Source organism: Streptomyces sp. NPDC000134 (assembly GCF_042899225.1).
In the GTDB taxonomy this organism is placed as follows: domain Bacteria; phylum Actinomycetota; class Actinomycetes; order Streptomycetales; family Streptomycetaceae; genus Streptomyces.
Genome location: NZ_JBIAZN010000009.1, coordinates 115,344 through 171,184, shown reverse-complemented (window position 1 = coordinate 171,184; position 55,841 = coordinate 115,344). Strand labels below are relative to the sequence as shown.

The following is a 55,841-nucleotide window of genomic DNA, read 5'->3' as shown; positions in this document are numbered from 1 at the left end:
CCTGCCGCCGCTGACCACCGTGCGCACCGACTTCACGGAGATCGGCACCCGTTCCCTGCGGTTGCTGCTGCACCGGATCGACGGCACCGAGCCGCCGCCGTCCGACGCGCTGGTCCCGGCCGAACTCGTCGTCCGCCGCAGCAGCGCGCCCCCGCGCGGCCGGTAGCCGGGCCCCGGCGCCCGCTCATCCGATCACCCCTCCCCCCACTTGATCGATCAGACCGCGCCATGTGTTTAACATATGAGCGCCGCCTAGCTCGAAAGATGGAACCGTGACTGTCAACGACGACTCGTTCACCGACTGGAAGAACCGCGAGGAGATCGCGGAATCGATGATCCCGATGATCGGGAAGCTGCACCGGGAGCGGGACGTGACGGTCCTGCTGCACAGCCGCTCCCTGGTGAACAAGTCGGTGGTCAGCATCCTCAAGACGCACCGCTTCGCCCGGCAGATCGCCGGCGCGGAACTGTCGGTCACCGAGACACTGCCGTTCCTGGAGGCGCTCACCGCTCTGGACCTCGGCCCGTCGCAGATCGACATCGGCATGCTCGCCGCGACCTACAAGGGCGACGACCGCGGGCTGTCCGTGGCCGAGTTCACCGCCGAGGCCGTCGCCGGGGCCACCGGCGCCGACAAGATCGACCGGCGGGAGCCGCGCGACGTCGTCCTCTACGGCTTCGGGCGCATCGGCCGGCTGCTGGCCCGGCTGCTGATCGAGAAGGCCGGCTCCGGCAACGGACTGCGGCTGCGCGCCATCGTGGTCCGCGACAGCGGCGGCGGCGACCTGGTGAAGCGGGCCTCGCTGCTGCGCCGGGACTCCATCCACGGCCAGTTCCAGGGCACGATCACCGTCGACGAGGCGAACAGCACGATCGTCGCCAACGGCAACGCGATCAAGGTGATCTACTCCGACGACCCGACGTCGGTGGACTACACGGCGTACGGCATCAAGAACGCCATCCTCATCGACAACACCGGCCGCTGGCGCGACCGCGAGGGCCTCGCCAAGCACCTGCGGCCCGGCATCGACAAGGTGGTGCTGACCGCGCCGGGCAAGGGCGACGTCCCGAACATCGTGCACGGCGTCAACCACGACACCGTCAAGCCGGACGAGCGGATCATCTCCTGCGCCTCCTGCACCACCAACGCCATCGTCCCGCCGCTGAAGGCGATGGCCGACGAGTACGGTGTGGTGCGCGGCCACGTGGAGACCGTCCACTCGTTCACCAACGACCAGAATCTGCTGGACAATTACCACAAGAGCGACCGTCGCGGCCGGTCGGCGCCGCTGAACATGGTCATCACCGAGACCGGTGCCGCCTCCGCGGTCGCCAAGGCGCTCCCCGACCTCAAGGCACGGATCACCGGCAGCTCGATCCGGGTGCCGGTGCCGGACGTCTCGATCGCCATCCTCAACCTCCAGCTCGCCCGGGAGACCACCCGCGAGGAGGTCCTCGACCACCTCCGCGAGGTGTCGCTGACCTCGCCGCTGAAGCGCCAGATCGACTTCATCACCGCCCCCGACGCGGTCTCCAGCGACTTCATCGGCTCCCGCCACGCCTCGATCGTCGACGCCGGCGCCACCAAGGTCGAGGGCGACAACGCCATCCTCTACCTCTGGTACGACAACGAGTTCGGCTATTCCTGCCAGGTGGTCCGGGTCGTCCAGCACGTCTCGGGCGTGGAGTACCCGACGTTCCCGGCCCCCGAGGTCTGACCGGCCGGGCCGCGCCGTCACGGGCCGCGCCGCCGTGGGAGGATGGTGGCGCCGCCCGTCCCTGTTCGTATCCGTATCCGTATCCGGTGAGGTCGACGCCGTGTCCAAGCCCGTGGTCCGCGAACCGCTGCGGAGCCATGCGCGCTCCAACCGGGCCCGCATCCTGGCCACGGCCCGGCAGGAGCTGGGCCGGAACCCGGACGCCACCCTGGAGGAGATCGCCCGCGCGGCCGGCGTGGTGCGCCGCACCGTCTTCGGCCACTTCCCCGGCCGGGCGGCCCTGCTGGAGGCGCTGGCCGAGGAGGCGTCCGAGACGCTGCGCGGCGTCGTGGCCCGGCAGCCGGGCACGGACGAGACTCCCGAGCGGGCGCTGGCCCGGTTCGTCCTCGATCTGTGGCCGGTCGGCGACCGCTACCGGCTGCTGCTCTCCCTGGCCCGCCAGGACCTCGGTGTGGAGCGGGTCTCCGACGTGCTGACCCCGGCCCGCGAGGCGGCGGCGGCCATCCTGGAGCGGGGGCAGCGCACGGGCGTGTTCCAGGGCGGACTGCCGCCCGCCGTGCTCAGCTACGCCCTGGAGGCGTTGACCCTCTCCCTGCTGGACAGCGTCAACGCCGGCATCTGGACCGACGACGGCACGGGGACCGCCGTCGCCCACCTCGTGGCCGCCGGGGTCCCGGAGCGGACGGCGACGGACGTGGTCGCCGCCGTCGCCGCCGAGCAGCCCGGCCGCTGATCCGGCCCGCGCTCGGCGGGGTCGCCGCCGGGGTCCGGGGCTGCGGTCGGTACGTGCCGGTGCGGGGGACGCGCCCGGGTGCTCAGGCGCGGGCCGGCGCCTCGTCGGCCGGGGTCCGGTCGTCCTCGGCGGCGGCGCCCGCGGCGCGTACGGCGGGGATCAGCAGGGCGACGGCGGCCGACAGCAGGGCCACCCCGCAGCCGATCAGCAGGCCGGTGCGGAAGCCGTCCTCGGAGGCGAGGGTGTGGCCGCCCAGGGTGATGGTCATCTGCGCCAGGACGACACCGATGACCGCGGAGCCGATCGTGGTGCCGAGGGAGCGCATCAGGGCGTTGAAGCCGTTGGCGGCGGCGGTCTCGGACAGCGGCACCGCGCTCATGATCAGGGCGGGCATCGCGCCGTAGGCGAGGGCGACCCCGCTGTTGATGACGATGCCGGAGACCATCAGGCCCCAGGCGGTGCCCATCAGCGGGAGCGCGACCCCGTATCCGGCGGCCATCACCAGCGCGCCGCAGATCAGGGTGAACTTCGGGCCCCGGGCGTTGATGAGCTTCCCGCCCAGCGGGGAGACGATCATCATCATCACGCCGCCGGGCGCCAGGTACAGGCCGGCCGCCAGCATCGACTGCCCGAGTCCGTAGCCGGTGGCCTCGGGGAACTGGAGCAGTTGCGGGGCGATCAGCATGAAGGCGTACATGCCGACGCCGATGAGGACCGAGGAGGCGTTGGTGAACAGCACCCGGGGGCGGGCGGTGGTGCGCAGGTCGACCAGGGGCTCACGGGTGCGCAGTTCGTAGGCGCCCCAGACGGCGAGGGCCACCGCGGCGAGGGCGAACAGGCCGAGCGTGGTGCCCGAGGTCCAGCCCCAGTCACCGCCCTTGGAGATCGCCAGCAGCAGCGAGACCAGGCCGATGGCGAGGCCGATGGCGCCGGGCGCGTCGAAGCGCTGGCCCTTGGCGCCGGCCGGCACGTCCGGGACGACGAAGAAGATCAGCGCGCCGATCAGCAGGGCGAGCCCCGCCGAACCCCAGAACAGCGCCCGCCAGTCGGCGTACTGGGCGACGGCGGCGGCCAGCGGCAGGCCGATCGCGCCGCCGATGCCCATGGAGGCGCTGACCAGGGCGATGGAGCCGCTCAGCTTCTCCGCCGGGACGACGTCGCGCAGCAGCGCGATGCCGAGCGGGACCATGCCCATGCCCATGCCCTGGAGTCCGCGTCCGACGATCATCGGTACGACGGAGGAGGCGAGGGCGCACACCACCGAGCCGGCCACCAGCGGGACGGCGCAGGCCAGCAGCATCCGCCGCTTGCCCAAGAGGTCGCCGAGGCGCCCGGAGACCGGGACGCACACTCCGGCGACCAGCAGGGTGACGGTGACGACCCAGGCCGCGTTGGAGGGCGAGGTGTGCAGGATCTGCGGCAGTTCCGCGATCAGCGGGGTCACCAGGGTCTGCATGACGGCGGCGACGGTGCCGGCCAGCGCGAGCGTGGCGACGACACCGCCTGGGCGGGCGGTCGACTGGGGGCCGTCCATGACGGGGCTCCTCTGTGAGACGTCGGCGGGGAGGCGCGCCTCGGCCGAGGACGCTGTATGCAGCATACACATGGCATGTATGCACCACATGTCATGCAGGATGCATATGATGAAGTGGAACCAGCGCGAAGGGGGGCGCACCAGCCGGTCGCACACGACGAGAAGAGGGCACGTGAACAGCGCGGACAGGGCCACGGCGCGGGTGGAGTTCGAGCAGATGCTGCTGAGCCGCTATATGCACCTGCACAAGAGCAAGGGGCGCCGCACCGGCAGTGTCCTGGACCGCAGCGCCTACATCCTGCTCAGCCGCATCCGCGTACAGGGCCCGATGTCGATCGGCCAGCTCGGTGAGGCGTTCGGGCTGGACGCCTCCACGCTGAACCGGCAGACCGCGGCGGCCATGCGGGCCGGCCTGGTCGAGCGCATCCCCGATCCCGACGGGGGCATGGCCCGCAAGTTCCGCATCACGCAGGAGGGCGAGCGGCGGCTCGACGAGGAGCGCACCGGCCTCGTCGACAGCCTGGACCGCATCATGACGGACTGGCCCGAGGAGGACATCACGGCCTTCGCCGACTACCTCCAGCGCTTCAACTCCGACATCGAGCGCCTGCACGGCATGCCCTGGCCCCGCCCCCGGGCGGCGGAACCCCGCCCCTGACCCGCGGCCCGGCCCCGGGCGGGCCGGTCAGCCCTGCCGTACGTACGCCCCCGGGCGGACCGGTCAGTCCCGCCGTACGTACGCCCCCGCGCACGCCGCGGCGGCGGCGGCCTCGGCGGCCCGGTCGGCGGCGGCCTCGTCGAGCGGCAGGCCGCTGGTGAGCAGGCGGTAGTAGAGGGGCGCGGAGACCGCGCGGATCACCTCGTGCGCGTCCGTGCCCTCGGGCAGCTCCCCCCGTTCGACCGCCTGGCGCACACAGGGGGCCCATTCCTCGACGCGGGTCTCGTAGAAGCGGTGCAGCGCCTCGGCGGTCCTCGGTTCGCAGACGGCCGCCGCGATCACGGCCTTGAACAGCGCCCCCTGGCGGGGGTCGGCGAGGGTGCGCCGGACGAGACGGGCGTTGGCCGTCAGGTCGCCCAGCAGGGAGCCGGTCTCGGTGCGCGGCAGCGACTGCTCGGCCATGTCCGCCAGCAGGTCGGCCACCAGGCCGGTGACGGTCCCCCAGCGGCGGTAGACAGTGGTGCGGCCCACCTCGGCGCGGCGCGCCACATCGGCGAGGTCGAGGCCCGCGAAGCCGTGCTCGGCGAGGGCGTCGCCGGCCGCCCGCAGCACCGCCGCCCGCACCCGCGCGGTCCGACCGCCCGGCCGCACGGTCCCCGGCTCGCCCTGCTCCGACTCCATAACGGGACTCCAGTTCCATTAGACGCTCATCACTGCTACCTTGGGGCCACATCCTAACGGAACAGCAGTCCCGTTAGCAGTAGTTCCCGTTGAGCGGATCGAGGAGCAGCCATGGAGTACAGGCGACTGGGCGCGTCCGGACTGAAGGTCCCCGCGCTGAGCTTCGGCGCCGGCACCTTCGGCGGACAGGGCCCGCTGTTCGGCGCCTGGGGCACCACCGACGTACGCGAGGCCCGCCGCCTGGTGGACATCTGCCTGGACGCCGGGATCACCCTGTTCGACACCGCCGACGTGTACTCCGGCGGCGCGTCCGAGGAGGTGCTGGGCGAGGCGCTCAAGGGCCGCAGGGACCGGGTGCTGATCTCGACCAAGGCCGGACTGCCGACGGGCGACGGGCCGGGCGACGCGGGCACCTCCCGCGCCCGGCTGATCGCCGCGTGCGAGGCGGCGCTGCGCCGGCTCGGCACCGACCACATCGACCTGTTCCAGTTGCACGCCTTCGACGCCGGCACCCCCGTCGAGGAGGTGCTGTCCGCCCTGGACGACCTGGTCCGCGCCGGAAAGGTCCGCTACCTCGGCATCTCCAACTTCTCCGGCTGGCAGGCGATGAAGTCCCTCGCCCTGGCGGAGAAGCACGGCCGCGCCCGCTATGTCGCGCACCAGGTGTACTACTCCCTGGTCGGCCGCGACTACGAGTGGGAGCTGATGCCCCTCGGTCTCGACCAGGGCCTCGGCGCCCTGGTGTGGAGCCCGCTCGGCTGGGGGCGGCTCACCGGCCGGATCGGCCGCGGCCGGCCGCTCCCGGCGGGCAGCCGGCTGCACCGGACCGCCGACTACGGGCCGCCGGTCGAGGACGAGCACCTCTACCGGGTGGTGGACGCGCTGGAGGAGATCGCGCGGGAGACCGGCCGGGCCGTGCCGCAGATCGCCATCAACTGGCTGCTCCGGCGGCCCACCGTCTCCTCCGTCATCATCGGCGCCCGCAACGAGGAGCAGCTCCGGCAGAACCTCGGCGCGGTCGGCTGGACGCTCACCCCCGAACAGACGGCCCGGCTCGACGCGGCGAGCGCCAGGACGGCGCCCTACCCGTACTTCCCCTACCAGCGGCAGGAGGGGTTCGCCCGGCTGAACCCGCCGGTCTTCGGCGGCCCTCGCCCCGAGGACGCCGGGAGCGCCGCCGACGCGGCGGGGGCGCCGAGCCCCGTTCGTACGCCGTGACGGTCGACGGGCCGGGCGCGGCGGGCCGTCGAGAGAAGGCGGTCCGCCCCTCCGGTGTCAGGCGTCGAGGATGTGACACCCGAGACGCCGCGACGGTGCGTGCCCGGCGGGCGGAGAACGCTCTACCAGGCTCGCTCGCGCCGGATTAAGGTACGCGCATGACGCGACAGTCGCCGACTCTGGAGGACGTCGCCCGGGAGGCGGGTGTCTCGCGGGCGACCGTCTCCCGGGTCATCAACGGCGTCCGCAATGTCGACCCGGCCCTCCAGGACGTGGTGCGCAGCGCGATCGAGCGGACGGGGTACACCCCGAACAGCGCCGCGCGCTCGCTGGTGACCCGGCGGGCCGAGACCATCGCCCTGGTCGTCTCCGGCGCGGGCGACGACGCCTCCGAGGGCGAGCGGACCGCCTTCGCGACCCGGGTGTTCGCGGACCCCTTCTTCGGACGGGTGGTCAGCGGGGTCATCGGCTTCCTGCGGCCCAGGTCGATGCACCCGGTGCTGATGTTCGCCGAGTCGGAGGCCGCGCGGCGGCAGGTCCGGGCGTATCTGCGGCAGGGCCGGGCGGACGGCGCGCTGATCGTCTCCACGCACGCCGAGGACCCGCTGCCGGCCCTCCTGGCGGCGGAGCACCTGCCGTGCGTGCTGTTCGCCCGGCCGGCCGTGGCGGTCCCGGTCAGCCATGTCGACCTCGACCACCGGGAAGGCGGGCGACTGGCCGCCGAACACCTGCTGGCCCGCGGCTGCCGGCGTCCCGCGACCGTCACCGGACCGCTGGACCTGCCCGCCGCGCAGGACCGGCTCACCGGCTTCCGCGACACCATGGCCCGCCACGGCCACCCGTACGTGCCCATCGCCGAGGGCGGCTTCACCCTCGACAGCGGGGCGGAGGCGGCGGCCCGGCTGCTGACCGAACACCCCGGCATCGACGGGTTGTTCGCGGCCAACGACCTGATGGCCCAGGGGGCCTGCGAGACGCTGCGGCAGCGCGGCCGGCGGGTCCCGGAGGACGTGAAGGTCGTCGGCTTCGACGACTCCATCACGGCCACCACCTGCCGGCCGCGGCTGACCACGGTCCGGCAGCCGATGGAGGAGATGGCGGCCGCGATGGCCCGCGTCCTGCAGGAGCACATCGAGGGGACCCGCGCCGAGCCCGCGTCGGTGGTCTTCCGACCGGAGCTGGTGGTACGCGAGTCGGCGTGACCGCCGCGCGGCGTCCGGTCCCTTCCGCGCGGCGGGGAGGCGGAGAAGGCGACGGGTCAGGGAAGCCGGTAGTCGGGGCCCAGTGCCGCGCCCTGCTGCGGATGGGTCTGGTCGTAGCCGCGGGCGTCGCACTGCAGGCCGCCCACCACGCAGTGCTCGACGAGGGCCTTCAGGGTCGGCTCGTGCCAGGCGTTGAAGAAGTCGTAGTGGAACGAGTATCCGCGCCCGCTGGCCAGCCTCACCCGGGACATGTCACCGTCGACGGGCCAGGCCATCTTGAACTCGATCATGGGCAGTGCCACGGGGTGACTCGCCGGGCAGACGTCGTTGTTGGTGCCCGGCGTGACCACGGGGTAGGCCATGTGGCTCTGGTGGTCGGGCGTGTCCAGGTACCGGCCGTCCCAGCAACTGGGCGCCTGCATGCGGAGGTTGAGCTGCGTACCGGTCGGGCAGGTGAGGGGGAAGTCGACGTTCTTGAAACTGTCGCCGCACTCCCATCCCTCGACCCAGCCCTCGTGGCCCCGGAAGTCCTGGGCGCTCTGGAGCGGGCTGCCGACGACGAAGCGCAGTCCCTTGGGGAAGGGCCGGACGCTGGTGTAGTCGGTGACGCCGGCCTTGTAGTAGATGACCTGGGGGCCGGCCGGCAGGATCTTCTCGTCGCCGTCGTAGAGCGAGGGCATCCAGTACGCCGAGGAGTCGCCGGGCGCCCGGCAGGTGGTGGCACCGCCGTACAGGGACGCCGTGGTGCTGTGCGCGTCGGTCGACGTGTTGCCCATGAACGTGTGGTCGTGGGATCTGCCGGGCTGCGCCGGGTAGACGATCGGGTCGTCCGGGGCGGTGCGGGCGACCGCGCAGTTGGCCTGGAACTCGTGGAAGTAGCGGGGCGCGGGCTGCCGGTCGGACGGGGTCACGCCCGTGACCGGCGGGTTCGCCGGTATGTATCCGTCACCGTCCGGGTCGTCGCCGGAGGGCACCGCGGAGACCGCCATGGCGTGGCCGGCGTGCGCGGGGCCCGCCCGCCCATGCTCGGCGGGCCGGCCGGCGGCGGCCGTGATCGACCCGATGCCGAAGACCGTGGTCACCACAGCCATGCACACGAGCAGCGCGGAGAAACCTGTGGACCGTCGTTCCATTGCGACCTCCTTGCGGGAGCGGGGCGACCGTCCCACCGCGGAACGGCTCCGTGCGGTGTGTCCTGCGGTCGGCCGGGGCCGCCCGTCCCGTGGAGCGGGCGGCCCCGGCCGGTGCCGCGTGCGGTCGCCGTCACCGTGCGGGTGCCGGTGTCACCGTGGCGGTGCCGGGCGGGGCGACGACCTTCACCGACCGGGTCTCGACGCCCGCGTTGCCGTGTCCGTCCGTGGCCTCGACGTAGACCTTCCACACGCCGGTCCGTTCGGGCGCGGTGACCGCGAAGGTGCCGTTGCCGGTGGCCCGCCACCTGGCCTCGACCAGGGACCTGTCGCCGTTGGCGTAGGTGCCGCCGAGGAAGATCCGGTGGCCGACCGGGTCGCCGTCCGGGTCCCGTACGTCGGCGCGGACGGTGAACTCGGCGCCGGCCGGTGCCGCGGCGGCCGGTGAGACGGTCATGCCGGTGATCACCGGCGGGGTGTTGTCGCCCGCGGTGGTTCCGGCGTACGCCTGCTTCACCGCGTAGTACGACAGCCGTTTGAGGCCGCCGGAGCGGAGGTTGAACCAGATGCCGCCGAAGTCGTGCTCGGTGCCGTAGTGGAACAGGGTGGCGCCCAGCGCGACACCCCGGTGGCCGGTGACGCAGTTCCACGCCTTGGTGTAGCCGTCGGCCTTCTGTACGTCGGTGGGCTCGTCCGGCACGCCGTTCGCGTCGTGGGGCACCTCCCACTCGCCGGCCGGTCCGCCCTCGGTGACGAGGTAGGGCTTGGTGTAGCCGCCCTGCTGCCAGGCGGTCCGGACACCGCAGACGTCGCCGTAGGAGTTCACCGCGTACAGGTCCAGGTCGGGCGCGTTGCGCTGGTAGTACGGCCAGGCGCCCGTCCAGGCGTCGGTGGAGGTGACCGGGTGGTCCGGGTCGATCGCGTGGATGCGCCTGGCCACGTCGCCTACGAACGCGGTGTAGGCGTTGCGCTGCGCCTCCAACCGCTCGCCGCCGTAACAGTTCTGCAGACCGAGCACCGACTCGTTGCCCACGTTCCACATCAGCGTGCCGGGGTGGGTCCGGTAGGCGTCGACCCACTTGGTGATCTCGGTGAGCACGGTGGCCTTGTACGCGGTGTCGGTGACGTAGTCGACGCAGCCGCCGCTGCCCGGTCCGCCGCCCGGCTGGAGCCAGAAGCCGTTGATCACGCGGATGCCGTTGGCCGCCGCGCTGTCCAGCAGTGACCTGGTGGAACCGTCGGTGCCCCAGGTGCGCAGGGTGTTGACCCCCATGGACCTCAGGTCGGGCAGGTGCCCGGGGGCGTCCGCGACGGGCGGGCCCCAGGTGAGCCCCTTGACGGTGTACGGCTGTCCGTCCACCTGGAGCTGCCAGTTGCCCGGCGAGCCCGTCACCGCGACCGCTGCCCCGGCGGGCGACGCGGTGCCGTAGACCTGGAACTCCCACAGCGAGTAGCCGTAGCCGCCGGAGCGGGCCGTGCCGAGCATGCGGACGTAACGGCCGGAGCCGGAGACGGCGAGGTCGTCGGTGCCGCCGTCGCCGGCCGTGACGGCCCTGAGGGTCCGCCAGTCGGTGCCGTTGTCGGACGCCTGGATCTCGTACGCCTTGGCGTAGGCGGCCTCCCAGGTGAGGACGGCACGGCTGAGGTCCGCCCGCCGGCCGAGGTCGACTTGTATCCACTGCGGGTCGCTCCACCGGCTGGCCCACCGGGTCCGGGCCGGGTCGCCGTCGACCGCCGCGGCGGCGGAGAGGCCGTCGCCCTCCTGCGAGGAGGCGGTGGCGGGCCTGCCCTGGGAGAGCAGGGTGCCGGCGGCCGCGGCGCCGGGGGCGGTCGCGAAGGAGAGCAGCGACGCCAGCAGCGCGCCGAGCGTGACGAACAGCGCTCCGGCACGCGGGCGGCCGGACCGGACGGCGGGTCTCAACACGAAGGCTCCCGGCAGAGGTCGAGGAGGACAGGCGCCGAGTGACCCGGCCGCCTGGGAGAGCGCTCTCCCATGGAGACTGACGGCCGGACGTGAACCTGTCAACGCTTCCGGAGGCGCCGATCCGGGACCGCGGGGCAACCCCTCCGGGCGCCGCCGGGGCCGGCCGCCGCGGGCGGGGACGAGGGACCGGGCGCGGGTGGCGGGATGTCGTCGCCGCCGCCGGTGTCCGCACCCTTCGCACCGCCGCGCCGGCCGTCATGTGGGGCAGCCCGGTTCCGGATACCCAGCGGGGCGGCGCGGCCTCCCGGAAAGTGATTCCGGCCTTTTGGGAATTCATTTTCCAAAAACCTACCGGAAATTTAACAAGCGATATTCTAGTGGGGCGCGAGTACGGCTCTGTTTTCGGCCGAATGGCCGAGATCTGCATCATTGAGCGTTCCTCCATCCAGGCACGAGTGTCGCCATGCCGAAATTCGAGTGAGGCACTAGTGGCGAAACTATGATCGAGATCGAGCCGGTGCGGAGAGGGGGGCTGGGCGCCCTGTGCCTTTGTCCGAGCCCACGGCCGCACTTCCGCCGCTTGACGATGAGGGGAATCGAAAAGTGTCCTTTGAGATACGCAGGATCGGCGGGCGCATCGGCGCCGAGGTGGTCGGGATCGATCTTGGGTCCGATCTGTCGGCGTCGGATTTCTCGCAGGTGCACCAGGCGCTGCTCGACCACAAGGTGCTCTTCTTCCGGGACCAGGAGATCACCGACGAGCAGCAGTTGGAGTTCGCCGGGCGGTTCGGGCCGCTGACCCAGAAGCATCCGATGATGCGCACCGTGGAGGGCCGGCCTCAGGTCATCGCCGTCGACGGGGAGGACCAGCGGGCCGACCACTGGCACACCGACATCAGCTTCACGCTGACCCCGTCGCTGGGCACGACGCTGCGCAGCATCGTGCTGCCGCCGTACGGCGGTGACACCATGGTCGCCAACGGCGAGGCCGCCTACAAGCAGCTCCCCGCGGAGCTGCGGGAGATCGCCGACAGGCTGTGGGCCGTGCACACCAACCACGCCGAGCAGCCGAGGCTGGGGACCGAGCGCGGCGAGGCGACCCGCAAGGCGTTCCTGGCCAAGCGGTTCGAGGCCGCGCACCCGGTGGTGCGGGTGCACCCGGAGTCCGGTGAACCCTCCCTGTTCCTGGGCGGTTTCGCCCAGCGGCTGGTCGGTATGACCCTGCGGGAGTCGCGGCCGATCATCGACGTCCTGCAGTCCTACGTGCACCGGCCGGAGAACGTGGCCCGCTGGACCTGGCGGCCCGGTGACGTGCTGATCTTCGACAACCGCAACACCCAGCACTTCGCCGTCAACGACTACGACGACCACAAGCGGGTGCTCAACCGGGTGTCCATCACCGGTGACGTGCCGGTGGGCCTCGACGGCAAGAAGAGCTATGTGATCGAGGAGGGCGAGTGACAGCGGGGCGGCAGGACCCGGCGGACTTCGTCGCCAGGCTGCGGCGCCGGGAGCGGCTGGTCGGGTACTGGATCGCCTGCGACAACCCGGTCGGCACCGAGCGCATCGCCGGCGTGGGCTACGACTACATCGGCGTCGACGGCCAGCACGGCGTCGTCCACCAGCCGGGCTGGCAGTCCGCGATGCTCGCCGTGGACGCCATGGGGCGTTCGGCCGGTGTCATCCGGGTGCCCTCGGTCGACCCGATCGCGATCGGCGCGGCACTGGACGCCGGGGCGCGCGCCGTGATCGTGCCCATGGTCGAGACCGCCGAGGAGGCGTCGGTCGCCGCCCGCGCCTGCCGGCACTGGCCCGCGGGCACCCGCAGTCTGGGCGGCCCGGTCCGTGCCGAGCTGCGGCTCGGCGCGGTGCCCGGCGAACTGGACGAGGCCGTGGCCTGCATCGCGATGATCGAGACCGCGGCCGCGATGGAGAACCTGACGGCGATCTGCGCCACGCCCGGTCTGGACGCGGTCTACATCGGCCCGGCCGACCTGTCCGTCGCCCTGGGCGCGCGGTACTTCGGCGACCCCGCCGCCCAGGACGACCTGGAGCGGGCGCTGAAGGAGGTCACCACGGCCGCCGCCGAGGCGGGCATCGCGTGCGGCATCCACTGCCTGGACGGCGCGTCCGCGGCGCGGCGGCTGACCGAGGGTTTCACCTTCGCCACCGTGTCGAGCGACATCACCCACCTGCAAGCGGCGGCGGCCGCCCATCTGACGGCGGCGCTGGGCGCGGAAGCGGATCGTGAGCGGTGATGGCGGGCAACGCCGGTTCCGCGCCGATCCGTTCGCTGGACGAGCTGGTGGGCGGCACCCCGATCCTGGACGTCGCGCTGCCCGGCATCCCCGACGGCGTGCGGCTGCTGGCCAAGCTGGAGATGTTCAACCCGCTGTTCAACGTGAAGGACCGGGCCGTCCTGTACATGCTGCGGGAGGCCGAGGAGTCGGGGCTGCTGCCCGCCGAGGGCGGCACGGTCATCGAGTGCTCGTCCGGCAGCACCGGCATCTCGCTCGCGGCCATGTGCGCCGTACGCGGTCACCGCTGCGTCATCGTCATGCCGGACAACGCGACCGAGGAGCGGCGCCAGATCCTGCGTGAACTCGGTGCCGAGATCGTGCTGGTGCCGCACGAGGAGGGGCTGCTGCCCGCCTGGAAGTTCGCGGAGGAGATGCAGCGCGGCCTGCCCGGGTCGTGGCTGCCGCACCAGGACCAGAACCCGGCGAACGTGCGCGCGCACTACGAGACGACCGGGCCGGAGATCCTCCAGGCGTGCGGCGGAAAGGTCGACGTCTTCGTGTGCGGCGTGGGCACCGGCGGCACGCTGACCGGCGTGGCGCGGTACCTCAAGGAGCACGGGGACACGCATGTCGTCGCCGTCGAGCCGGCCTCCTCCGCGGTCCTCAGCGGCGGTGACGCGGGGCCGCACGGCATCCCCGGCATCGGGGCGGGTTATGTCTCCGAACTCACCGATCTGACGCTGATCGACGAGGTCGTCGCCGTACCGGACGAGGCGGCTGCCACCACACGGCGCGAGGTCGCCCGGGTGACCGGCCTGCTGGTCGGCTACTCCGCGGGGGCCTCGGCGTACGCCGCGCGGACGCTGGCCCGGCGGGAGCGGTGGGCCGGGGCGACCGTCGTCACCGTGTTCCCCGACAGCGGGGAGCGCTACTTGTCCACGGCGTCGGACCGGACACCCGACCTCGGATCGGACTAGGCCCCGCCGCTCGGACCAGGCCGGCCACCGCGGACGGTGGCTCGCGGCCGGCCCGGGTGCGGGCGACCGGGGTGCCCCCGCGCGAGCCGGGCGAAGCCGGTTCGCGCGGGCGAGCCGGCGAGTGACGACAACGCGGCGGATGGGCGTGCCAGGGCCCGCGACGCCGGAGTGATCCAAACGACAGGGCCTGGCTCACCGGGACCGCCGTCGGCACGGCGGTCCCACGGGGAGGAAGAGCGGTATGTGCCGTATCTACGGCTATTTCAACTCCACTGTGTCACCGAACGAGATGAGGGGCGTCGGCGCGCTGCAGCGCCACGGCGGCCCCGACCACACGGGGACGGCACGGGCTCCCGGGTGGGGGCTGGGCAACAACAGGCTCGCGATCGTCGACCTCGACGGGGGCAGGCAGCCGTACCGGCTCGACGGGATCACCGTCGTGTTCAACGGCGAGATCTACAACCATGACGACGTGCGGGCGCATCTGACGCGGCGCGGGCACCACTTCGCCGACCGCTGCGACGGCGCGGTCATTCCCGCCCTGTACGCGGAGTACGGCGAGCGGTTCACCGATCTGCTCGACGGCATGTACGCGGTCGCCGTGCTGGACACGCGGGAGCGGCCGACGCTGCTGCTCGCCACCGACGAGTCGGGCATGAAGCCGCTGTACCACCGCTGGGACCCGGTGGCTCGGTCGCTGCACTTCTCGTCCGAGATCCCGGCCCTGCTGGGCTTCGAGGGGATCGGCACGTCGGAATGGGGTCCGGGGCTCGACGCGTATCTGGCGAGCAAGACGCCGTTCGGCGAGCAGACCATGTTCGAGCAGATCAAGGTGGTGCCGCCGGCCACCACGGTGCGGTGCGTGCTGGGCGAGACGCCGGTGACCACCCGCCGCCGGACCGACTCCGCACCGGCGCCGGCCGAGCCGGACAAGGCCGCCGACCTGGTGCGCGACAGCCTGCGTACGGAGGTCGGCAAGCTGCTGGTCGCCGATGTCCCGGTCGCGCTGATCACCTCGGGCGGGCTGGACTCCTCGCTGGTGACGGCGCTGGCCGCGGAGTACGGGCCGGTGCACTCGTTCAACATCGCCTACCGGGGGACCTGGCCGTTCGACGAGCGGCACTACGCGCGGCAGGCGGCCGAGCACGTCGGTGCCGTGTACCACCAGGTCGAGCTGGACCCGGCGACCCTGCCCGACCGGATCGAGGACGTGGTCTGGCACCTGGGCCAGCCCAACGCGGACCCGATCACCGTGAGCACCCACGCGCTGTTCGCCGCGGTGCGTGAGGCGGGGTTCAAGGTCGCGCTCACCGGGGACGCCGCGGACGAGGTGTTCGGCGGTTACGCCCGGATGCGGGCGGCGTTCGAGACCGCCGCGGCCGGCGGCGACTGGTACACGCCCTACCTCGACGCGCTGGCGGTCCTGCCGGCCGGCCGGCGGCAGGCGCTGTACACCGACGAGTACCGCGCGTCGGTCGAGGACGTCCCGCCGCTGCCCGCCGAGGCGCTCGCGCGGTTGCGGGAGGGCGAGGGCACCGTCCTGGAGCGGATCACCGAGTTCGAACTCGGGTACCGGCTGCCCGCCTATCACCTGCGCCGGGTCGACCATCTGAGCATGGCGCACTCCGTGGAGGCGCGGCTGCCGTTCTGCCAGCGCGGCGTCGTCGCCCTGGGCCGGGCGCTGTCCGACCCGCTGCGCATCGGTGACGGCCAGGTCAAGCGGACGCTGTACGGCGCGGCGGCCGGCCTCGTCCCGGACGGCGTGCACAGCAGGGTGAAACAGCCGTTCACCCTGCCCGTGACGGCCATGCTGGCGCCCGGCACCCCCTTGTGGGAGTTCGCCCGCGACGTCCTCACGCCGGGCCGGCTCCGTGCGGCCGGCCGGCTGGAACCGGCCGCCGTGGAAGCCCTGTTCGAGTCGCAGGCCGTACGGCCCGACGACACGACCGCGCTGACGCTGTGGGCGCTGATGACGTACGAGGTGTGGCAGGACCAGTTCCGGGGGGCGACGAGACCGGCCGGTGTCGTCGCGAGCGCGGCATGATCGCGCATCTCGCCTACGCGGCGGGCAGCCCCTGCCCCACACTCGTCCTGGACGCCGACACGGTCCCGCCGGGCGGCACGCCGCTGACGGACCGTCTGGCCGACGCGCGGCGCTCCCTGCAAGCGGCCGGGCATGCGCATGTGCTCAAGATCGCGCTGGTGCGGCCGTCCCCGCACCCGATGTTCGACCTCGACTACCGGTTCGTGCAGGCGCTGCCGGACGCGGTGGACTCGTTCGACCTGCGCGGGTCGTGCGGGCACTCGATCCTGTCCTCGGCCGTCGCCGCCGAGCGGATGGGCATGCTCCCCAAGCTGTCCGTCGGCGCCCGGGTGCGCGTGCAGGTCCTCAACAACGGGGACAGCGTGGTGTGCGAGGTCGACGAGGTGCGGCGCGGCGAGGCGCAGTTCACGGTGCACTTCGTGCGCACCACCGCCGTACCGGTGCACGGGCTGCTGATCACCGGCGAGCCGCGCACCGCGGTGGCCGTCGACGGCGAGCTGCGCGAGGTGTCGCTGGTGTCGTCGGGCAACGCCTACGCGTTCCTCGACGCCCGCACGATCGGCGTCAAGGACACCGAGGCCCTGTTCGCCGACGACGCCGCGCTCTTCGAGCGGCTCGGCCGCATCCGGGCCGCGGTGACCAGGCATCTGGGCTGGCCGGAGGGCGGCGCGTTCCCCAAGATCGCCGCCCTGCTGCCGCTGGAGCCGGGGCGGATCGCCGCCCGCGCCATCTCCGTGCCGTCCTGGCATCCGACCATCGCGCTGACCGGCGCGGTGTGCCTCGGCTCCGCCGTCCGGATTCCCGACACGGTGCCGTGGCGGGTGGCGCGGGAGGTGGGCTGCCCGGACGGGCTGGAGATCGTCACCCCGGGGGGCCGCACCGCGGTCGCGGCGGACGTCCGGGACCTGGACGGGGTGCCCGCCCTGCGCTGGGCCTCCGTGGACCGTAAACGGGTGACCTTCCAGGGGTCTTTCCCGCTGGAACCGTCGGCATCAGCCGCGTTGTGAGGAGTGCGCCGAAATTGGCTGGCATCGTCAATGACATCCGTACGCACACAGACGGACGGACCGATATCGATCTGGACCCCCGGCTGGCCCGGACCTTCCGCGAGGCGGCGATCACCAGTGCCGTCTCCGGACGGCCCGACCCCGGGGCCCTGGCCGCGCTGCGCGCCTCCGGTCTGCTCGCCACCGCGGTCCCCCGTGAGTACGGCGGGGCCGGCGGCGACGCGTCCGACGTGAACCGGGTCGTGGAGCGACTGGCCGGGCTGAACGCGTCCCTGGCCATCATGGCCTTCCAGCACTTCGCGGTGAGTTCCCGGATCGCCGAGTGGGGCACGGAGGAACAGAAGGGGAAGCTGCTGCCCGCGCTGGCGGACGGCAGTTGTCTGGCCGCCTCCGCGTGGAGCGAGCAGGGGGCCGGCGCGGCCAAGCGCAACGTCAGCAGTACGGCGGTGCGCGGGGCGGACGGGACCTGGGTGCTCGACGGGGCGAAGTCCTTCACCACCACCGCGTCGGTCGCCGACCTGTATCTCGTCCTGGTGCGGACCGGGCCGCCGCAGGACGACCCGGGCAGCGGCTACGGCACGAGCGGTCAGACGTTCTTCCTGGTCGACGCGTGCAATCCCGGGCTGGTCCCGGACCTGAGCCTGGATCTCGTCGGCATGCGCGGCTCGGCCACCGGGTTCGTCACGATGCGCGAGTGCGTCGTCGGCGACACGGACCGGCTCGGCCCCGAGGGCCACGCGGCCCGGATCATCGCCGGGGTGCGGGAGTCGGGGGCGACGCTGGGCGCGGTAGCCGTGGGCGTCGCGCAGGCCGCGTTCGAGCTGCTGGTGGCACACCAGCGCAAGCGGGGCGGGCTGGCCTCACCCGTCGTACGGGACCGGCTGGTGCCGCTGGCGACGAGGGTGGAGTCGGCACGCGCGATGGTCGAACGGGCCGGCGCCCGTTCCTCCTCCGACCCCGGCATGACCACGCTGCACAGCAAGCTGCACGCGTCCGAGGCCGCCGAGACGGTCTGTCTGGAGGCGGCCCGGATGCTCGGTTCGGCCGGGTACACGGTCGCGTCCGAGCTGAACCGGCTGCTCGCCGATGCCCGTGCCGTGGCCCTGATGGGACCGACCAACGACCTCTGCCGAGAGCTGGTGGCTTCGACATGGCCGAACTGACCACGGCGGACCTCGCGGTCACCGCCGGGAAACTGGTGACCCCCGCGGGCGTGCGCGCGGGCACCGTACTGATCGCGGACGGGCGGATCACCGCCGTACAGGATGCCGGGACCGCGCCGCCGCCCGGCGTGCCGGTCCTCGACGCCGGGGACGCCTACGTCCTGCCGGGCCTGATCGACTCCCACGTCCACTTCCGTACCCCGGGGCTGACGCACAAGGAGGACTGGGAGCACGGCAGCCGGGCCGCGGTGGTGGGCGGGGTCACCACGGTGATGGACATGCCGAACACGGTGCCGCCCACCCTGACCCCGGACGACGTGGCGGCCAAGGCCGAGCTGGTGCGCGGTCACTCCCTGGTCGACCACCGGTTCCACATCGGCGCCGACCCGGAGCGGCCCGAGGCGCTCGCCGAACTCGACCCCGCCGTCGCCACCAGCGCGAAGATCTTCATGGCGGGGCACCACACGGCACCGACCGTGTTCCGTGACCCGGCCCGGCTGGAGAAGGCGTTCATCGCCGCGGCCGAGGGCGGTGTGCAGGTGGTGCTGCACGCCGAGGACGGCGAGCTGTTCGCACTGCTCGACCAGTGGTGGGGCGCGCCGGACAGCTATCTGGACTACGAGGCACGCCGGCCGCGCACCGGGGGCATCGCCGCGGTGGCCAGGGTGCTCGAACTCGTCCGCCGCCACGGCACCAAGGCGCACATCCTGCATCTCTCCAGCCACGAGGAGGCGGACCTGGTGAGCGCCGCCCGCGCCGCCGGGCTGCCGGTGTCGTTCGAGGTGACGGGGCACCACCTGTCGTTCACCGACACCGACACCCGGCGCCTGGGCGCCCGGACCAGGCTGTCGCCGTCGATCCGCGCCCAGCGCGACCAGGACCGGCTGTGGCAGGCGCTGGTGGCGGGCGAGGCGGACACGATCGGCAGCGACCACGCGCCGCACACGGTCGAGGAGAAGACCCGGAGCGTCCAGGACTCGCCGCCGGGCCTGCCCGGGGTCCAGGAACTCGCGGTCGCGGTGTGGACGGGGATGCGCCGGCGGCGGCCCGAGGAGCATCCCGACATCGCCGTGACCCGTCTGGTGCGCCATCTCTCCGAGCGGCCCGCCGAGCTGTTCGGTCTGCCCGGCAAGGGCCGGATCGCCCCCGGCGCCGACGCCGACCTCGTGTTCTTCGCCCCCGACGACACCTGGATGCTGTCGGCGCACGACGTACGGGCCAAGTGCGGCTGGTCGGCGTACGAGGGCTGGACGATGACCGGCCGGGTCAGCAGGACGATCCGGCGCGGAGAGACCGTCTGGGACGCGGAGAGCGGGACGTTCGGCTCGTACGAGGGCAGGTGGGTCCGATGACCGGCGCGGGTACCGTCGTGATCGCGGGCGGCGGCATCGGCGGTCTCGCGGCGGCGGCGGCGCTGGCGCACTCCGGGCTCGCGGTCACCGTGGTCGAACGGGCCTCGCGCATCGAGGACGTCGGCGCCGGACTGATGCTCTACCAGAACGGCATCGCCGCCGCCGACGCCATCAGCGGCCGGCTGGGCCAGGGCATCCGGGCGGCCGGACATGTGGTGGGTCCCGACGACGTACGGGTCCTCATGGACTCCGCCGGCCAGGTGCTGGCCAGGGAGCCGATCGGCGAGGTGGGTCGGCGCCTCGGCCTGCCCCAGGTCCCCATCCTGCGTACGGCGCTGCAGAACGTGCTGTTCGAGGAGGCGGTCGCGGCGGGCGCGGAGATACGCCTGGGCACGGCCGTCAGGGGGTACGACCAGGACGGCGCCGGCGTGACGGTGTCCCTGTCGGACGGCTCCGCCCTGGACGCCGGGGTGCTGGTGGCCGCCGACGGCCTCAACTCCGTCGTCCGCGCGGCCCTGCTGGGGGACGGCCCGCCGCGGTACCTGGGATACACCTCGGTACGGGGCCGGGTCGTGGACAGCGACCTGCACCCCATGTCGTTCGTCGTCAACGGCCTCGGCGTGCAGATCTTCGTGGCACCGGCCGACGGGCGCACCCTGTACTGGACCGCGAAGATCACCGCCCCGCGGGGCGCCTGGCCCGCCATGGGACAGGCGGCCGCGCTGTCGGCACTGGCCGACCGGCTCGCCGACTGGCACGAGCCGGTCGTCCGGATGATCCGGGACACGTCCGTGACCGACGTCCTGGTGACCGACATCCACGACCGGGACCCGGTCGCACGCTGGGTCGACGGCCGGGTGGCCCTCCTCGGCGACGCCGCGCACCCGATGGCGCCGGCGATGGGGCAGGGCGCGAACACGGCACTGGAGGACGCCGTGGTGCTGGCGCGGGCGCTGCGCTCGGCCGCCGACCCGGGTGAGGCGCTGCTGCGCTACCAGTCCCAGCGGGTCGAGCGGGCCGCGGCGATCGTGCTGCACTCGCGCCGGCAGGGCGCGGTCGACCAGGGGGCGAGCCGGGAGGAGGCGGAGTCCCGGGACAGCGTCATGCGGTCCAGGGGGCGCAAGGACGAGGCGACGTTCGATGTCGTCGACTGGCGGCCGGACGGCGGCGGACACGCGGCGGCGGACGCCGGGGACGAAGCCGTTTCCCGCCCCCCTGCGGACGCCCGGGACATCGCCCTGGTCCACGGCGCGGCTCGTGGCGAGGTCCGCCCATGACATCGACGGAGGTTCCCGCAGCAGTGGACATACCGAGCATCGTGCTGATCAGCGGCTCGCTCAGAGTGGGTTCCACCTCGGACCGGGTGGCGCACTGGTGTGCCCGGCGCTGCGTGCAACAGGGCGCCGACGCCCGGGTGTTCACCGGGTCCGAGCTGCAGTTCCCCTTCTACCGGCCCGGTCTGTCCGGGACGGACGAGGCGATCGGCGAGTTCGTCCGGGCACTTGAGCGCGCGGACGGTGTCGTCCTCGTCTCCCCCACCTATCACGGCACCGTCTCCGGGCTGCTCAAGAACGCCCTGGACTACGTGAACGACATCGTCGCGCCCCGGATGTTCCTGGAGGGCGTGCCCGTGGGGTGCGTGGCGGTCGGGGCCGGCCCGCAGGGCATGGCGTCCACCCTGACGACCCTGCGCACGGTCAGTCACGCCCTGCGTGCCTGGCCGACCCCGCTGGGCGTGACCGCCCGCGTCTGGGAGGACGACCCCGGCCCGGCGGCGGTGGACGCCCTGCCGCCCGAACAGCGGCAGTGCCGCGAGCAGATGGCCGTCATGCTCACCCAGGTCCTTTCCATGGCGTCCGTGAACGCCGCCGACGCGGCCGAGCGGCGCCTGGCGCCCAGCCGTGGCTGACGGTCAGCACACACCAACCAACAGGAGGAATCCCATGTCCGAGCAGCAGACCACCCCCGCCTTCACGGCCGGCCCCATCTGGCGGGACGCCAACGTCCGCTCCGGCCCCTCGCTGAACAGCCCCATCCTCCAGCTCCTGCTGCCGGACGACGGCGTGAGCTACGAGGCGGTCGGCTGGGCGCGCGGCGACGAGGTCATCGAGGGGACGATCATCAGCGACATCTGGCTGCTGCTCTCCCCCGGCCTCTGGTGCAGTGCCGTCAACTTCGACCAGGACACGATGGCCGGCATCCCCGCGGACGCGGAACTGGCCGACTGATGCACTCCGTTGACACAGACCGCTTGCCAACCCGGGTCGTCGCTCGTACTCTGTCGCTGGCTAATATTCTAAAGATCAGCGGAATTACAGATTTCAACCGGGGGTGGGGGCGGTGAGCCGGTCACGCACGCTGCTGCGGACGCTCGGCGAGGATCTGCGGACCGTCATCGAGCGGGACCCGTCGGTGCGCAGTCGCACGGAGGCCGTGCTGCACCCCGCGCTGCCCGCGCTGTGGAGCCACCGGATCGCCCACAAGCTGCACCGGCGCGGACTGCGCGTGCCCGCGCGGGCGTTGATGGGTGCCGTCCGCGCGGTCACCGGCGTGGAGATCCACCCGGGTGCCGAACTCGGCCGCCGCGTCTTCATCGACCACGGCGCGGCCGTGGTCATCGGCGAGACCGCGCGGGTCGGCGACGACGTGACGATCTATCACCAGGTGACCCTGGGCGCGGTCGGCTGGTGGCACGACAACGCCCGGTCCGAGGGCGAGCGACGCCACCCGGTCGTCGGGGACGGCGTGGTGCTGGGCACCGGCGCGACGGTGCTGGGGCCGGTGACCGTGGGGGCCGGCGCGATCGTCGGCGCCCAGGCGCTGGTCGTCAAGGACCTGCCGGAGAAGGCACGCGCCCTGGCCCCGGCCGCGACGGTCGCGCCGCGCCGCGACTCCCCCCAGTACGCCATCGAACTGCTGCGGCACACGGCCTCGGCGGGTTCCTGGTGACCGGGTCCGCAGGAACCGAGCGATCGGAGGAGAACGCCATGCCCCAGTCACCGTCGCAGGTGCTGCCCGGTGCCCGGCCCCGCATCGCGGGCGACATCGGGGAGTTGATCGGCCACACGCCGCTGCTGCGTATCCCCGTCCCTGACGCGCCGGACGCCGCGCGGGTCCTGGCGAAGCTGGAGTCGGCCAACCCGCTGGCCAGCGTCAAGGACCGCGCCGCCCGGTGGATGCTGGACTCCGCCGCGGCGACGGGGCAGTTGGCGCCCGGCGGCACCGTCATCGAGTCGACGTCCGGCAACACCGGCATCGCCCTGGCCGCGCTGTCCGCGGCCCGCGGCTACCGCTGTGTGATCGTGCTGCCGGACAGCGCGACCAGCGAACGGATCGGGCTGCTGCGGGCGCTGGGCGCCGAGGTGGTGCTCACCCCGCACGAACTGCGCTTCCAGGGCGCCATCGACCGGGCCGAGGAGATCCACCGGACCACCCCGGGCTCCTGGTACGCCCGTCAGCACGAGAACGACGACAACGTCCGCGCCCACCGCGAGACCACCGGCCCGGAGATCTGGGCCGACACCGAGGGCCAGGTCGACCTGCTGGTGTGCGGCATCGGCACCGGCGGCACGCTCTGCGGCACGGCCGGCTTCCTCAAGGAGCGCAATCCGCTGCTCAGGTCCGTCGCCGTGGAGCCGGAGAGTTCGCCGGTGCTGTCCAAGGGGTACGCCGGTACGCATGCCATCCCCGGGCTGACCGGCGGCTTCGTCGCCCCCACCACCGATCTCGACCTGATCGACGAGGTGCTGACGGTCACCGACGACGAGGCGATGGACACCGCCCGCTGGCTCGCCCGCGGCCTCGGGGTGCTCGCCGGTGTCTCCTCCGGCGCCGCGGTGCACGCCGCGCACCGCCTCGCCCGGCTCCCCGAGAACAAGGGCCGGACCATCGTCACGATCCTGCCCGACACGGGCGAGCGCTACCTCAGCGTCTGGGCCCCGGGCACGGACGGGTGAACCACCACCCGCACCCGCCGCTGCCCTGATCACCCCTGCCGCGCATCACCGACCGGAAAGGAACGGCCGCTTGAACCAGGACACCACGCTGCTGCTCGTAGGAGCCAACGACGAGACCGTGCAGAAGGCGAAGCGACTCGGCCTGCGCGTCCTGCTGTTGCAGCACCCCAGCAAGCTCAGCGCCGAACAGGAGCGACTCGCGGATGTCGTCCGGGTCCTCGACTACACCGAGTGGGGCGAGGTGGAACCGGCCGCCAGGGAGCTGCGGCAGTCACCCGGGTTCGCGGCCGCCCTGTCGATCACCGAGGCGGGGCTGGAGAACGCGGGGCGGATCAACGACCTGTTCGGCCTCGGCGGCACCGGCTACGAGGTGGCCCGGCGCATCCGCGACAAGGCGGCGATGCGCCGGCACCTGGCCGAGCGGGACCCGGCGGCGGTCGGCGCGGCCCCGCTCACCACGCGCGAGGACCTCGACGCCTTCGCGGCCCGCTACGGCTACCCGTTCATCGTGAAGCCGGCCGACGGCACCGCGAGCCTCGGTGTGTTCCGCATCGCCGACGCCGCCGACGCCGACCGGGTGTGGGCCGAGGTGGAGCGGCTGCGCGGCACCCGTACGGACCGGGTGTCGACACTGTTCGTGCTGCGGGACTTCCTGATGGAGGAGTACGTCGACGGGCCCGAGTTCAGCGTCGAGTCGTTCAGCTTCGCCGGGCGGCACGTCATCGTGGCGATCACCGAGAAGTTCGTCGACCCCGACGGCTTCGCCGAGCTGGGGCATGCCGTGCCGGCCCGCGTGGACGCGGCCGTGGCCGACGCGATACGGGCCCGGGTGCGCGGGTTCCTGGATCTGATCGGCATCCGGGACGGCGTCTGCCACACCGAGGTGCGGGTCGGTGCGCGCGGGCCCGCGATCATCGAGAGCCACAACCGCGTCGCCGGTGACGCCATCACCGACCTGGTGGCGGGGGCGTACGGCATCGACCTGGTCAGCTATGCCCTCGGCTGGCCGTTCGGGCTGGTGCCGGAGCTGCCGGACGTCCCCGAGGCCAAGGGCGGGGCGAGCACCCGGTTCCTGGTCGGCGACCCGGGGCGGGTCGCCTCGGTGGCCGGGGTCGAGGAGGCGCTGGCCGAGCCGGACGTCCTCGTCGTACGGCTGAGTGTCAAGCCGGGTGACGAGGTGCGGGCCCTGCACGACAACTGGGACCGGCTGGGTCTGGTGGCCGTCACGGGGCCGGACGCCACGGCCGCGATACGGCGGGGCGCGGAGCTGATCCGGGACACCGTCGAGATCAGGATCGACGATGCCGACGGCAACAGCAGCCGCGGCCGGGTCGCCGAGGTCGAGCACCTCGCGCCCGTCAGGGAGAGTGCGGCATGAGCGTACTGATTCTGCACCGCAACCCGTTCGAGCCGTTCCCGTTCGGGCGCTGGCTGCACGACTACCCGGGTGAGATCGTGGTGCTGGCCTCCCGGGACAAGCTGGCGCCGTTCGGTGAGGAAGTGCCGACCGGGAACCACGGCTTCACGCATCTGGAGATGCTGGACGACTTCGAGGACGAGGGCCTGGTGCGGGCGCGGGCCCTGAAGCTCGCGGACGAGTTCGGCGCCCGGCATGTCGTCGCGAACCACGAGGGCGACATCATCCTGGCGGCCTGGCTGCGCGAGTGCCTCGGGCTGGACGGCGCCTGGACCGCGGACGTGCAGCCCTTCCGGGACAAGGCGCTGATGAAGGAGCACCTGGAGCAGGCGGGCATCGACATCGCCCCCTACATGGTGCCGCAGAACATCTCGGAGGTCCTCGCCTTCGCCGAGGAGCACGGGTTCCCGCTGGTGCTGAAGGACCGGGCCGGCTACAACGCGATCGGCCTGCGCATCCTGCGCGACCGGGACGAACTGCTGCGGGCCGCCGCGGAGGCCTTCGGCGGTGCGCCGCGCGACGACCTGATCCTGGAGTCGTACGTGCCGGGCCGGATGTGCCATGTCGACGGTATCGTGCGCGACGGCCGCACCGCGGTGGCCTGGCCCTCCCAGTACCAGTACGACCTCGCCTCCTACGGCTCCGACCCGGGCGCCCGGGTCGACCTCACCCTCGACCCGGACGACCCGCTGACGGGGCGGCTGCTGTCGCTGACCAACCGGGCGCTGGCCGCGCTGCGGCTGCCCGACGGCAGAATGCAGGCGCACGGCTTCCACGCGGAGATCTTCCACACGCCGGACGACCGGCTCGTGGTGTGCGAGATCGCGTGCCGGCCGGGCGGCGCGAAGGTCCGTGAGGTCTTCCACACCATGTTCGGCTTCAATCTCGGCGAGTACGCGACCAGGGCGAGCCTCGGGCTGCCGCTGCCGCTGCTCGAACCGGCTCTGCACGACGGGGCCCGGCCGCTGCCGCGGTCCATGTCGGGGCAGGTGCTGATGATGAAGCGGCCGGGCCGTATCCGTTCCCTGCCGGCCGTGCCCGCCGACCCCTGGGTGGAGCGCTTCTGGCTCTACGGCCAGGTGGGGCAGGTCATTCCCCCCGCCTCGGGCTCGTCGGACTTCCTCACCTGTGCCGTCGCGTCGGCGCCGACGCGGGCGGAGTGCGAGCGCCGGCTGCGGGAGCTGGGCGCGCGCTTCGAGGCCCAGACCGAGATTGCGGCGACGCCGTGAAGCGCCTGTCCGTGCAGGCCCGCTACATGCTCGGCATGGTGGTCGACGCGACCGGCAGCGGCATGTACCTGCCGCTGTCGCTGCTGTACTTCCACCACATCACCGGGCTGCCGGTCACCCAGGTCGGCGCGATCATGACGACCGCCGCGCTGCTGGGGCTGGCGGGCAATCCGGTCACCGGCGTCCTCATCGACCGCTACGGCGCCCGCACCGTCGTGGTCGGCGGCTACGTGCTGCGCGCGGCGGGCTTCGCGGCCTATCCGCTGGCGGACTCGGCGGTCGCGATGTTCGCCGTGGTGGCCGTGGTCGCCTTCGGCGATGTCTCGTTCTCGCCGTCGATCCAGTCGTTCGTGGCGGAGATCGTGCGGGGCAGCGCCCGCGACAAGCTGCTCGCGGCCCAGCGCAGCCTGCGCAACGCGGGGCTCGGCGCGGGCGGTCTGATCGCGGGCGCCGCGCTCGCGCTGGGCGACGGCACCGCCTTCCAGGTGATCGTCGTCGGCACCGCCGTGGCCTATCTGGCCGCCGCCGCGCTGATCCGCTCGATCCCGCTGCCCCCCGAGCCGGAGGGGCCGCCGCCCGCCCGCACCAAGCGCGGCTACCGGCTGGTCGCGCGCAACCGCCCGTTCCTGGCGCTGACGCTGCTGAACGTGCCGACGGCGTTCGGGTACATGGTGCTGTCGGTCAGCCTGCCGGTGTACATCACCCAGGAGCTGGACGCGTCGGACTCGCTGGTCGGCGTCCTGTACGCCACCAACACGGTGGGGATCGCGCTGCTGCAGATCCCGGTGACCCGGCTGCTCACCCGCTACCGGCGCACCCGGGCCGCCGCGCTCGGCGGCGGCGTGTTCGGCGTGGCGTTCCTGTCGTTCGCCGCGCTGGGGCTGATCTCGGCCCGGACCCCGGTCCTCATCGGGGTCTTCGCCGCCACCCTGCTCTTCACGCTGGGCGAGCTGCTGCACGGGGCGACCGCGTCGGCGCTGGTGGCCAGTACGGCACCGGAGGCCACCCGGGGCCGTCATCTGGCGGTCTACCAGTTGTCCTGGGCGATCCCGACCGCGCTGGCCCCCGCCGTACTGACCGGGCTGCTCCAGTTGTCCCCGACCGGCATGTGGCTGCTGCTCGCGGCGGGCGTGGCCGGTTCGGCGCTGGCCCTGGTCCGTCTCGAACCGAAGCTGCCGGCGCAGGCGGTGCGGGCCGAGGCGGCGGCCGAGCCGACCGTGGTCAAGGAGGAGGCGGGGCCCCGGGCCCCGCAGTCGTGACGGGTTCCGGCCACGGGAAGCGAGAATGGGCCCATGGGAGAGTTCATCGAAGCCGAGGTCTACTCGCAGCTTGCCCGGATCGGGAAGGCCCTGTCGAATCCGGTACGGCTGCGGCTGCTGGACCTGCTGGAGCGGGGCGAGAGCGATGTGGAGGGCCTCGTCACCGCCTCCGGCGTGGGCCTGAAGAACACCTCGGCCCAGCTCCAGCAGTTGCGCGCCGCCAACCTGGTGACCACCCGGCGGCAGGGCACCCGGATCTTCTACCGGCTGGCCGGCCCCGAGGTGTCACGGCTCCTGGGCACCCTGCAGTCCTGCGCGGAACTGCGGCTGGCGGATCTGCGCCTCGCCATCGACGATCTGCTGGGCAACGCCGATGAGCTGAAACCGGTGACGGCGGACGAACTGCGGGCGCACATCGACGATCCGCGGATCATGGTGGTCGATGTGCGCTCGGCGGCGGAGTACGCGCGGGGCCATGTGCCCGGCGCGATCTCGCTGCCCGCGGCGGAGCTGAGAGAGAAGATCGACGGCTTCCCCCGGGACGTGGAGGTCATCGCCTACTGCCAGGGCCCCTACTGCGTCCTCTCCCCCGACCTGGTCCGCCTGCTGCGCGAGCACGAGATCCCGGCCCGGCCGCTGGAGGGCGGGCTGATCAGGTGGCAGCGCGAGGGCGGGGCGCTGGAAACGGACGAGGAGTCCGCGGACACAGCCGCCTCCTGATCCACCTTCCGGCGCACCACCGGTGCGTCATCCGGCCTTGTCGTCGGTGAGCAGGAACGCCGGTTTGGTGCGGTCCCAACTCGGCACGTTCAGCTCGTTCAGGGCCGAGACGATCCGCTTTTCCTCGTAGGTGAAGTGCGTCTCGATCAGCGCGGCGAGACTGTCCAACTCGCGCTGGAATTCGATGGGGTCCGTCTCCCGGTCCAGTTCGCGGACGAGCGTCTCCAGACGTTGCAGGGAGTCGTCCACGAGCTGGTGGTCGCGCCGCAATTCGTCCAGCACCGGGCCCAGTTCCGGGAACTGTTCGGCGACCTTGACGAAGGCGAAATCGTTTTCACCGTTGTGGTGCCGGTCCAATGCCGAGCAGAAGGTCAGGCAGTGGGTGCGCAACTCGCGCACACGGGTGCCGCCGGCGAGATAGGCGTCGACGTCCTGGCGCAGCGCGGCCAGCTCCTCGCGGAGCCAGAGGTGTACTTCGATCAACTGGTTGCCGAACGCGGTCAGGCGTCCGTGGGACTTAACCAAGGTTGTTCCATAAGCTTCGACGCCTCCATGCCCTCGGCGGTCTCTTCACCGGGTGCACGCGACGCTGATCCAAGGTCCTATCAACGGCGCAAACGGTCTGTCAATCGCCATGGCCAGAAATAGACGTCGGCCCGCAGCCGTCCTAACCGACTTGAGTCATTCTCCGGTGCGCCCTGTGAGCCTCCCATCCGACACCGACAACGTCACTGACGGGGGCTGGCATGCGGCACACGGCACTCACTCGGCGGGGATTCCTCGGGCTCGGCGCGGCCCTGGGCGGCGCCGCCGCGCTCGGCACCGCGGGCGGCACCGCGCGGGCGGCGGGGCCCCGGCGGGACACGTGGCCGACCACGCTGCACCTGCCGAACGGTTTCCATCCGGCCGGTATCGGCCTGGGCCGCGCCCCGTACGCGTACTTCGGGTCCCTGCTCAATGGCGCGATCTATCGGGTGAGCCTGGCGACCGGTGAGGGCAAGGTCCTCAACCCGGGCCCGGGAGAAGGCCACAACGCCGTTGGACTGCAGGTGGACCGGCATGGGCGGCTGTTCGTCGCGGGCGGCTGGGGGCGGGTCGTCACCGTCATGGACGCCGCGACCGGCGCGGTGCTGAGGACCTACCGGGTGGGCACCACCGGCACCGCGGTCGACCACGTGGTCGTCACGGCGCGGGCGGCGTGGTTCACCGACGCCTTCAACGGGCTGCTGTTCGGGGTGCCGTTCGGGCCGCGCGGCGAGCTGCCGGCGCAGGACGGGATCATCACGCTGCCGCTGTCCGGCGACTGGGTCCAGGGCACGCCGGAGCAGATCACGGCCACCGGCATTTCGGAGACACCGGACAAGAGGGCCCTACTCGTCGTCAATGCCTCCGCCCACGGCGGCACGCTTTTCCGCGTCGACCCGGCCGACGGAAAAGCCCGCCGCGTCGACCTCGGCGGGCTGAAGCTGCCGACCACCAACGGAATCGCCGTGCGGGGACGCATGCTGTACGCGCCCCGCCAGTACGACCTCGCGGTCCTTCGCATGGATCGCGCCGGCGAGAGCGGCAGGCTGGTGCAAGAGGTCACCGACCCCCGGTTCGACGCGCCGTGCGCGGTCGGGGTTTACGGCAACCGATTGTACCTGCCGAACTCACAATTCCCCCTGAATCCGACACCGGATACGAGATACACCGCTGTCGCCATACCGGTTCCCGAGTAACAGAATAGCCCTGCTCGAATCTGACTAGAGGCTGCACGTCACCAATCGGTGTGATCCTGGTCACAGTCTATTGGAGCACCCCTCGGGTACGATCCCGGATCGGGGATCGATTCGATTTCCAAAATATGGCCGGGTGATTTCAACGGTAATTCCTGACCGACATTGCCGACCATCGGCCGGAATTTATTTCCGGCAGCCATTAGGGGGAAATAATGACAGGCCTGTCTGCCGCGCGAATAAATAACGCGCCCATCGCCGCCGAGGCGATGGAAGTGGCGGCGCGTCATGCCGTGACCGCCGAAAGGCAGTGGCGTCCCGCTCGCGAATCCATCGAGGCCGTGGTGGCCGCCGGCTTCGTCCGGCATTTCGTGCCCCTGGACCGCGGTGGCAACGCGGGCTCCTTCACGGCCCTCAGCCGGGCGGTCGCGGAACTCGGCGAGGCCTGCCCCGCGACGGCCTGGTGCGCGTCGGTCACCGCCCATCTCGCGCGGATGGCCGCCTATCTGCCGGTCGAGGGCTTCCGAGAGATCTGGCGCGACGGACCGGACGCGGTGGTCGTCGGTTCGCTGATTCCCGGCGGCCACGCCGAACCGGTCCCCGGTGGCTGGCGGCTGACGGGGCGCTGGTCGTACGTCAGCGCGGTCGACCACTCCGACTGGGCGCTGCTCTGCGGCACGGTCCCGGCCGAGGAGGGGCCGCGGGCCCGGATGTTCGCGGTGGCACGCGCGGACTTCACCGTGGTCGACTCCTGGTCCGACATCGGCATGCGGGCGACCGGGAGCCATTCCCTGTTCGCGGAGGGTGTCTTCGTGCCCGAGCGGCGGGCGATGGACCGCGACGTCCTGCTGAACGGGCGCTCCGCCGGCTCCCCCGCCCGGTGCCACGCGGTGCCGCTGCGCGCGGTCAACGCGCTGTCGTTCGCCACTCCGGCGCTCGGGGCGGCCCGCGGCATGCTCGCGCTGTGGCGGGACGGCGTCGCGGCGAAGCTGCGCAAGCCGTCGCCCGGCCCCGGGAACTCCCGGGCGGCCTACGAGACGGCGCTGGCCCGCGCCGCGGGTGAGATCGACTCGGCGGAACTGCTGCTGGACCGGGCGGCGCGGATCGCCGACGGGACGGGCCCGGTGACCGCGCTGCTGGAGGCGCGCAACCTCCGGGACTGCGCGCTCGCGACGGACCTGCTGGTGACCGCGGCGGACCGGCTGTTCAGGTCCGCGGGCACCGGCGCCCATTCGGTCGACGCGCCTTTGCAGCGTTACTGGCGCGACATCCACTCGATGGCCTCACATGTCGTCCTGCAGTTCGCTGCGGCGGCGGGCGCGTACGCGAGGGAAGTCTGGGAGGCCTCCGAAGCCTTTCCGCCCGCCACGTAGCGGCCTGATCCGCTAATTGACAGTGCTACGGGGGAGGAGCCGAATACCGATCATCCATTGACTCGCACAGTGTCCTCGGAAACCGGAACACTGATCACCGGAATTCAATTCCGGAGTGGTCGAGAAAAGGTGCAAATTGCATTCGGCGGAAATCAATGTCCTGGGATCAGTATCGGTTCGCTGGCAAGGGAAGTCGATAGTCCCGACCGCGGGAAAGCCTCGGCAGTTGCTGCTGCTGCTGGCCCTGCACTGCGGCAGCGTCGTACCGGTGTCGACGCTGATGGAGGAGCTCTGGGGCGACGCGATCCCCCGCAGTGGGTCGACCACGCTCCAGACCTACGTCCTTCAACTGCGCAGGCTGATCACGGAGTCCCTGCCGCCGGACTCGCCGCACACCGCGAAGGAACTCCTGGCCACGCACTTCAACGGGTACCAGTTGACCGTGGACCCGAGCTGGTTCGACCTGCGGGAGTTCGAGCGGATGGCGGCCCGCGGCGACGCGGCGCTCGAGGCCGACGACGCCGAGGGCGCCTCCCGGCACCTCTCGCAGGCGCTCAGTCTGTGGCGCGGCCCGGCGCTCATGGACGTGCCGGCCGGCCGGGTGCTCGCCATGGAGGTGATCGGCATGGAGGAGGCCCGGATGCGCGTCCACGAACAGCGGATCATCGCCGACCTGAGCCTCGGCAAGCACGGGATGCTGATACCCGAGCTGTGCATGCTGACCGCCCAGCACCCGATGCACGAGAACTTCAGCGCCCTGCTGATGATCGCCTTCCAGCGCTCCGGCGCCTCCTGGCGCGCGCTCCAGGTCTTCCAGCAACTGCGCAAGACGCTGATCGAGGAGCTGGGGGTGGAGCCGTCCGGCCGGCTCCAGCGGCTGCACCAGGCGGTGCTGTCCAACACCCCGAACCTGTCGCTCCCGCAGTTCAGCCTGTCCTGACCCCGCCGGCCGCCACACGAGCAACGAGGAGATTCCCATGACCCCGACTCGAAGTACGGTCGTCGGCGAACCCGTGCTGCGGGAAGTGACCGACGGTGTCTTCGCCTATGTGCAGCCCGACGGCGGTTGGTGTGTGAACAACGCGGGGCTCATCGTCTCCGGCGGGGTGTCCGCACTCGTCGACACCACGGCGACCGAGGCGCGTTCACGCAGGCTCCGGGAGCAGGTGCTGGCCCGGGGGCGGCGCGCGCCCGCCATGCTGGTCAACACGCACTCCCACGGCGACCACACCTTCGGCAACTACCTCTTCCCCGAGGCGACGGTGTACGCGCACGCCGAGGCGCGGCGGGAGATGCGGCAGGCGGGACTGCATCTGACCCAGTTGTGGCCGCAGGTCGACTGGGGCGACGTCGAAGTGGCCCTGCCGCAGGTGACGTACGAGAGCGCGATGACGCTGCACGTGGGCGAACTCGAGGTCGAGCTGCTGCATCCCGGGCCCGCGCACACGGTCAACGACACGATCGTCTGGGTGCCGGCGCGCAGGGTGCTGTTCACCGGCGACATCGTCATGTCCGGCGTGACACCGTTCTGCCCGCTGGGCTCGATCGCCGGCTCCCTGGAGGCCATCGGGAAGCTGCGCGCCCTGGAGCCCGTCGTCGTGGTGACCGGGCACGGACCGGTCGCGGGGCCCGAGGTCCTCGATGTCGCCGAGGACTATCTGCGCTGGGTCCAGGGGCTGGCCAAGCAGGGCCTGGCCGCGGGGCTCGCCCCGAAGGAACTGGCCCGCGAGGCCGACCTGGGCGCGTTCGCCGGACTCCTGGAGAAGGAGCGGCTGATCCCGAACCTGCACCGCGCCTACGCCGAGGAGCGCAACGCCGCGCACGGCGAGGCGCTGGACATCGGCGCCATGATCAAGGAGATGGGCACCGTCTTCCAGGAGATGGTCGCCTACAACGGCGGCCCGCTGACCTGCCACGCGTGAACCAAAGCGGTGCTCGCCCCGCCGAGGACGGGGCGAGCACCGCTTTCACGCGCCGGTGGACAGCAGGTGCTCGCCCGCCCGCCTCAGCGTGGTCAGGCTGTTGCCGCCCAGCAGTTCGGTCGTCCTGGCACGGGCCTGCTCGGGCGTGGTGCCGGCGCCGAAGACGTCCTCCAGGGCGGCCGGGTCCAGGGCGACCTCATGGCGCGCCACGACGGTGACACCGCCGTCGGCGGGGACGAGCCGCCACTCACCGCTGTGCGCGCGCAGCGGCCGCGGCACCGCCGTCTGCTTGTAGACGATGCGCTCGTCCGGGAAGCACAGCCTGATGGAGCGGGTGCGGTGGGTGCCGCCGTCCCTGCCCGTCGTCTCCATCGTCATCGTCTGCACCTCGGCCCCGGCGGTCAGTTCCGAGGCGGCGGCCGTCTCCAGCTCCAGCGCGGCCACGTGCGGCAGCCGCTCGGGCCACAGGTCGGCCCGGTACAGGAAGTCGTAGACCGCCGGCGCGGGGGCGGCGATGCGGACCTCCTCGGCGAAGCCGAAGACCAGGCCGCCGAAGTCGTCGCCGTACTCGGCCCACTGCCGCACCGAGGCCGTCTCGGCGTTGCTGTTGCGGTCCAGGGCCTCCGTCGCCCACCGCTCCGACTCCGGGGTCGGGTCGCTCAGCGCCCAGGTGTGCGCGAGGACCAGCCGGGTGCCGTCGTCCACCCGCCAGTGCCCGCCCATGGAGGCCAGCGGCGGCCGGCTGTTCTCCTGCTCGAAGTCGACCCGCGCGGCGGCGGCGTCCAGTCGCCGCCGGGAGGTCCAGCTCCGCACCTCGTCCCCGGTGAGCGCCCACAGCCGTATACGATCCGCGCCGGGTTCCCGTTCGAGGACCTCGGCGTGCACGCACGGCGCGAACATCAAGGGCCAGCGCGTCACATCGGAAATCAGCTCGAAAACGCGGGAGGGCGGGGCGTCGATTTCGATGTCGTGTTCCGCGTAGTGGCTTCGGGATTCAGTAGACGTCATGGTCGCCGAGCCTTTCCGAAGCAACTCGAGGCGACCTCAAGGTTCTGTCGAGCGGCCCCGGCCACAGTGGGCCGAGTTCCCTGATCCTCTTTTTATCCAGTGGAGACCGCGTGCCCATTCCGTCAACGCCGCAGAACGGTACTTTCACCGATCTCTATGTGGAGGTCCAGCAGTTCTACGCCCACCAGGTGCACCACCTCGACGCGCTGCACGCCGAGGAGTTCGCCGCCACCTTCACCGAGGACGGTGTGTTCCACCACTCCGTGGGCGCGCCGCCCGCGAAGGGCCGGGACGAGATCGTCGCGGCGATCCGCGCCCATCAGGAGCGCAAGTACGGCAGCGATCCCGCGCAGCGCCGCCACTGGTTCAACATGCTCCAGGTGCTGCCGCAGGGCGACGGGTCGATCGTCACCGAGTACTACGCGCTGGTCCTCGTCACCCGGCCCGGCGAGCCGGTCGCGGTGACGGCGCCGAGTTGCGTCGTACGGGACGTACTGGTGCGGGAGTCGGGGCGGCTGCTGAACCTCGAACGCACCGTGGTCGCCGACCACACGCTGTGAGCGCCGGGGGACGGTCCCGGCCCACGGGCCCGTCCCCCGGCCGGGCCGCTACGAGCCGGCGCCGGACCGCTCCAGCGCCTCGGCCGCCTGCCGCAGGATCAGCAGGCGGCCGTCGAGGGTGGTGTCGTTCGCCGTGACCAGGATGCTCAGGGTGGTGACACCGGCCTCGGCGAAGGCCCGCATCCGCTCGGAGATCCGCTCCAGCGGGCCGATCAGGGCGGTGGCGTCGATGAACCGCAGCGGGATCGCGGCGGCGGCGCCCGCGCGGTCACCGGCCAGCAGGCGGGCCCGGAACTCGTCGATCTCCCGGTCGAACCCCATCGTCCTGGCCAGGGCGCAGTAGAAGTTGTCCGCGGGGTCGCCGACGCCGAGCAGCATCGCGTAATGCGCGCGCAGCCGGTCGGCGGCATCGGCGAGATCGTCGCCCACCTGCATCGGTACGAACGGGACGACCTCGAAGCCCGTCAGGTCCAGACCGGCTCGTTCACGGCCGGTGCGGATCTCGGCCACCGACTTCGCCACCTGGTCCGGGGTGGTGAAGCCGCTCAGCCAGCCGTCCGCGATCTCCCCGGCGAGCTGAAGGCTCTTGGGGCCGACGCCCGCCAGGTAGAGCGGTATCCGCCGGTTCGGCCGCTCGGTGAACAGGTGCAGGGGCGCGCCGTCGCGGCCGTGCGCGGGGAGGCTGAAGTGGTCGCCGGTGTAGCGGACGGGGCCGCCGTCCAGGGCCTGCCGGACGATCTCCACGTACTCGCGGGTGCGGCCGAGCGGCCGGTCGAAGCGTACGCCGTACCAGCCGTCCGAGACATGCGGGTTGGACACCCCGAGGCCGAGCCGGAACCGCCCGTCGCTCAGCGCGTCCAGGGTGGCCGCGGTGAGGGCTGCGGTGCCCGGCGGCCGGGCCGGGATCTGCATGATCCCGGAGGCCAGGCCGATCCGCTCGGTCCGGCCGGCGACCAGGCCGAGCACGGTCGCGGCATCCGAGCGGAAGCCCTCGGAGGCCAGCGCGAGATCGTATCCGAGGCGTTCCGCCTCGCGCGCCAGCTCTCCGGCGGACCGGTAGACGAGGTTCACTCCGAGACGCATGACAACCCTTTCGTGGTGGACAAACTCTCGCGGTCGGGCCGGCTCACACCAGGTGCGCGCCGCCGTCGACCAGCAGCACCTGGCCCGTGGTGTACGTCGCCCCGATCAGCGCCTGCACCGCCTCGGCGACGTCCTCGGTCCGGCCCACCCTGCGCAGCGGCGTCAGCGCCCTGACCTGTTCGGCGATGGGCGCGAAGAAGTCCTTGCCCTGGGTCCAGGGGGTCTCGACCAGACCGGGCGCGACCGCGTTGACCCGGATGTCCGGGCCGACGGCCTTCGCCAGCAGCCGCGTCATGTGCTCCAGCGCGGCCTTGCTGACGGCGTAGGGGATGGAGCTGCCGGCGGGGCGGGTGCCCGCGATGGACGAGACGTTGACCACGACGCCGTCGCCGCTCCTGCGCAGGGCGGGGACGGCGGCGACGGTCGTCTGCCAGGTGCCGAAGACGTTGACCGCGAAGATCCGCTGCCATACGGCGAGATCGGCGGCGTCGAGGTCGCCGTGCGGGATGGGACGGGAGACGCCCGCGTTGTTGACGAGGACGTCGAGACGGCCGTAGTGCCCGACGGCGTCGGCGACCAGTTGCCTGGCCTCGTCCTCGACCGCGATGTCGGCGCGCAGGTACACCGCGTCGGGCAGTTCGGAGGCCAGTTTCTCGCCGGCCTCCACCGACCGGGCGGAGTTGACGACGATCCGCATGCCGCGGTCGGCGAGCCTTCTGGCCACCTCCGCCCCGATGCCCGACGACGATCCGGTGATCAGGGCGACGCGCTTCTCGCTCACAGCACTCCTCGGGTGCTCGATGCCGCTTCGGACAGGGGGGACGCACCGGACAGGCCCTCGTCCCGCAGTACCCCGAGGCAGCGTTCGACGGCGGCGCGCTCGGCCTGCGGGGTGCCGGGGCGGGCGGGCAGCAGGGCGGTCACCGCGCTGCGTCCGGCCCGGACCTCGGGGTGGCGCCGGGCGAGGGTGGCCAGGCCCTGTCCGGGCCCGACGTCGGCGAGCAGGTAGGCGCCGGTGCCGAGCAGCTTGTCGAGGGCCGGCCAGAACAGGACCGGCGCGGCGGGCTGGGCCGCCCACATGCCGGGGTCGGGCGAGCCGACCGGCCCGGCGGTGAAGGCCGACCACAGCGGGAGCCGCGGGCTGGACAGGCGGAACTCCGACAAGGGCCGCGGACCGGTGAACAACGGGGCCAGTACGGGGCTGTGGAACGCCGTGGTGGCGGCCACCCTGCGGACGGTGAACCCCGCCGCGCGCAGGTCCTCCTCGACGGCCAGCAAAGGACCGTCGAGTGCCGCGAGGGCGATCTGCCGGGGGGCGTTCACCGCGCCCACGGCGACATCGGGATGCCGAGCCAGTACGGGCGCCACGTCGTGCTCGGCCGCGGCGACGGTCAGCATGCCGCCCGGCGGGGTCGCCGCCAGCCGGGCGACCCGGTCGCGCATGAGCGTGACGGCGTCACCGAGGTCGAACACCCCGGCCAGCGTCGCGGCGACCAGTTCGCCGACGCTGTGCCCGAGCAGCGCGGCCGGCCGGGCCCCGCGGCTCAGCAGCATCCGCCCCAGCGCGTAGCCGACGGTGAACAGCAGCGGCTGCGCCAGGCGTACGTCGTCGACGGGTACCGAGGGCCGCTCGGACAGCCAGTCCGCGCGCATCCGTCCGGCGTCCCCGAAGTGCTCCAGCACCTCGTCCACGGTGTCGGTGAACACCGGGTCATGGGCGTAGAGCCCCGCTGCCATACGGACGTGCTGGGCCCCCTGGCCCGGGAAGAGCAATACCAGTTGCCGGGTGCTTGATCCCATGCGCCGAGGCTGACGGTGCCGCTTCGAGGTTCGCTAGAGCGCAGCTCTAGCCGGTTTCCACACCCGGCGATCAGCCTGGGCCGTCGGCGAACTGGGAGGACCGGCGTGCGGTGGGAAGATGTCTATGTCCGTTCTTGTGCGAGCTGGCTCCCGCCGGTGATGCCCGCCGAAAGGGCCGTCGCCGAGGGGCTGGTCGAGCCGGAGATCGTGCGGCGGGCGCAGGTCACCGGGGTGACGGTGGCCGACCGGTCGGCGCCGGACATGGCGGTGGACGCCGCGCGGGAGGCGATGGCCCGGTCCGGATGCGCGCCGGGCGACATCTCGCTGCTGCTGCACGCCTCGTCGTACTACCAGGGCCACGACATGTGGGCGCCCGCCTCCTATGTGCAGCGCCTGGCGGTGGGCAACCACTGCCCGGCCATGGAGCTGCGGCAGACCTCCAACGGCGGCATGGCGGCACTGGAGCTGGCGGCGGCCCATCTGCTGGGGACCGGCGGCACGGCGGCGCTCCTGACCACCGCGGACCGGTTCGGCCTCCCCGGCATCGACCGGTGGCGTTCGGACGAGGGCACGGTGCTCGCGGACGGCGCGACCGCGCTGGTGCTGGCCCGCGGTTCGGGGTTCGCCCAACTGCGCTCCCTGGTGCTGCTGAGCGAGCCGGAGCTGGAGCGGATGCACCGCGGCGAGGACCCCTTCGCGCTCGCGCCGCTGTCGGTGCGCAGCCCGCTCAGTGTGGTCGAGACGACCAAGGCGTATCTGCGCAGCCCGGAAGGGCAGCGGTCCGTCGTCCTGATGGCGGCCCGGCAGCGCGAGTCGGTGGCCCGCGCCCTCGAAGAGGCCGATACCGGACTGGCCGGCGTCGACTGGTTCGTCCTGCCGCACTTCGGGCAGCGCCGGCTGGACGTCAACTACACCCGCCGGATGGGCATCGACCCCGCGCGCACCCTGTGGTCGTGGAGCCGGGGGGTGGGGCATCTCGGGGCGGGCGACCAGTTCGCCGGGCTCACCCGTCTGGTCGAGACCGGTGCCGTACGGCCGGGTCAGCGCTGTCTGCTGCTCGGGGTGGGCGGCGGCTTCACCTGGTCGGCCGCGGTGCTCGACATTCTGGACGTGCCGGAATGGACCGCGCCCTTTTCCGCCGGAACTCAAGTGGATCTTTAGCCCCGCCGAGCAGAGTCGGCCCGAACCGCTGGAACTGGAGGGGAATCCCATGACGATCGACGATCTCCGCAGGATTCTGACCGAGTGCGCCGGAACGGACGAGAGCGTGAATCTGGACGGCGACATTCTCGACACGTCGTTCACCGATCTCGGTTATGACTCGCTGGCGTTGATGGAGACCGCGAGCCGTATCAAGGAAGAGTTCGGGGTCGAGATATCCGACGAGGAGATCGCCGTGGTGGAGACGCCCCGGGTCCTGCTCCAGGCCGTGGCCCAGGCGGCATGACCCGACAGCGCGCAGGCGCCGCGGGGACCGGTGCGATCTCAGGACGGGGAGGACGGTCGTGGCACGACGCTCGGTGATCACGGGAATCGGGGTGGTGGCCCCCGGCGGGGACGGCACCAAGGCGTTCTGGGAACTGCTCACCGCGGGACGCACCGCGACCCGCCGGATCACCGCCTTCGCCGCGGACGCGTTCCGTTCGCAGGTCGCGGCCGAGGTCGACTTCGACCCGGCGGCGCACGGTCTGACCCACCGGGAGATCCGCCGCATGGACCGGGTCACCCAGTTCGCCGTCACGTGCACGCGCGAGGCGCTCGCCGACAGCGGGCTGGACCTCGACGCGGTGGACCCCGGCCGGCTCGGAGTGAGCGTCGGCAGCGCGGTCGGCGCGGCCACCAGTCTGGAGCGGGAGTACCTGGTGCTGTCCGACACCGGGCGGGACTGGCTGGTCGACCACCGCTACGCGACACCGCATCTGTTCAACCACCTGACGCCGACCACGATCGCGACCGAGGTCGCCTGGGAGGTGGGCGCCGAGGGCCCGGTGGGGCTGCTGTCCACCGGCTGCACCTCCGGAATCGACTCCGTCGGCTACGCCCATCAGCTCATCGGCGAGGGCGGCGCCGACATCATGGTGACCGGGGCGACCGAGGCCGCGGTGTCCCCGCTGGCCGCGGCCTGCTTCGACGCGATCAAGGCGACGACTCCGCGCAACGACGACCCCGAGCACGCCGCCCGCCCCTTCGACCGCACCCGCAACGGCTTCGTACTGGCCGAAGGCGCGGCCATGTTCGTCGTGGAGGAGTACGAGCACGCCCGCCGGCGCGGTGCCCGTATCTACGCGGAGATCGGCGGCTACGCGACCCGCTGCAACGCCTACCACATGACCGGTCTGAAGGTGGACGGCCGGGAGATGGCCGCGGCGATCACCGCGGCGCTGGACGAGGCGCGGATGCCGGCCGACTCGGTCGACTACGTCAACGCGCACGGGTCGGGCACCAAGCAGAACGACCGGCACGAGACCGGGGCGTTCAAGCGCGCGCTGGGCGAGCACGCCTACCGGACGCCGGTCAGCTCCATCAAGTCCATGATCGGGCACTCGCTCGGCGCGATCGGCTCGATCGAGATCGCGGCGTGCGCGCTCGCCATCGAGCACGGGGTCGTGCCCCCGACGGCCAACCTGCACGAGAAGGACCCGGAGTGCGACCTGGACTATGTGCCGCTGGTCGCCCGGGAGCGCCGGGTCGACACCGCGCTCACGGTGGGCAGCGGCTTCGGCGGTTTCCAGAGCGCGATGGTCCTGCGCAAGTGGCGAGGAGGGGACGCATGAAGACGGTCTTCACCGGGCTCGGCGTGATGGCGCCCAACGGCACCAGCGCGGAGGCCTACTGGTCGGCGACCCTCGAACAGCGCAGCGGCATCACCGAGCTGGAACGCTTCGACGCCTCCGGGTACCCGGCCCGGCTCGCGGGGCAGTTGCGCGACTTCAAGGCCGAGCAGTTCCTGTCCAGCCGGCTGCTGCCGCAGACCGACCGGGTCACCCGGCTGGCGCTGATCGCGGCGGACCAGGCGCTGCGGGACGCCGGCGTGGACCCGAAGTCCTTCGACGACTTCGACATGAGCGTGATCGGGTCGAACGCCACCGGTGGCTTCGAGTTCACCCACCGCGAGATACGGAAACTGTGGACGCACGGGCCCGAGCGGGTCAGCGTGTACGAGTCGTTCGCCTGGTTCAACGCGGCCAACACCGGCCAGATCTCCATCCGGCACGGCATGCGCGGGCCGGGCAGTGTGCTGGTGGCCGAGCAGGCGGGCGGCCTCGACGCGATCGCCCACGCCCGGCGGGTGGTGCGGCGCGGCACCCCGCTGTCCGTCACCGGTGGTGTCGAGTCGTCGTACGACCCCTGGGGCTGGGTCTCCCACCTGGCCACCGGCCGGATCAGCACCGTGCCCGACCCGCGGCGGGCCTATCTGCCGTTCGACACGGCCGCCGGCGGCTATGTGCCCGGCGAGGGCGGCGCCTATCTCATCCTGGAGGACGAGGAGGCGGCGAAGCGGCGGGGCGCGGCCCGCGTCTACGGTGAGCTGGCCGGGCACGCGTCCACCTTCGATCCGCGGCCGGGCTCCGGACGCCCGCCGGGGCTGGCCCGCGCCATCCGGCTGGCGCTGGCCGACGCCGGGCTGGGACCCGGCGACATCGACGTGGTCTTCGCCGACGCCGGCGGCGTCCCGGAGCTGGACCGGACCGAGGCCGAGGCCATCGCGGACGTGTTCGGCCCGCACGGCGTCCCGGTCAGCGTGCCCAAGGCCCTGGTCGGCAGGCTCTACGCCGGTGGTGGCCCGCTCGACCTGGTGTGCGCCCTGCTGTCGCTGCGCGACGCCGTCATCCCGGCCACCGCGCACGTGCGGGACGTCCCCGCGGACTACCGCATCGACCTCGTACGGGGCGAGCACCGCAGCACCCCGGTACGCGCCGCGCTCGTGCTGGCGCGCGGCAACGGCGGCTACAACTCGGCGATGGTCGTCCGCCGATAACACATCGGCCAGACTCAATGTGAGGGAAGAACAGTGGCTGTTTCCTTGACTGATTCCGCGATCCGGGAGGAACTGCGAGTGCATCTCGCGGACGTCCTCTATCTGGAGACCTCCGAAATAGACGACGAGGCGACGTTCGCCGATCTCAGCCTGGACTCGGTGCTGGGCGTCGAACTCGTCACCGTCATCAACACCAAGTACGGGCTGGACGAGAGCGTCGACGCGGTCTTCGAGCACCCGACGGTGGCGAGGCTCGCCGACTACATCCGCGAGCGGGTGGCCGCGCAGACATGACCTCGCCTGTGACCCTGCGGGCGCCGGTACTCCTGGACGGCAGTTGCGTGGCCCGGCACGTGACGGTCTCTCCGCACATGTGCGGCGGCAGCTCGTCGATCTTCGCGCAACTGGGCGACTGGACCTGGGAGACGGTCGCCGCGACCTGCGGGACGAACGTCTACGACGCGCACACCGCCGACGGGCTGCCCGCGTACCTGTCGTTCTACTACTTCCATGTGCGGGGCACGGCCGAGGTCCACCCGCACGGGCTGACCTTCGGCGACGAACTGACCGTCACCTCGCGGTCGTTCGACTTCGGCGGCGAGTCCGTGCTCACCCTGCACCGGCTCACCAAGGCCGGCCCGGCGCTCGACGTGCTGGACCCCGTGGAGTTCTACGAGCGGCCACGGGCCGACAGCCTGTACGTGCAGAACTTCAACCGCTGGATCTCCCGGGGCCGGCCGGACAGCAACGAGGCGCTGGTCCAGTCCTCGCCACCGGACTTCCGCCACGACCACCTGCCGGTACTGCCGGAGCGCCACTCCCCGCGCGGTATCGCCTCCCGGGCGCGGAAGAACGGGACGTTCCACCCCGACGGCGTTCCCGGACATGTCGCCGGGGAGGAGCTCACCACCGAGTACGACCTCGATGTGGTGCATGACTTCAACGGGGTGGGCCTGCTCTATTTCGCCTCGTACTTCTCCATCATCGACACCGCGCTGCTGCGACTGTGGCGGCGACTGGGCCGCACCGACCGGGAGTTCCTGGCCAGGCGGGTCCTGGACCACAAGCTCGGCTACTTCGGCAACGCCGATTTCGGGGCCCGGCTCACGATCGGTGTGCGGCTCTGGCACCACGGCGACATCCCCGGTGACGAGACGGCCGACATCACCGTGCGTGAGGCCCGTTCGGGGCGGCTGCTCGCAGTGTGCGCGATCCATCTTCGCAGGGAGCGGGCATGAGCCGTCGCAGCCAGGTCGAGCAGACGGTACGGGCGGTGATCGGGGAGATCCTGCCGGACCTGCCCGCCGCCGACGTCACCCTGGACAAGAACCTGCGCGACCTCGGCGCGGACTCGGTGGACCGGGTGGAGATCATCTCCCTGCTCGTCCACCGGCTGGCGAGCAAGGAGCCGATCTCCAGCTTCGCCGACATCCCGCACATCGGGGCGCTCATCGACCATCTGAGCAAGGGGAGCCAGTGATGCGGCCGATCGGCATCGAAGGGCTGAACGCCTACTGCGGGCTCGCCCGGCTGTCCGTGCCCGCCCTGTTCGAGGGCCGCGGCCTGGACCCGGACCGGATCGGCAATCTCATGGCGGACCACCGCTCGGTGCTGCTGCCGTGGGAGGACCCGGTCACCAACGCGGTCAACGCCGCGAAACCCCTGGTGGACGCGCTCGGCACGGACGCGGAGCGGATCGAGTTGCTCGTCACCTCCACCGAGTCGGGCGTCGACTTCAGCAAGTCCATCGCGTCGTACGCCCACCGGTACCTGAACCTGTCGCCGCGCTGCCGGATCATGGAGGTCAAGCAGGCCTGCTACGGCACCACGGGCATGCTCCGGCTCGCCGCCGGCTACCTCGCGGGGCAGCCGGACCCCGGCGCCAGGGCGCTGGTGATCGCCACCGACATCAGCCCGATGGACGAGCGCGCCCGGTACGCCGAGCCCACCATGGGCAACGGCGCGGTCGCGGTGCTGGTGTCCGCCGAGCCCCGGCTGCTGGCCCTGGACCAGGACCGGTCCGGTCTGCACACCTTCGAGGTCATGGACACCGCCCGGCCGGCGCCCGACCTGGACTTCGTCAACCCCGACCTGTCCCTGCTCAGCTATCTGCAGTGCCTGTCGGCCAGTTACCAGGACTACGTGCGCCAGGCCCCGGAGACGGACTTCACCGCCACCTTCGACCACCTGGTGATGCACACGCCGTTCCCCGGCATGGTGAAGGCGGCGCACCGCAAGCTGATGCGCGAGGTCGCGCCGGCGAGACCGGCCGCCGTCGAGGCCGACTTCACCCGTCGTGTCGTCCCGTCGCTGACGTACGCGCGCACCGTCGGCAACCTGTGCTCCGGGTCCCTCTACCTCGCCCTCGCGAGCCTGATCGACCACGGGTCCCACGTCGAGGGCGCGCGGGTGGGGCTGTACTCGTACGGCTCCGGCTGCGCCTCGGAGTTCTTCAGCGGGGTCGTCGCACCCGGCGCCCCGCGGGTGCTGGCCGAGATGCGCATCGGGGACCGGGTGCGCGCCCGGCGGGAGGTCACCTTCGAGGAGTACCAGAAGCTGCTGCCCGCCGCCCGGTCCTGCCTGGTCCCCCGGCAGGACCGCACCGTCGACCTCTCCGCCTGCGACGAGTACCTGGAGCCGTTCCGCCCGCACGGGCCGACGCTGGTGCTGACGGGGGTCGCCGACTTCCACCGGGCGTACGCATGGCGCTGAGCCGCATCGCCGTCGACCGGTCGCGGCCCCCCGTCGTCCGGGTCACCCTCGACAGCGAGGCCACCGGGAACCGGCTGGACGAAGGCATGCTCGCGGAGCTGACCGCCGCCCTGGACGAGGCCGAGGCCACCCCCGGCGTCCGGGTGTTCGTGCTGGACGCCGTCGGGGACACGTTCTGCGCCGGCTGGGCGCTGGACACGCTCGAAACGGCCTGGCGCACGCGGATCGCGGCCGTCGGCGGGCTGCTCACCCGGCTCACCGCGTCGCGGCTGATCACCGTCGCGTCGGTGGACGGGGCGGCCCTCGGCGGCGGTGTCGGGCTGGCGGCGGCCTGCGACCAGGTCGTCGTCGGGGAGCGGGCCACGTTCCGGATGACCGAGGTGCTGCTGGGGCTGATCCCGGCGGCGATCCTGCCGGTGGTCGCCCGGCGCGTGGGCGGTCACCGCGCGTACGGGCTGGCGCTGACCGCGCGGGAGCTGACCGGGCCGGAGGCCGTCGCGGCCGGGCTGGCGGACCGCCAGGGCGGGACGGCCGGGCTGCGCCGGGTCCTGCTCGCCCTGCGGGCGGCCGACCCCGCGGCGCTGGTGGCGCTCAAGCAGTACCACGCCGAACTGGTCCCGGCTCCGGCACGGCACGAGGAACTCTTCGTCGAGGCCCTCGGCCGGCGGCTCGCGGACCCCGAAGTGCACCGCAGACTCGCCGAGTTCAGGGAACAGGGGTTGATCGCGTGACCACCACCGCCACGGTCGTCCTGGAGGTGGACGGGCCGCTGGCCACCGTCCGGCTCGACGACGCGGCCGGACACAACCGGCTCTCCGCCCCGCTGCGCACGGCGATGGCCGACGCGCTGCGGGACGCGGCGGCCGATCCGCGGGTGCGGGCAGTCGTCCTCGAAGGGCTCCCCGGGATGTTCAGCGCGGGCGGCTCCGTCGACCAGATGCTGAGCCCCCACGAGCAACGCATCGTGCCCGTCTGGCGGTTCCTGCGCGCCGTGGTCGACTGCCCGCTGCCGGTGGTCGCCGCCGCGCAGGGCCACGCGCTGGGCGGCGGGTTCCTCCTCGCGCTCTACTGCGACGTCACCGTCCTCAGCGACCGGTCCCGCTACGCCGCGAACTTCCTCACGTACGGCTTCACGCCCGTCCTCGGCGCCACCTATCTGCTGCCCGCCAAACTGGGCGCGGCGCTGGGCACCGAGATGCTGTACTCGGCCCGCAGCTACCGCGGCCGGGAACTCGCCGAGCGCGGCGCAGGAGTGAGCGTGACGGCGCACGACAAGGTCCGCGCCGAGGCGCAGCGGACCGCGCTGCGGATCGCCCAGGCGCCGCGGGACGCCCTGGAGCGGCTGAAGGCACAGCTCCGCGAGGAGACCCTCGGGCGCGCGCAGGCGGCGCTGGCCCGGGAGATCCCCGACCACGAGGCCACCATCGGCGGCGCCGAGGCCCGCCGCCGCATCCGGGCCCTGCACGGCGAACGGATCGGCGCGGGCCGGAGGCCGTCCTGATGCGCACCGCCCCCGACAATCTCACCCCGTACCCCAGGTTGGTGGTCCCCGATGAAAGACGATGACCTCGTACCGATCGCGATCATCGGCATGTCCTGCCGGGCGGCCGGCGTGGAGACGCCGGCCGCGCTGTGGGACATGCTGGCCAAGGGCGAGCGGCGCTTCACGCCGGTCCCCGAGGGCCGCTGGCACGGTCTCGACCCGGGGATCGAACTGCCGGCCCCGCCCGCCGCGTCGCTGCTGGACCGGATCGACACCTTCGACGCCCGGTTCTTCGGCATCGCGCCCCGGATGGCGGCGTGGATGGACCCGCAGCACCGGATGATGCTGGAACTGGCCTGGCACGCCGTGGAGAACGCCGGCATCGATCCGGACAGCCTCGACGGCGAGCCGGTCGCGGTGTTCGTCGGCTCGTTCATGTCCGACTACCGCGAGCGGATCAACGCCCGGGGCCTCGCCGACAGCGCGGCCTTCCCCGGCGGGATGACGGCGTTCAGCGCCAACCGGGTCTCGTACCAGTTCGGCTGGACCGGGCCGAGCATGGTGATCGACTCGGCCTGCTCCTCCAGCCTGACCGCCGTCGCCCTCGCGGTGCAGGGACTCCAGCACGGCGCGTACCCCATGGCGCTGGTCGGCACCCCGAACGTGATCAGCAACGGCTTCTACGCCAACACCGCCTACCGCGGCGGTGCCCTCTCCCCCACCGGGGACTCGGTTCCGTTCGGCCCGGACCGGGACGGCTATGTGCGGGGCGAGGGCGGCGCGTGCGTGCTGCTCAAGCGGCTCGACCAGGCGCTCGCCGACGGTGACCCGGTGCACGCGGTCATCCGGGCGGTGGACACCGCGCACAACGGGCGGGGCGGCGGCCTCACCGGCACCGACATCGGCTCGCAGGTGCGTCTGCTGCGCCGGGCCGCGGGCGCCGCCGGCCGGTCGGTCGCCGACATCGGCTACCTGGAGGCCCACGGCTCGGGCACGCCCAGCGGTGACGCGGTCGAGGTGGCCGCGCTCGCCGAGGCACTGACCGGCCCCGACGGGCGTACGGCCGTACCGGCCGGGCCCGGTGGCAAGGTGTGGGTCGGCTCGATCAAGGCCAGCATCGGCCATCTCGAAGCGGCCGCCGGTCTGATGGGCCTGGTCAAGACGGTGCTGGTGCTGCGGCACGGCCGTATCCCGCGGATCGCGGGCCTGACCGGGGCCGATCCGGAACTGCCCGTCGCGGGCACGGACGTCGCCATCGCCGTGGACGACGTGCCCTGGCCGCGCGGTGCCGTGCCCCGGCTCGCCGGGGTCAACTCCTTCGGCCTGGGCGGCGGGATCTCCCATGTCCTGCTGGAGGAGGCGCCCCTGGTCCGGGAGCCCGAGCAGCCGCGCCACCGGTATGTCGTGCCGCTGTCGGGGCAGGACGAGGCGTGCCTGAGGGAGCTGGCCGACCGGCTGCTCGCGGAGCTGGACGGCGCCGAGCCGCCGGGCCTGGCCGCGGTGGCGCGGTCGCTGCGCGGCGGCCGCCGGGCGCAGCCGGTACGGGCGGTCGTCGTCGCCGAGGACCTGGACCAGTTCCGCGACGGCCTGCACGAGTTGTCGGCGGGCCGCAGCCCGGACCACGGCGGGGACCCGGTGGCGCTGGCGTGGCTGCGCGGCGAGCGGGTGGACTGGGAAGCCCTGCCGGAGCCGGGCGGGTCCCGGACGCGTGCGCATCTTCCGGGGTCGCCGTTCCGTCGCCGGTCGCACTGGTTCGACAGGATGCCGCCGGGCGCCGCCGCCGGGTGAACCACCTGAACCCGCTCGCGGCGGTGGCCCGCGGACGGTCCGCAGCGGCCCGCCCCTCGCCCGGGGCGGGCCGCTCCTCGGTGTTCCCGGGGTTCACGCGGCCGCGCGGCCCCGCTGCTCCAGATCCGCCGCGATCCGCTCGAACACCGCCGCGGGGCTGGGCTGGCCGGCGATCTCCGCCCGCACCTCGGCCGCCGCGTCCGCGAACGCCTTCTCGGTGAGCAGCCGTTCCACCGCCGTACGCACCGCCGGGACGTCCGCCTCGGACGGCTCGATGGACAGGCCCACCTTGCGGTCCACCACCCGCTGGGCGCACAGCGCGTTGTCCGCGCCGCCCGGCACGACGAGCTGGGGCACTCCGTGGTGCAGCGCCGCCGCCGTGGTGCCCGAGCCGCCGTGGTGCACGACCAGCGAGCAGTCCCGCAGAATCCCGGACAGCGGCACGAAACCGGCCGGGTGGAGGTTGTCCGGGAGCGTGCCGAACCGGCTCAGGTCCGTCTCCCCGTCGGCCAGCATCACATCGGCGTCCAGCCCGGACAGCGCCTCGATCAGCAGGCCGAGCCCGCCGCCCCCGGGGAGCAGCGGCGCGACGGTGCCCAGGGTCAGGCAGATCCGCGGCCGGTCCGGTCGGCGCATGGCCCAACCGGGCAGCACCGCGCCGCCGTTGAAGGGGACGTACCGCATGGGGCGCCACGGCACGCCGTCCGCGGCGTCGGGCTCCTCCTGGGCCAGGCCGCCCATGCTGGGCGCCCGCGGGTCGATGCGGGCCACCAGGTCGGGTGTGCTCGCCCGCAGTCCGAGCCGCTCCCGCAGTGCCGTCACCACCGGGGCGTCGTCCGGCAGGATTCCCGTACGGGCGTCGTGCTCCCCGCCGTCGCGGAACTCCGCGTCCCGCAGGGACCAGGACACCCGGTTGCCGACCTCCAGCGCGGGCACGCCCAGCGCGATCGCGGCCAGCTTGCCCGCCATGTGGTCCGAGCAGTAGACGACCAGGTCGGCGCCGAACTCGCGGCCCGCGCCGATCGTGCCCTCGGTCATGGCCAGCGTGAACAGCTCGAAGGGCCGTACGGCGCTGACGAGTTCCCAGTAGCCGGGCGGGGTGCCGCCGGTGGGCTCGGCGGTGCCGGCGGCGCCCGCCACCAGGTCCGAGCCGATGTCCCGCCGCGGGAACACGTCGGCGACCGACAGGCCCGACTCGGCGCCGACCTCCTTCATGTGGGCCGTGGTGGCGAGCAGCACCTCATGCCCGGCCGCGCGGGCGGCCCAGGCGAGCGGGACGAGCGGGAGCATGAGTCCGTATCCCGGTGCGGCGGTGAACAGGACGCGCATGTCGGAAACCTTTCACTGGGGGTGCGGGCCGGCGGTGGGTCACAGGGCGCCGATGCTTCGGTAGGCCGCTTCGACCAGGTGGCGCGCCCGGTCGTCGATGCGGCCGATCACCTGTGTGCCGGCGTTCTGGACATAGGCGAGGGCGAGCTGGTGCTCCGGGTCGGCGAACCCGAAGTTGCCGTTGGCACCGCCGAGTCCGAAGGCACCGCCGAGTCCCGACGCGGCGGGGAACATCGGGCCGTCGGCCAGCATGACGCCCAGGCCCCAGGTGCTGGGCAGCAGCGTCGTACGGCAGGTGCCGGTGGAGTGCACGGTGCGCATCTGCTCGGTGGTCTCCGGCCTGGTCAGCCGGAAGCCGTCGACGTCGCCGATGAACGAGGCGTAGAAGCGGGCGAGCGACTGGGCGCTGGCCAGGCCGTCGTACGACGGGTTCTCGACCACCGGGTCCGGTGCGAGCTCCAGCGACATGCTGCCGAGTACGGCCCGGTAGGTCAGGGACGCCGGGTCGCCGAGCGCGATCATCATGGCCATGCCGTCGCCCGGGTCGGCGCCCGCCATCAGCTCCTCGGCCCGGGACTCCAGCATGGTCGCCAGGTGGGCGGCGCCGGGGTCCGGCAGGCCGATGTGGCAGTCCAGGCCCAGCGGCGCGGCGATCTCCGCGGCGAAGAACTCACCGACGGTGTGACCGGTGCGGCGCCGCACCAACTCGCTGATCAGATGGCCGAAAGTGGTCGCGTGATAGCCGTGCGCGGTGTCCGGCTCCCACTCCGGGCGGGCGGCGGCGAGGGCCTCGGCGATCGGGGTGTGCGCGCGCAGATGCTCCTCGACGATCGGGGCGTGGTCCAGACAGACCACCCCGGACCGGTGGGCCAGCACCATGCGCAGGGTGATCCCCGCCTTGCCGTGGGCCGCGAACTCGGGCCAGTACTCGGCCACGGGCGCGTCGAGTTCCAGCAGTCCCCGGTCGACCAGCAGCAGGGCCGCGCCCGTGACCAGCGCCTTGGTGGGGGACGCCAGGATGCCCAGGGTGTCCGGCCGCCAGGGATCGGTGCGGGCCTCGTCGGCGAAGCCGCCCCAGATGTCCACCACCGGCCGGCCGCGGTGGTAGACACAGACGCCGGCGCCGACCTCGGCGCCCGAGTCGAAGTTCTCGCTGAATGCCCGGACCACTTCGGCGAAGGAGGGCTCCGCCGTCCCCCCCTGCGGGAAATCTCTCACTGGGTGTGAACCTCCGTGTCGCGTACCTGCTCATCAAGAGCTTCTGGCCTGTGCGCTCGGCGCCCGCTCGAATTTCGCTCATGCCGTACTCGGGTACGTACGGAATCCGGCAGGAGAGGGCAGACCGGACGCCGCGGATCTGGCAAGGTCATCTCCGGAAGCGTACGGGAAGCCGATTCCGTCGCTGGAGGTGACCGAATGTTCTCCGCGATCGCGGATTTCCACGCCTGGTACCGGAATCGGTGCCGGGCCCAGCAATACCGCACGACCAAAATTCCGTTGGAGGAACTCGACGGCTGGGCGGCCGACCCCGAATCGGGCAATCTCGTCCACCGCACGGGGCGGTTCTTCACCGTGGAGGGCCTCGATGTGTCCCGCTCCGGGCGGGGGGTGGAGGCGTGGCAGCAGCCGATCATCGTCCAGCCGGAGCAGGGCGTACTGGGCATCCTGGTGAAGGAGTTCGACGGCGTCCCCCACTGCCTGCTCCAGGTCAAGATGGAACCGGGGAACGTCAACGGACTCCAGCTCTCCCCGACGGTCCAGGCGACCCGGAGCAACTTCACCGGTGTGCACGGTGGCAAGCGGGTCCCGTATCTCGACTACTTCACCGCGCCGCGCGGCGGGCGGACGCTGTCCGACGTGCTCCAGTCGGAGCAGGCGTCCTGGTTCCTCGCCAAACGCAACCGGAACATGATCGTGCAGGTCGAGGACGACGTCCCGCTGCTGGAGGACTTCTGCTGGCTGAGCTACGAGCAGATATCCGAACTGCTGCGGGAACCCAACCTGATCAACATGGACACCCGCACCGTCCTGGCCGGCCTGGCGTCCCGGTGCTACGACGACGCCGAGGAACCCGCCGGCGACGGGTTCCGGGCCGCCCTGGCCCGGTCCTGGTCGCCCCGGGGCCGTGCGCTGCACTCCACCGTGGAGCTGCTGAGCTGGTTCACCGAGGCCAAGGGGCGCTGCACCCTGACCCGGCGGAGTGTGCCGCTGGCCAAGGTGGACGGCTGGTCGTGGGTCGACGGCGAGATCGTGCACGACCGGGGCCAGCACTTCGCGGTCGTCGGGGTCGACGTCGAGGCCGGCAGCCGCGAGGTGCCGGGCTGGCAGCAGCCGATGTTCGAGCCGACGAGCCAGGGCGTCATCGCCTTCCTCAACCGGCGTATCGACGGTGTGCTGCACCTGCTCGTGCAGGCCCGGATCGAGACCGGCGCCCTGGACGGCGTGGAAATGGCGCCGACCGTGCAGTGCCAGCCGGACAACTACCGTCTGCTGCCCGACGAACTGAAGCCGCTGTTTCTCGACGAGGTTCTCGGCGCACCGCCCGCGCGTATCCACTTCGACAGTGTCCATTCGGAGGAAGGGGGGCGTTTCTACCACGCGCAGAACCGATATCTGCTCGTGGAGGTCGCCGACGATTTCCCCCTGGAAGTGCCGGAGAACTACGCGTGGGTCACACTGCGCCAGCTCGCCGAGTTCGTGCGCTACGGCAGCCACCTCAATGTGGAGGCCAGGAGCTTGCTGACATTTTTCGGTTTCCACAAGGAGGACGACAGGTGACCACCCACGTCTGGGACTACCTCGCGGAGTACGCGGCGGAGAAGGCGGACATCCTCGACGCGGTGCAGAAGGTCTTCGGCTCCGGCCGGCTGGTGCTCGGCGAGAGCGTGCTGGGGTTCGAGGCCGAGTTCGCCTCCTATCTCGGGGTGTCCCACTGCGTCGGCGTGGACAACGGCACCAACGCCGTGAAGCTGGCCCTGGAGGCGGTCGGCGTGGGCCCGGGGGACGAGGTGATCACCGTCTCCAACACGGCCGCGCCCACCGTCGTGGCCATCGACGGGACCGGGGCCACCCCGGTGTTCGTCGACGTCCGCGCCGAGGACCACCTCATGGACACCGACCTGGTCGCGGCGGCCGTCACCCCGCGCACCAAGGCCGTCGTCCCGGTCCATCTGTACGGGCAGTGCGTGGACCTGGCGCCCCTGGAGCGACTGGCCGCCGAGCACGGCCTGACGATCGTGGAGGACTGCGCACAGGCCCACGGCGCCCGCAGACACGGCCGGCTCGCCGGGACGACGGGCCGGGCCGCCGCCTTCTCCTTCTACCCGACCAAGGTGCTCGGCGCGTACGGCGACGGCGGCGCGGTGGTGACCGGCGACCCCGGTGTCGACCGGGCGCTGCGGCGGCTGCGCTACTACGGCATGGAGGACGTGTACTACGTCGAGCAGACCCCCGGCCACAACAGCCGCCTGGACGAGGTGCAGGCCGAGATCCTGCGCCGCAAGCTCGGCCGCCTGGACACCTACATAGCGCGGCGGCGGGCGATCGCCGACCGCTACGCGGAGGGCCTCGGGGACCTGTGCGGCCCCGGCGGCCTGGAACTTCCCGTGGTCACCGAGGGCAACGAGCACGTGTACTACGTCTACGTGGTCCGCCACCCCCGCCGGGACGACATCATCAGGACGCTCAGGGAGCGCTTCGACATCTCCCTGAACATCAGCTATCCGTGGCCGGTCCACACGATGCGCGGCTTCGCCCGTCTCGGCGTGCCGCGGGGCTCGTTGCCGGTCACCGAGGCGCTGGCGGAGCAGATCTTCTCCCTGCCGATGTACCCGTCCCTGCCGGAAGGGCTGCAGGACAAGGTGATCGCCGCCCTGCGCGACGTACTGCGCACCCTTTGACCACGCCAGCCAGGAGGCATTCCATGACGACCAGTACGGACACCCTGATCTACCGGCGCGCCGACGTCTACCACGACTTCTACCAGGGCCGCGGCAAGGACTACCGGGGCGAGGCGGCGGCCGTGCTGGCCCTCGTCCGCGAGCGGGCGCCGGGGGCCGCGTCGCTGCTCGACGTCGCCTGCGGCACCGGCGCGCATCTGCGCGAGCTGAGCGGCTCCTTCGCCGAGGCGGCCGGCGTCGACCTCTCCCCCGAGATGCTGGCCGTCGCCGCCCGGAACAACCCCGGACTGCCGCTGCACCAGGGCGACATGCGCGACTTCCGGCTCGGGCGCCGCTTCTCCGCGGTCACCTGCATGTTCAGCTCGATCGGCTATCTGCGCAGCACGGCCGATCTGCGGCAGGCGGTGCGCAACCTCGCCGCCCATCTCACCCCCGACGGGGTGCTCGTGGTGGAGCCCTGGTGGTTCCCGGACACGTTCCTCACGGGCTGGGTCGGCGCCGACGTGGTGACCACGGGCGGACGGACCATCTCCCGGGTGTCGCACTCGGTCCGCGAGGGCTCCGCCAGCCGGATGGAGGTCCACTACACCGTGGCCGCCCCCGAGACGGGCATCGAGCACTTCACCGACACCCATGTCATGTCGCTGTTCGACCGCGGGACGTACGAGGCCGCGTTCCGCGAGGCGGGCCTCGAACCGCACTACACCAAAGGCGAGGCCGCCGGTCCGGGCATCTTCGTCGGGACGCGCGAGGGTGCTCGGGCATGAAGGTGCGCGAGCTGAGCATCCCGGGCGCCTACGCGTTCACGCCCGAGGTGTTCCACGACGACCGCGGCGCGTTCACGTCGCCGTTCCACGAGGACGCCTTCGGCCGGACGCTCGGCCGGCCGCTGTTCCCCGTCGCCCAGGCCAGCACCAGCCGGTCCAGGCGCGGAGTGGTGCGCGGCGTCCACTTCACGGCGCTGCCGGGTTCCATGGCCAAGTACGTGCAGTGCGCGGGCGGCCGGGCGCTGGACTTCGTCGTCGACGTCCGGGCGGGATCGCCGGCGTTCGGGCGCTCCGAGGCGGTGGAACTGACCGCCGAGGAGGGGACCGCGCTGTACCTGCCCATCGGCGTCGGGCACCTCTTCGTCGCGCTGGAGGACGACACGACCATGGTGTACCTGCTGTCCGCGGCCTACCGGGCGGAGAAGGAACGCGCGGTGCACCCGCTGGACCCGGAGCTGTCCCTGGACCTGCCGGCCGGCCTGGAGCTGTCGATGTCCGAACGCGACCGTACGGCACCGGCACTGGCCGACGCCCTGGAGCGGGGGCTGCTGCCGGAGTACGGCGCCTGCGTGGCGGAGGGGATGTGATGGCCGCGACCGGCCCGCGCGACGCGGGCGATCCGGGGCCCGCGGCCGGCCGTCCGCTGGTCGTCGTCCTCGGCGCCTCGGGGTTCCTGGGCTCCGCGGTCGTCCGGGCCCTGGCCGAGTTGCCGGTGCGCGTGCGCGCGGTCGCCCGCCGGGAACCGGACGCGCCGGGCTCCGTCGAGACCCGCCGGACGGACCTGGCCCGGCCGGGCGCCGTGGCGGAGGCGGTGGCGGGCTGCGACGCGGTGTTCCCGTTCGCCGCGCACATCCGGGGCCCCTCCGGCTGGCGGATCGCCGAGGGCGACGAGACCGCCGAGCGCATCCACGTCGGCCTGGTCCGCGACCTGGTGGCCGCCCTGCGGGACCGGGCCGGCGGGCCGCCCCCGGTGGTGGTGTTCCCCGGCAGCAACACCCAGGTCGGAAAGGTCACCGCGGACCGTATCGACGGCACCGAGGAGGACCGCCCGGAGGGCGTGTACGACCGGCAGAAGCACACCGCGGAGCGCCTGCTCATGGCCGCGACCGAGGCCGGTCACCTCCGCGCGACCAGCCTGCGCCTGCCGCCCGTGTTCGGCCCGCCCGCCGCCGCCACGACGGACGACCGGGGCGTGGTGTCCACCATGATCCGCAAGGCCCTGGCCGGCGAACCGCTCACCATGTGGCACGACGGCACCGTGCGCCGCGACCTGCTGAACATCGAGGACGCGGCGCGGGCGTTCGTCACCGCCCTGGACCACGCCGACGAACTGGCCGGCCGCCACTACCTGCTGGGCACGGGCCGGGCCCCGGCGCTCGGTGACGTGTTCCGCTCGATCGCCGCCGCCGTCGCCCGGCACACCGGCAGGGAGCCGGTGCCGGTGGTCCCGGTGCCGCCGCCCCCGCACTTCGAGGGCTCGGACCTGCGCAGCGTCGAGGTCGACCCGTCGGCGTTCACGGCGGTCACGGGCTGGACCTGCCGGGTGCCGCTAGAGGAGGCGCTGGCGCGCACGGTGGCCGCGCTGGCCGAGAGCTGAGGCCATGACCCCGTTGAGAATCGCCGTCATGGGGTGCGCGGACATCGCGGCGCGCCGCGTGCTGCCCGCCATCGCGCGCTCCGCCAGGGTCCAGTTGGTCGCCCTGGCCAGCCGGGACGCGGAGAAGGCCAAGGCCACGGCGCGCCCCTACGGGTGCCGTCCGGTGCACGGGTACCGGGGACTGCTGGAGGACCCCGACGTCGAAGCCGTCTACCTCCCGCTGCCCTGTGCCCTGCACGCGGACTGGGTGGAGGCGTCCCTGCGGGCGGGCAGGCACGTGCTCGTGGAGAAACCGCTGTCCCCCGAGCCGGAGCGCGCCGCGGAGCTGTTCGCGCTGGCGCGGGAGCGCGGTCTGGCGCTGATGGAGAACATCATGTTCCTCCACCACCCCTCGCACGCGGCCGTGTCCGCCCTGGTGGCCGACGGCCTGATCGGCGACCCGCGTTCGTTCCGCGCCGAGTTCACGGTGCCCCGGCGGCCCGCGGGCGACATCCGCTACCAGTCGGCGCTGGGCGGCGGGGCGTTGCTGGACACCGGGGTCTATCCGCTCCGGGCGGCCATCGAACTGGTCGGCGCGGAGCTGACGACGGTGGCGGCCACCCTGGAGCGCGGTCCCGGTTTCGAGGTCGACACCGGCGGCGCGGCCGTGCTGCGCACCCCC

The 55,841-nt window shown here is 72.4% G+C and carries 54 protein-coding genes and 1 pseudogene (2 of these 55 cut by a window edge); 44 read left to right on the top strand and 11 right to left on the bottom strand.

Going from position 1 to position 55,841, the window contains the following annotated elements:
• The 3 genes from ACFY32_RS15700 to ACFY32_RS15690 all read left to right on the top strand — a co-directional run.
• A protein-coding gene (locus tag ACFY32_RS15700; RefSeq protein ID WP_359199354.1) for a LacI family DNA-binding transcriptional regulator crosses the window boundary here: on the top strand, window positions 1–166 show its 3' portion. 893 nt of this gene lie to the left of the window's left edge; 166 of the gene's 1,059 nt are visible here — the last part of the coding sequence; its start codon lies off the left edge, out of view; the stop codon is at window positions 164–166.
• 106 nt (window positions 167–272) lie between these two features.
• Entirely contained in the window at window positions 273–1,718 is a 1,446-nt protein-coding gene (locus ACFY32_RS15695; protein ID WP_390674460.1) for a glyceraldehyde-3-phosphate dehydrogenase, read from the top strand.
• A 100-nt stretch (window positions 1,719–1,818) separates the two neighbouring features.
• Window positions 1,819–2,451: a TetR/AcrR family transcriptional regulator gene (locus ACFY32_RS15690; RefSeq protein WP_359199360.1), complete on the top strand. Its 633-nt coding sequence runs from the start codon at window positions 1,819–1,821 to the stop codon at window positions 2,449–2,451.
• A gap of 82 nt (window positions 2,452–2,533) precedes the next feature.
• Here ACFY32_RS15690 and ACFY32_RS15685 read toward each other — a convergent pair whose 3' ends face one another.
• Window positions 2,534–3,985, bottom strand: a complete 1,452-nt coding sequence (locus tag ACFY32_RS15685) for an MFS transporter (RefSeq protein ID WP_359199363.1) — start codon at window positions 3,983–3,985, stop codon at window positions 2,534–2,536.
• Window positions 3,986–4,202: 217 nt separating this feature from the next.
• Here ACFY32_RS15685 and ACFY32_RS15680 point away from each other — a divergent pair, with 217 nt between their 5' ends.
• Window positions 4,203–4,643: a MarR family winged helix-turn-helix transcriptional regulator gene (locus ACFY32_RS15680; protein ID WP_390674523.1), complete on the top strand. Its 441-nt coding sequence runs from the start codon at window positions 4,203–4,205 to the stop codon at window positions 4,641–4,643.
• Between the two features lie 63 nt (window positions 4,644–4,706).
• Here the strand turns inward: ACFY32_RS15680 and ACFY32_RS15675 are convergent, their stop codons facing one another.
• Window positions 4,707–5,324 (bottom strand): TetR/AcrR family transcriptional regulator, encoded by a 618-nt coding sequence (locus ACFY32_RS15675; protein WP_390674459.1) that lies wholly within the window; start codon window positions 5,322–5,324, stop codon window positions 4,707–4,709.
• A gap of 111 nt (window positions 5,325–5,435) precedes the next feature.
• On the opposite strand from ACFY32_RS15675, the gene ACFY32_RS15670 reads away from it, so the two are divergent.
• Both ACFY32_RS15670 and ACFY32_RS15665 read left to right on the top strand, forming a co-directional pair.
• The gene (locus ACFY32_RS15670) at window positions 5,436–6,542 is read left to right on the top strand and encodes an aldo/keto reductase (RefSeq protein ID WP_359199369.1); all 1,107 of its coding nucleotides are present in this window, start codon (window positions 5,436–5,438) and stop codon (window positions 6,540–6,542) included.
• 158 nt (window positions 6,543–6,700) lie between these two features.
• On the top strand, window positions 6,701–7,744 hold the full coding sequence (locus tag ACFY32_RS15665; RefSeq protein ID WP_359199372.1) for a LacI family DNA-binding transcriptional regulator: 1,044 nt from the start codon (window positions 6,701–6,703) through the stop codon (window positions 7,742–7,744).
• 56 nt (window positions 7,745–7,800) lie between these two features.
• Here the strand turns inward: ACFY32_RS15665 and ACFY32_RS15660 are convergent, their stop codons facing one another.
• Together ACFY32_RS15660 and ACFY32_RS15655 are read right to left on the bottom strand one after the other, a co-directional pair.
• Window positions 7,801–8,877 carry a DUF1996 domain-containing protein gene (locus ACFY32_RS15660; RefSeq protein WP_359199375.1) on the bottom strand — a complete coding sequence of 359 codons (1,077 nt, stop codon included), beginning with the start codon at window positions 8,875–8,877 and terminating at the stop codon, window positions 7,801–7,803.
• Window positions 8,878–9,031: 154 nt separating this feature from the next.
• Window positions 9,032–10,798: pseudogene (locus ACFY32_RS15655) on the bottom strand (discoidin domain-containing protein); the annotation flags it as partial.
• A gap of 603 nt (window positions 10,799–11,401) precedes the next feature.
• On the opposite strand from ACFY32_RS15655, the gene ACFY32_RS15650 reads away from it, so the two are divergent.
• The 16 genes from ACFY32_RS15650 (at window position 11,402) to ACFY32_RS15575 (ending at window position 28,162) form a co-directional block, all read left to right on the top strand.
• Window positions 11,402–12,259 carry a TauD/TfdA family dioxygenase gene (locus ACFY32_RS15650; RefSeq protein WP_359203597.1) on the top strand — a complete coding sequence of 286 codons (858 nt, stop codon included), beginning with the start codon at window positions 11,402–11,404 and terminating at the stop codon, window positions 12,257–12,259.
• The gene (locus ACFY32_RS15645) at window positions 12,256–13,056 is read left to right on the top strand and encodes an aldolase/citrate lyase family protein (RefSeq protein WP_359203594.1); all 801 of its coding nucleotides are present in this window, start codon (window positions 12,256–12,258) and stop codon (window positions 13,054–13,056) included. Before ACFY32_RS15650 ends, ACFY32_RS15645 begins: the two co-directional genes overlap by 4 nt.
• On the top strand, window positions 13,056–14,015 hold the full coding sequence (locus ACFY32_RS15640) for a cysteine synthase family protein (protein ID WP_359203591.1): 960 nt from the start codon (window positions 13,056–13,058) through the stop codon (window positions 14,013–14,015). The genes ACFY32_RS15645 and ACFY32_RS15640 overlap by 1 nt, the downstream gene beginning before the upstream one ends.
• Before the next feature lie 241 nt (window positions 14,016–14,256).
• Window positions 14,257–16,059 carry an asparagine synthase (glutamine-hydrolyzing) gene (asnB, locus tag ACFY32_RS15635; RefSeq protein ID WP_390674458.1) on the top strand — a complete coding sequence of 601 codons (1,803 nt, stop codon included), beginning with the start codon at window positions 14,257–14,259 and terminating at the stop codon, window positions 16,057–16,059.
• The gene (locus tag ACFY32_RS15630) at window positions 16,056–17,066 is read left to right on the top strand and encodes a PrpF domain-containing protein (RefSeq protein ID WP_359203585.1); all 1,011 of its coding nucleotides are present in this window, start codon (window positions 16,056–16,058) and stop codon (window positions 17,064–17,066) included. Before asnB ends, ACFY32_RS15630 begins: the two co-directional genes overlap by 4 nt.
• A gap of 71 nt (window positions 17,067–17,137) precedes the next feature.
• Window positions 17,138–18,229: an acyl-CoA dehydrogenase family protein gene (locus ACFY32_RS15625; protein WP_390674522.1), complete on the top strand. Its 1,092-nt coding sequence runs from the start codon at window positions 17,138–17,140 to the stop codon at window positions 18,227–18,229.
• Complete coding sequence (locus ACFY32_RS15620) at window positions 18,217–19,581, top strand: dihydroorotase family protein (protein WP_390674457.1); 1,365 nt, start codon at window positions 18,217–18,219, stop codon at window positions 19,579–19,581. Before ACFY32_RS15625 ends, ACFY32_RS15620 begins: the two co-directional genes overlap by 13 nt.
• Window positions 19,578–20,858, top strand: a complete 1,281-nt coding sequence (locus ACFY32_RS15615; RefSeq protein WP_390674456.1) for an FAD-dependent monooxygenase — start codon at window positions 19,578–19,580, stop codon at window positions 20,856–20,858. The genes ACFY32_RS15620 and ACFY32_RS15615 overlap by 4 nt, the downstream gene beginning before the upstream one ends.
• Window positions 20,855–21,490: an NADPH-dependent FMN reductase gene (locus tag ACFY32_RS15610; protein ID WP_390674455.1), complete on the top strand. Its 636-nt coding sequence runs from the start codon at window positions 20,855–20,857 to the stop codon at window positions 21,488–21,490. The genes ACFY32_RS15615 and ACFY32_RS15610 overlap by 4 nt, the downstream gene beginning before the upstream one ends.
• A 34-nt stretch (window positions 21,491–21,524) precedes the next feature.
• Window positions 21,525–21,809 carry a hypothetical protein gene (locus ACFY32_RS15605; RefSeq protein WP_390674454.1) on the top strand — a complete coding sequence of 95 codons (285 nt, stop codon included), beginning with the start codon at window positions 21,525–21,527 and terminating at the stop codon, window positions 21,807–21,809.
• A gap of 112 nt (window positions 21,810–21,921) precedes the next feature.
• A complete protein-coding gene (epsC, locus tag ACFY32_RS15600) occupies window positions 21,922–22,530 on the top strand; it encodes a serine O-acetyltransferase EpsC (RefSeq protein ID WP_390674453.1) in 609 nt (202 codons plus the stop codon).
• Between the two features lie 38 nt (window positions 22,531–22,568).
• On the top strand, window positions 22,569–23,537 hold the full coding sequence (locus ACFY32_RS15595) for a cysteine synthase family protein (RefSeq protein ID WP_359203572.1): 969 nt from the start codon (window positions 22,569–22,571) through the stop codon (window positions 23,535–23,537).
• Between the two features lie 70 nt (window positions 23,538–23,607).
• Window positions 23,608–24,915 (top strand): ATP-grasp domain-containing protein, encoded by a 1,308-nt coding sequence (locus tag ACFY32_RS15590; RefSeq protein WP_359203569.1) that lies wholly within the window; start codon window positions 23,608–23,610, stop codon window positions 24,913–24,915.
• Window positions 24,912–26,183, top strand: a complete 1,272-nt coding sequence (locus ACFY32_RS15585) for a hypothetical protein (RefSeq protein WP_390674452.1) — start codon at window positions 24,912–24,914, stop codon at window positions 26,181–26,183. Before ACFY32_RS15590 ends, ACFY32_RS15585 begins: the two co-directional genes overlap by 4 nt.
• Complete coding sequence (locus ACFY32_RS15580) at window positions 26,180–27,442, top strand: MFS transporter (protein ID WP_390674451.1); 1,263 nt, start codon at window positions 26,180–26,182, stop codon at window positions 27,440–27,442. Before ACFY32_RS15585 ends, ACFY32_RS15580 begins: the two co-directional genes overlap by 4 nt.
• A 33-nt stretch (window positions 27,443–27,475) precedes the next feature.
• Window positions 27,476–28,162, top strand: a complete 687-nt coding sequence (locus ACFY32_RS15575) for a metalloregulator ArsR/SmtB family transcription factor (RefSeq protein WP_359203560.1) — start codon at window positions 27,476–27,478, stop codon at window positions 28,160–28,162.
• 27 nt (window positions 28,163–28,189) lie between these two features.
• On the opposite strand, the gene ACFY32_RS15570 is transcribed toward ACFY32_RS15575, so the two are convergent.
• Complete coding sequence (locus tag ACFY32_RS15570; protein WP_359203557.1) at window positions 28,190–28,687, bottom strand: hemerythrin domain-containing protein; 498 nt, start codon at window positions 28,685–28,687, stop codon at window positions 28,190–28,192.
• Between the two features lie 221 nt (window positions 28,688–28,908).
• On the opposite strand from ACFY32_RS15570, the gene ACFY32_RS15565 reads away from it, so the two are divergent.
• The 4 genes from ACFY32_RS15565 (at window position 28,909) to ACFY32_RS15550 (ending at window position 33,175) form a co-directional block, all read left to right on the top strand.
• Window positions 28,909–29,883: a superoxide dismutase gene (locus ACFY32_RS15565; protein WP_390674450.1), complete on the top strand. Its 975-nt coding sequence runs from the start codon at window positions 28,909–28,911 to the stop codon at window positions 29,881–29,883.
• 212 nt (window positions 29,884–30,095) lie between these two features.
• On the top strand, window positions 30,096–31,253 hold the full coding sequence (locus tag ACFY32_RS15560) for a hydrolase (RefSeq protein WP_390674449.1): 1,158 nt from the start codon (window positions 30,096–30,098) through the stop codon (window positions 31,251–31,253).
• A 115-nt stretch (window positions 31,254–31,368) separates the two neighbouring features.
• Window positions 31,369–32,193 (top strand): AfsR/SARP family transcriptional regulator, encoded by an 825-nt coding sequence (locus ACFY32_RS15555; protein ID WP_359203548.1) that lies wholly within the window; start codon window positions 31,369–31,371, stop codon window positions 32,191–32,193.
• Between the two features lie 37 nt (window positions 32,194–32,230).
• A complete protein-coding gene (locus ACFY32_RS15550) occupies window positions 32,231–33,175 on the top strand; it encodes an MBL fold metallo-hydrolase (RefSeq protein ID WP_359203545.1) in 945 nt (314 codons plus the stop codon).
• Window positions 33,176–33,220: 45 nt separating this feature from the next.
• Here the strand turns inward: ACFY32_RS15550 and ACFY32_RS15545 are convergent, their stop codons facing one another.
• Entirely contained in the window at window positions 33,221–34,183 is a 963-nt protein-coding gene (locus ACFY32_RS15545) for an aromatase/cyclase (protein WP_359203542.1), read from the bottom strand.
• A gap of 110 nt (window positions 34,184–34,293) precedes the next feature.
• Here ACFY32_RS15545 and ACFY32_RS15540 point away from each other — a divergent pair, with 110 nt between their 5' ends.
• Window positions 34,294–34,743, top strand: a complete 450-nt coding sequence (locus ACFY32_RS15540; protein WP_359203539.1) for a nuclear transport factor 2 family protein — start codon at window positions 34,294–34,296, stop codon at window positions 34,741–34,743.
• Between the two features lie 48 nt (window positions 34,744–34,791).
• Here ACFY32_RS15540 and ACFY32_RS15535 read toward each other — a convergent pair whose 3' ends face one another.
• Genes ACFY32_RS15535 through ACFY32_RS15525 form a run of 3 tightly spaced genes read right to left on the bottom strand, consistent with a single transcriptional unit; the run spans window position 34,792 to window position 37,626 of the window.
• Window positions 34,792–35,826: an LLM class flavin-dependent oxidoreductase gene (locus ACFY32_RS15535; protein ID WP_359203536.1), complete on the bottom strand. Its 1,035-nt coding sequence runs from the start codon at window positions 35,824–35,826 to the stop codon at window positions 34,792–34,794.
• A gap of 43 nt (window positions 35,827–35,869) precedes the next feature.
• Window positions 35,870–36,607: an SDR family oxidoreductase gene (locus ACFY32_RS15530; RefSeq protein WP_359203533.1), complete on the bottom strand. Its 738-nt coding sequence runs from the start codon at window positions 36,605–36,607 to the stop codon at window positions 35,870–35,872.
• Window positions 36,604–37,626, bottom strand: coding sequence for an acyltransferase domain-containing protein (locus tag ACFY32_RS15525; protein ID WP_390674448.1), 1,023 nt, complete (start codon window positions 37,624–37,626; stop codon window positions 36,604–36,606). Before ACFY32_RS15525 ends, ACFY32_RS15530 begins: the two co-directional genes overlap by 4 nt.
• 159 nt (window positions 37,627–37,785) lie before the next feature.
• Here ACFY32_RS15525 and ACFY32_RS15520 point away from each other — a divergent pair, with 159 nt between their 5' ends.
• The 11 genes from ACFY32_RS15520 to ACFY32_RS15470 are packed head-to-tail and all read left to right on the top strand — an operon-like array spanning window position 37,786 to window position 47,588.
• A complete protein-coding gene (locus ACFY32_RS15520) occupies window positions 37,786–38,787 on the top strand; it encodes a ketoacyl-ACP synthase III family protein (protein WP_390674447.1) in 1,002 nt (333 codons plus the stop codon).
• A gap of 49 nt (window positions 38,788–38,836) precedes the next feature.
• Complete coding sequence (locus ACFY32_RS15515) at window positions 38,837–39,073, top strand: acyl carrier protein (RefSeq protein ID WP_359203524.1); 237 nt, start codon at window positions 38,837–38,839, stop codon at window positions 39,071–39,073.
• 58 nt (window positions 39,074–39,131) lie between these two features.
• Complete coding sequence (locus ACFY32_RS15510) at window positions 39,132–40,400, top strand: beta-ketoacyl-[acyl-carrier-protein] synthase family protein (protein WP_359203521.1); 1,269 nt, start codon at window positions 39,132–39,134, stop codon at window positions 40,398–40,400.
• On the top strand, window positions 40,397–41,605 hold the full coding sequence (locus ACFY32_RS15505; RefSeq protein ID WP_359203518.1) for a ketosynthase chain-length factor: 1,209 nt from the start codon (window positions 40,397–40,399) through the stop codon (window positions 41,603–41,605). Before ACFY32_RS15510 ends, ACFY32_RS15505 begins: the two co-directional genes overlap by 4 nt.
• Before the next feature lie 45 nt (window positions 41,606–41,650).
• On the top strand, window positions 41,651–41,899 hold the full coding sequence (locus ACFY32_RS15500) for an acyl carrier protein (protein WP_390674446.1): 249 nt from the start codon (window positions 41,651–41,653) through the stop codon (window positions 41,897–41,899).
• Window positions 41,896–42,843, top strand: coding sequence for an LnmK family bifunctional acyltransferase/decarboxylase (locus ACFY32_RS15495; RefSeq protein WP_390674445.1), 948 nt, complete (start codon window positions 41,896–41,898; stop codon window positions 42,841–42,843). Before ACFY32_RS15500 ends, ACFY32_RS15495 begins: the two co-directional genes overlap by 4 nt.
• Window positions 42,840–43,085 (top strand): phosphopantetheine-binding protein, encoded by a 246-nt coding sequence (locus tag ACFY32_RS15490; RefSeq protein ID WP_359203509.1) that lies wholly within the window; start codon window positions 42,840–42,842, stop codon window positions 43,083–43,085. Before ACFY32_RS15495 ends, ACFY32_RS15490 begins: the two co-directional genes overlap by 4 nt.
• Window positions 43,085–44,317: a hydroxymethylglutaryl-CoA synthase family protein gene (locus ACFY32_RS15485; protein ID WP_390674444.1), complete on the top strand. Its 1,233-nt coding sequence runs from the start codon at window positions 43,085–43,087 to the stop codon at window positions 44,315–44,317. Before ACFY32_RS15490 ends, ACFY32_RS15485 begins: the two co-directional genes overlap by 1 nt.
• The gene (locus tag ACFY32_RS15480) at window positions 44,308–45,048 is read left to right on the top strand and encodes an enoyl-CoA hydratase-related protein (protein WP_359203502.1); all 741 of its coding nucleotides are present in this window, start codon (window positions 44,308–44,310) and stop codon (window positions 45,046–45,048) included. Before ACFY32_RS15485 ends, ACFY32_RS15480 begins: the two co-directional genes overlap by 10 nt.
• Window positions 45,045–45,818 (top strand): polyketide synthase, encoded by a 774-nt coding sequence (locus ACFY32_RS15475; RefSeq protein ID WP_359203499.1) that lies wholly within the window; start codon window positions 45,045–45,047, stop codon window positions 45,816–45,818. The genes ACFY32_RS15480 and ACFY32_RS15475 overlap by 4 nt, the downstream gene beginning before the upstream one ends.
• A 51-nt stretch (window positions 45,819–45,869) precedes the next feature.
• Window positions 45,870–47,588 (top strand): beta-ketoacyl synthase N-terminal-like domain-containing protein, encoded by a 1,719-nt coding sequence (locus tag ACFY32_RS15470; protein ID WP_390674443.1) that lies wholly within the window; start codon window positions 45,870–45,872, stop codon window positions 47,586–47,588.
• A gap of 93 nt (window positions 47,589–47,681) precedes the next feature.
• Here ACFY32_RS15470 and ACFY32_RS15465 read toward each other — a convergent pair whose 3' ends face one another.
• The gene (locus tag ACFY32_RS15465; protein WP_359203493.1) at window positions 47,682–48,917 is read right to left on the bottom strand and encodes a nucleotide disphospho-sugar-binding domain-containing protein; all 1,236 of its coding nucleotides are present in this window, start codon (window positions 48,915–48,917) and stop codon (window positions 47,682–47,684) included.
• Between the two features lie 39 nt (window positions 48,918–48,956).
• The gene (locus tag ACFY32_RS15460; protein ID WP_359203490.1) at window positions 48,957–50,135 is read right to left on the bottom strand and encodes a serine hydrolase domain-containing protein; all 1,179 of its coding nucleotides are present in this window, start codon (window positions 50,133–50,135) and stop codon (window positions 48,957–48,959) included.
• A 198-nt stretch (window positions 50,136–50,333) separates the two neighbouring features.
• Between ACFY32_RS15460 and ACFY32_RS15455 the strand changes: the two genes are divergently transcribed.
• The 6 genes in view from ACFY32_RS15455 to ACFY32_RS15430 are tightly spaced (at most 23 nt apart) and all read left to right on the top strand, a layout consistent with a single transcriptional unit that may run on beyond the window.
• Complete coding sequence (locus ACFY32_RS15455; RefSeq protein ID WP_359203488.1) at window positions 50,334–51,695, top strand: NDP-hexose 2,3-dehydratase family protein; 1,362 nt, start codon at window positions 50,334–50,336, stop codon at window positions 51,693–51,695.
• Entirely contained in the window at window positions 51,692–52,816 is a 1,125-nt protein-coding gene (locus ACFY32_RS15450; RefSeq protein ID WP_359203485.1) for a DegT/DnrJ/EryC1/StrS family aminotransferase, read from the top strand. The genes ACFY32_RS15455 and ACFY32_RS15450 overlap by 4 nt, the downstream gene beginning before the upstream one ends.
• Window positions 52,817–52,839: 23 nt before the next feature.
• On the top strand, window positions 52,840–53,583 hold the full coding sequence (locus ACFY32_RS15445; protein ID WP_390674442.1) for a class I SAM-dependent methyltransferase: 744 nt from the start codon (window positions 52,840–52,842) through the stop codon (window positions 53,581–53,583).
• A complete protein-coding gene (locus ACFY32_RS15440; protein ID WP_359203479.1) occupies window positions 53,580–54,170 on the top strand; it encodes a dTDP-4-dehydrorhamnose 3,5-epimerase family protein in 591 nt (196 codons plus the stop codon). The genes ACFY32_RS15445 and ACFY32_RS15440 overlap by 4 nt, the downstream gene beginning before the upstream one ends.
• Entirely contained in the window at window positions 54,170–55,180 is a 1,011-nt protein-coding gene (locus ACFY32_RS15435; protein WP_390674441.1) for an NAD-dependent epimerase/dehydratase family protein, read from the top strand. Before ACFY32_RS15440 ends, ACFY32_RS15435 begins: the two co-directional genes overlap by 1 nt.
• A 4-nt stretch (window positions 55,181–55,184) precedes the next feature.
• A protein-coding gene (locus ACFY32_RS15430; RefSeq protein WP_359203473.1) for a Gfo/Idh/MocA family oxidoreductase crosses the window boundary here: on the top strand, window positions 55,185–55,841 show its 5' portion. The gene runs 312 nt beyond the window's last position; the window shows 657 of its 969 coding nt (coding positions 1–657); its start codon is at window positions 55,185–55,187; its stop codon lies off the right edge, out of view.

Bases quoted from the DNA above. Each gene is read 5' to 3' on its own strand.
- ACFY32_RS15470 (WP_390674443.1), top strand. From the start codon at position 45,870: ATGAAAGACGATGACCTCGTACCGATCGCGATCATCGGCATGTCCTGC.
- ACFY32_RS15680 (WP_390674523.1), top strand. From the start codon at position 4,203: ATGCTGCTGAGCCGCTATATGCACCTGCACAAGAGCAAGGGGCGCCGC.
- ACFY32_RS15545 (WP_359203542.1), bottom strand. From the start codon at position 34,183: ATGACGTCTACTGAATCCCGAAGCCACTACGCGGAACACGACATCGAA.
- ACFY32_RS15620 (WP_390674457.1), top strand. From the start codon at position 18,217: ATGGCCGAACTGACCACGGCGGACCTCGCGGTCACCGCCGGGAAACTG.
- ACFY32_RS15605 (WP_390674454.1), top strand. From the start codon at position 21,525: ATGTCCGAGCAGCAGACCACCCCCGCCTTCACGGCCGGCCCCATCTGG.
- ACFY32_RS15525 (WP_390674448.1), bottom strand. From the start codon at position 37,626: ATGGGATCAAGCACCCGGCAACTGGTATTGCTCTTCCCGGGCCAGGGG.
- ACFY32_RS15445 (WP_390674442.1), top strand. From the start codon at position 52,840: ATGACGACCAGTACGGACACCCTGATCTACCGGCGCGCCGACGTCTAC.
- ACFY32_RS15675 (WP_390674459.1), bottom strand. From the start codon at position 5,324: ATGGAGTCGGAGCAGGGCGAGCCGGGGACCGTGCGGCCGGGCGGTCGG.
- ACFY32_RS15585 (WP_390674452.1), top strand. From the start codon at position 24,912: ATGAGCGTACTGATTCTGCACCGCAACCCGTTCGAGCCGTTCCCGTTC.
- ACFY32_RS15660 (WP_359199375.1), bottom strand. From the start codon at position 8,877: ATGGAACGACGGTCCACAGGTTTCTCCGCGCTGCTCGTGTGCATGGCT.
- ACFY32_RS15515 (WP_359203524.1), top strand. From the start codon at position 38,837: ATGACGATCGACGATCTCCGCAGGATTCTGACCGAGTGCGCCGGAACG.
- ACFY32_RS15670 (WP_359199369.1), top strand. From the start codon at position 5,436: ATGGAGTACAGGCGACTGGGCGCGTCCGGACTGAAGGTCCCCGCGCTG.
- ACFY32_RS15615 (WP_390674456.1), top strand. From the start codon at position 19,578: ATGACCGGCGCGGGTACCGTCGTGATCGCGGGCGGCGGCATCGGCGGT.
- ACFY32_RS15440 (WP_359203479.1), top strand. From the start codon at position 53,580: ATGAAGGTGCGCGAGCTGAGCATCCCGGGCGCCTACGCGTTCACGCCC.
- ACFY32_RS15610 (WP_390674455.1), top strand. From the start codon at position 20,855: ATGACATCGACGGAGGTTCCCGCAGCAGTGGACATACCGAGCATCGTG.
- ACFY32_RS15575 (WP_359203560.1), top strand. From the start codon at position 27,476: ATGGGAGAGTTCATCGAAGCCGAGGTCTACTCGCAGCTTGCCCGGATC.
- ACFY32_RS15665 (WP_359199372.1), top strand. From the start codon at position 6,701: ATGACGCGACAGTCGCCGACTCTGGAGGACGTCGCCCGGGAGGCGGGT.
- ACFY32_RS15505 (WP_359203518.1), top strand. From the start codon at position 40,397: ATGAAGACGGTCTTCACCGGGCTCGGCGTGATGGCGCCCAACGGCACC.
- asnB (WP_390674458.1), top strand. From the start codon at position 14,257: ATGTGCCGTATCTACGGCTATTTCAACTCCACTGTGTCACCGAACGAG.
- ACFY32_RS15550 (WP_359203545.1), top strand. From the start codon at position 32,231: ATGACCCCGACTCGAAGTACGGTCGTCGGCGAACCCGTGCTGCGGGAA.
- ACFY32_RS15630 (WP_359203585.1), top strand. From the start codon at position 16,056: ATGATCGCGCATCTCGCCTACGCGGCGGGCAGCCCCTGCCCCACACTC.
- ACFY32_RS15490 (WP_359203509.1), top strand. From the start codon at position 42,840: ATGAGCCGTCGCAGCCAGGTCGAGCAGACGGTACGGGCGGTGATCGGG.
- ACFY32_RS15465 (WP_359203493.1), bottom strand. From the start codon at position 48,917: ATGCGCGTCCTGTTCACCGCCGCACCGGGATACGGACTCATGCTCCCG.
- ACFY32_RS15435 (WP_390674441.1), top strand. From the start codon at position 54,170: ATGGCCGCGACCGGCCCGCGCGACGCGGGCGATCCGGGGCCCGCGGCC.
- ACFY32_RS15485 (WP_390674444.1), top strand. From the start codon at position 43,085: ATGCGGCCGATCGGCATCGAAGGGCTGAACGCCTACTGCGGGCTCGCC.
- ACFY32_RS15535 (WP_359203536.1), bottom strand. From the start codon at position 35,826: ATGCGTCTCGGAGTGAACCTCGTCTACCGGTCCGCCGGAGAGCTGGCG.
- ACFY32_RS15455 (WP_359203488.1), top strand. From the start codon at position 50,334: ATGTTCTCCGCGATCGCGGATTTCCACGCCTGGTACCGGAATCGGTGC.
- ACFY32_RS15480 (WP_359203502.1), top strand. From the start codon at position 44,308: ATGGCGCTGAGCCGCATCGCCGTCGACCGGTCGCGGCCCCCCGTCGTC.
- ACFY32_RS15640 (WP_359203591.1), top strand. From the start codon at position 13,056: ATGGCGGGCAACGCCGGTTCCGCGCCGATCCGTTCGCTGGACGAGCTG.
- ACFY32_RS15495 (WP_390674445.1), top strand. From the start codon at position 41,896: ATGACCTCGCCTGTGACCCTGCGGGCGCCGGTACTCCTGGACGGCAGT.
- ACFY32_RS15685 (WP_359199363.1), bottom strand. From the start codon at position 3,985: ATGGACGGCCCCCAGTCGACCGCCCGCCCAGGCGGTGTCGTCGCCACG.
- ACFY32_RS15520 (WP_390674447.1), top strand. From the start codon at position 37,786: ATGCCCGCCGAAAGGGCCGTCGCCGAGGGGCTGGTCGAGCCGGAGATC.
- ACFY32_RS15565 (WP_390674450.1), top strand. From the start codon at position 28,909: ATGCGGCACACGGCACTCACTCGGCGGGGATTCCTCGGGCTCGGCGCG.
- ACFY32_RS15560 (WP_390674449.1), top strand. From the start codon at position 30,096: ATGACAGGCCTGTCTGCCGCGCGAATAAATAACGCGCCCATCGCCGCC.
- ACFY32_RS15595 (WP_359203572.1), top strand. From the start codon at position 22,569: ATGCCCCAGTCACCGTCGCAGGTGCTGCCCGGTGCCCGGCCCCGCATC.